Below are 54,597 nucleotides of genomic sequence, written 5' to 3'. Positions count from 1 at the left end.
TGCGCGAACTGGACGCGGCCGGGGTGTTCGCCGTCCGCCGCGCCGTCCCCGTCGTGGCCGTGGCGCTGCGGATCTCCCGCTCCACCGCCTACGCCCTGCTCGCCGAGCTCAAGCACCCCGCCGCGCCCAGGAAGAACTGAGGACCACCCGATGACCCAGCTGCCCGACTTCCGGCTCGAAACCTACTTCACCCGCTGGGAGTTCACCGCCCGCCACCACCTCACCGCCTCCGACGCCCAGACCATGACGATGGCCGAACTCCTGGCCCTGGCCGGCCCGGAGGACCGCGAGGCCTGGGACACCCTGGCGCTCGGCTACACCGAGACCTTCGGCGACCCGGGCCTGCGGCGGGCGATCGCCGGGATGTACGAGCAGGTCGACGCGGACGACGTGATCTGCTTCGGCGGCGCCCAGGAGGGGATCAACCTCGCCATGCAGGTGCTGCTGGAGCCGGGCGACCACGCGGTGGTGGTGACCCCCAACTACCAGTCGGCGGAGACCATCCCGCTCTCGCTGTGCGAGGTCACCGGCGTCGCCCTGGACGAGCGGCAGGACTGGGCGCTCGACCTGGACGCGGTCGAGGCGGCGCTGCGCCCGAACACCAAGGTGCTCTCGGTCAACTTCCCCAACAACCCGACCGGCACCCTGATCGCCGCCGCCGACCTCGCCCGGCTCGCCGAACTCTGCGAGGAGCGCGGCATCCGGCTGTTCTCGGACGAGGTCTACCGCGGCCTGGAACGCGACCCGGCCCGGATCCTGCCGCAGGCCGCCGACCTCTCGGCCACCGCGCTCTCGCTCAACGTGACCTCCAAGTCGCTCGGCCTCCCCGGCCTGCGGATCGGCTGGATCGCCTGCCGGGACCGCGAGCTGCGCACCCGGCTGGAGCGGGCCAAGCACTACACCACCATCTGCAACTCCGCGCCCAGCGAGGTGCTGGCCCGGATCGCGATCACCGCCCGGGAGCGGATCCTCGACCGCAACCGGGGGATCATCGCGGCGAACCTGCCGCACTTCGACGCCTTCTTCGCCGAGTTCCCCGAGCTCTTCGACTGGCGCGCCCCGGACGGCGGCTGCGTCGCCTACCCGCGCTACCTCGGGCCGGACGGCGTGGAGGACTTCTGCACCGCGCTGGTGGAGCAGGCCGGCGTGCTGCTGATGCCCGCGAGCATGTTCCGCTCCGAGCTCACCCCCACCCCGGCCGACCGCTTCCGGATCGGCGTCGGCCGCCGCGACCCGGGCCCGGCCCTGGAGGCCTTCGCCGACTGGCTGCGCAAGCGCTGAGCCGCCCCACCCCGCCGGCGGCCGGCGCGGGGACGGCCGGGCGGCGCGGAGTGGGCGCGGACGGCCGGGCGGGGACAGTCGGGCGTGGACAGCGCGGGGCCCGGACACCGAATCGGTGCCCGGGCCCTCCGCCGTCGGCGGCCGCAGGGTCAGAGCTTCTGCCAGGCCGGCTTGGCCGCGTAGGTGTCGCGGAAGTAGTCGGCCAGCTTGAGGCGGGAGGCGGCGGCCTCGTCCACCACCACGGTGGCGTGCGGGTGCAGCTGCAGGGCCGAGGCGGGGACGGCGGCGGCCAGCGGGCCCTCGACGGCGAGCGCGACGGCCTCGGCCTTGGCCTCGCCGGTGGCCAGCAGCACCAGGTGGCGGGCCTCCAGGATGGTGCCGATGCCCTGGGTGATGACGTGGTGCGGGACCTCGTCGATGCTGTCGAAGAACCGGGCGTTGTCGACCCGGGTCTGCCGGGTCAGGGTCTTGATCCTGGTCCGGGAGGAGAGCGAGGAGCAGGGCTCGTTGAAGCCGATGTGGCCGTCCGTGCCGATGCCGAGGATCTGCAGGTCCACGCCGCCGGCCTCGGCCAGCGCGCGGTCGTAGGCGGTGGCGGCCGCGGCGATGTCGGCGGCGTTGCCGTCCGGGCCCAGGAAGGACTCCTCGGTCAGGCCCAGCGGCTCCACGACCTCCTTCAACACCACCGAGCGGTAGGACTCCGGGTGGCCGGCCGGCAGGCCGACGTACTCGTCCAGCTGGCAGACGCGCGCCCGGGAGGCGTCCAGGCGGCCGTCGCGGACCCGCTCGGCGAGGGCCTGGTAGATCGGCAGCGGGGTCGAGCCGGTCGCGACGCCGAGCAGGGCCTCCGGCTTGTCGGTCAGCAGATCGGTGATCGCCGCGGCGATGAGCTCGCCGGCCGCTCGGGCGTCAGGGACGATCACGATTTCCATACTGGGTCCACCGTTCTGAGGCGTGGCTGAGGTCTAGACCTTCGAGGTCTAGACCAGTTTGCCGTGAACGGGCCCCCAGGTCCACCCGGGGCCGGTGTCGCAGCCGGAGGTCCGGCCTGGTGGGGGCTTTCCGCGGGCCCCGGGCCGCCGCCGGGGAAGGCCGGGAGGGCGGGGGTCCGGGAAGCCCGAGGAGCCGGGGCCCGAAGGCCCCGGCTCCCGGTGCCCGGAGGTCCGGGCTGCCCTGTCTTACGGAGGTGTCCTTCCGGACGGTGTTCTTCCGGACGGTGTTCTTCCTGGCGTTGTCCTTGCGGACGGCTTCCTTCCGGTGGCCGATCGGGGTCCGGCCTGCCGGAGCGGAGCGCGCCGGATCAGAACGGGTTGGTACAGGTGGTCACCTGCTTGGCGGCGTCCAGCGCCGGGCCGGCGGTGGCGCAGATGATGCGGGGGGCGGTGGCGGTGACCTTGGGGGTGACGGCCTGGGCGGAGCCGAGTCGGACGGTCGCCGCGCTGGCGACCGTCTCCCACGGGCTGCCCCAGGCCTGCTGGGTGCGCACCTCTACCTGAACCATCGTCAACTGGGTGGGGTCCGCGTTGACCTGGGCGATGCCGACGATGCCCTCACCGTCGGCCTGGTGGGTGATGCAGGGGCGGTTGAGCACCGTGGCGCAGGCCGCGGTGCCGGCCTCGGACGTCGCCGTGGCGGCCACGGCGGGGGCGGCCGACAGCCCGGCGATCCCTGCCACCGTCATCATCACGGCTGCAATCCGAGTGCGCATGATACGAACCTCCTTGGAAACAAAGGGAATCTCACTTCTTGAGATGAGTCTTGCACACATCATGAGATCGGCAAGTGTGCGTTGCGTCACACCCATGGTGACGGTTCAACTACTGGCTGCAATCGTTCGCCGGATGTTCAGCACACGGACAAGTCGCGGCCTGACGGATGATCAGTCGGTCCGCACCTTCCCTGGCCATCGCCAACGTCCTGACCTGCAAGGGTTCATGGCCGAGCGCGCCCGGCGCCGGGGTCCCGCTCGGGGCGGCGGGGCGCCGGGCAGGGGCCGGTGCGTGCGCCGGGGGAGGGCTGGAGGGGTCCCGGGGCCGGGTTTCCCGTACTCCGACTCCGCTGCTTTGACCAGGCCTTGAACCACCCTTTTGTCGACAGCGATCGTCCGGGCCCCGCTTGGACCCCGGCCGGGCGCCGTCCGGGCCCCGTCACTCGTCCGGGTAAGTGCCTTGCCATCGGGGCGAATCGGACGGATACCATCGAACCGATCCCACGGAGGTGGCGGCGTGGACACGGTCATCGTGCAACTACCAGGCCAGGGGCCGGAGTCGGCGTCCGGCGCGGCGCCCGCACTGTTGCGGATGGGCCCCGGTGAGACCGCGGTGTTCGGCCGGGGCGAGCCCGCCCGGCCCGTCCCCATCCCGCTGCCCGACCAGGGCGTCTCCCGCCGGGCCGGCGAAGTGGTCGCCGCCGAGGACTACTGGCTGCTGTCCAACTTCTCCACCACCGCCACCTATGTGGTGGAGAACCTCGAGGGCGCGGGGGAGCACGTCAAGGTCGCCCCCGGCCGGCTCGGCGCACCCGTCCCCTTCGAGCTCTCCCGGGTCCTGCTGCCCGCCCTCGGCGAGCCCGCCGCCTTCAAGGTCTTCGCCCCGCAGCACTGCTACCTGGACGGCCACCCCGCCGACGCGGACGGCGAACACACCGTCAGCCCCTTCGCCCTGGACCCGACCGCCAAGTACTTCCTGGTGCTGCTCGCGCTCTGCGAACCCCGGCTGCGCTCGCCCTCCGCCGCCGCCGTGCCCGGGGTGACCGAGGTGCTGGCCCGGCTGCGCGCCCTGCCCGCCTGCCACGGGCTGACCCGCTCGGCGGTGAACTACCACATCGACTACCTGGTCGGCGCCAAACTGCGGCTGCGCGAGCCGTACGAGGAGGGCCCGGCCGGGGGCAAGCGCGAGGAACTGGTCGCCCTGGCCCTGCGCTTCGACCTCGTCCGGGAGGAGCACCTCTCGCTGCTGCCGCCCCGGCGCCCGGTCGCCCGGCCGTGACCCCGGCCGACCGACCGGACCCGGACCGGCCCGACCGCGACGAGCCCGGCCCTTGCGAGCCTTGTCCCGAGGGGCCCGACCGCGAGGGGCCGCCGCCACCGGAGGGGCGGTCGGTGCGGCGGCCGCCCTTCGAGGTCCCCCCGGGCTACCCCCTGGCCGGCTACCGCACCGGCGCCTTCCTCGGCGCGGGCGCCTGGGGCAGCGTCTACGCCGCCGAGGGCCCGGACGGCACCCCGGTCGCCGTCAAACTGCTCGGGCCGGCCCGCTCCAGCCCCGGCCAGCGCCGTACGGTGGCCCAGATGGCCGCCGGGGAACTGCGGTTCAGCCGCCGCGCCGACCACCCCCACCTGATCCGCACCCTCGCCGTGGTCACCGTCGACGACCCCGACCACCCCGAACTGGACGGCGCCGTCGCGCTGGTGATGGAACGCGCCGCCCGCAGCCTCCAGGACCTGCTCGCCGTCGCGCGCCCCGGCCGGGCCGTCCCCGGCGCCGAGCGGATCCTCGCCGGGGTCTGCGCCGGACTGACCCACATGCACCGGGCCGGCTGGGTGCACGGGGACCTCAAACCGGCCAACATCCTGCTGATGCCCGACGGCACCGCCAAGATCGCCGACTTCGGCCTGACCGCCGAGCTGGAGGGCACCCACGCCTACGCCCCGCCGCTCGGCTCACCCGACCACGTCCCGCCCGAGTGGTGGTCCGAGCGCACCGGCGCGCGCGGGGTCGCGGTGCGCCCCAGCGCCGACGTCTGGGCCTTCGGGGTGATCGCCCACCAACTGCTCACCGGCGGACTGCACCCCTTCCTCGGCGCCACCGCCCGGGCCCGCTCGCTGGCGGCCCAGGCGTACGCGCGCGGCGCGGCCCCGCTGCGGCTCGACCAGGCGCTGCCGTCCCGCTGGCGGCCCGTGGTGGCGGCCTGCCTGGCCCCGGACCGGGAGGAGCGCGCCCGCACCGACCTGGCCGCCCTGGTGGCCCGGGCCGGCACCCGCCCGGCCGCCCGCCGCCGGGTGCTGCGGGCCGGCCTCGGGGTGCTGGCCTGCGCGGCCGTCCTGCTCGCGCTCACCGGCGGGCCCGAGCCGGGCGGCCAGAGCAGCCAGAGCGGCCAGAGCGGCCAGAGCGGCCGGGGTGGGCCGGGCGACCACCATGCCGCGCCGCTGCCCGGGGCGATCCCGCCCGGCTCCGACGTCCCGGTCGCCTACCAGGGCATGGTCGAGGACGCCGCCCGGCGCTGCCCGGAGCCGGAGGTCACCCCCGTCCTGCTGGCCGCCATGCTCAAGGCGGAGAGCGGCTTCGACCCGAGCGCGGCCCGCCCGGAGACCGGCGAGTACGGCATCGCGATGTGGACGCCCGCGGTCTTCGAGGCCTGGGCCAAGGCCGCCAGCCACCCCGGGCCGAAGTCCTACCTGGACCCGGGCGACGCGATCGCCGCGATGGGCAACTACGTCTGCTGGCTCGACCAGCAGCTCAAGCGGCAGGGCTTCACCCGCGACCTGCCCGCGCTGGTCGCCGCCGCGTACCGGACCAGCGACAAGACGGTGACGGCCGCCGGGGGCGTCCCGGAGCGGGTCCGGCCGCACGTCGACAGGGTGCTCCGGTACCTCGCCGACTACGGCGGGTGAGCGCGCAGTTCGGGACAGGTCGGGCCACATCCACCCACATCCCGGCGCGGGCACCCGGGCGACCGGCCTCCGGTCTGGGATCCTCGGGCGCATGATCACGAAGCTCCGCGCGGCCTCCGCGCAATGGACCGTCGTCGTCCCGGTGGCGGCGTTCGTCGTCCTCGCCCTCACCTGGCACGAGGACCTGCCCGGCTGGGTGGTCGGCGTCGTCGCCGTGTTCCTGGTGGGGGCGGTGCTGGCCGCCGTGCACCACGCCGAGGTGATCGCGCACTGGACCGGGGAGCCGTTCGGATCGCTGGTGCTCGCGGTCGCCGTCACGGTGATCGAGGTCGCGCTGATCGTGACGCTGATGGCCGACGGCGGGGACAAGTCCTCGACCCTCGCCCGGGACACCGTGTTCGCCGCCGTGATGATCACCTGCAACGGGATCATGGGCCTGTCCATCATCGTGGCCGCGGTCAGGTACCGCACCGCCGTCTTCAACCCCGAGGGCACCGGCACGGCGCTCGCCTGCATCGCCACCCTGGCCACGCTCAGCATGGTGCTGCCGACCTTCACCACCAGCACCCCGGGCCCGCGGTTCTCCACCACCCAGCTGACCTACGCGGCCATCGCCTCGCTGGTGGTGTACGGGCTGTTCGTGACCACCCAGACGCTGCGGCACCGGGACTACTTCCTGCCGGTCACCGCGGAGGGCGAGGTCCGCCGGGAGGAGGACGAGGACGACCACGCGGCGCCGCCCACCGTCCGGGCCGCCGGGACGAGCCTGCTGCTGCTCGCCGTCGCGCTGGTCTCGGTGGTCGGCCTGGCCAAGGGCGTCTCGCCGACCATCGAGTCCGCGGTGGACAGCGCCGGACTGCCGCACGCCGTGGTCGGCGTGGTGATCGCCATGATGGTGCTGCTGCCGGAGACCATCGCTGCGCTGCGCTCGGCCGTGCGCAACCGCTTGCAGACCAGCCTCAACCTGGCCCTCGGCTCGGCGCTCGCCAGTATCGGCCTGACCATCCCGGCGGTCGCGATCGCCTCGGTCTGGCTCTCCGGCCCGCTGGTACTCGGCCTCGAACCCTCGCACCTGGTGCTGCTGACCCTGACGGTCGTGCTCGGCACCCTGACCGTCATCCCGCGCCGGGCGACCCTGCTCCAGGGGGCGCTGCACCTGGGGGTGCTGGCGGAGTTCGTGGTGCTGGCGGTGAATCCGTGACAGGAGTGAACCACTGAGGCCCCGGTGGCCGTGGAGATGAACGGAAGCCCCTGGCACGTCCCCCCGTGCGGTCAGGGGCTTCCGTCGTCCCCGCCCCTGATCTGACGGGATCAGGGACGAACCCCGGCCCGCCGACGGACGTCGACGGGCCGGGTGCTCCGGCGCCGCGGCTCAGACGCGGCACCGCGGCCCCCGGATGGCTCAGACCCCCGGGGACCGGCGTACCGGGATGCCTCAGCCGGAGGTACGGCGACGGCGGGTGTAGACCACCGCGCCCGCACCGGCGAGCAGCAGGGCGGTGCCGGCGCCCGCGTACAGCAGGGTGCCGTCGCTACCGGTGGTGGCCAGCTTCTTGCCGTCGGAGGCCGCGCCCGGGATCGGGGTCGGGACGCTGACCTTGGCCGGCACGACCAGCGGCTGGCTCGGGCTGACCTTGGTGCCGTTACCGGGGTGCACCGGGACGGTGGCGGTCGGCGGGGTGGACGGGCCGGCGCTCGGCACGGTGCTCGGGGCGCCGGTCGGGACCTCGGCGGCCGGGGTGGTGGGCGCGGCGGTGGACGGGGCGGTGGCCGGGGTGGTGGGCGCGGCGGTGGCCGGGGCGGTGGCCGGGGCGGTCGGCGCGGGGGTGGTCGGCAGCGGCGGCAGCGGGGTGGTGGACGGCGTGGCCGAGTGCGAGGGCGCGGGGGTGTGGGTGGGCGCGGGGGTGTGGGTGGGCGCCGGGGTCTGCGACGGCGTGGGGGTGTGCGACGGCGCCGGGGTGTGCGACGGGCTGGTGCTCGGCACGGCGGTCGGCTTGCCGGTCGGGGCCGGGGTCCGCCCGCCGCAGTCGACCTTGAAGACCTTCTGCTTGGGGTTGCTGACGTCCGGGTTCTCCGGCAGCTCGCCGTCGACCAGCGGAACGGTCGCCCAGAACAGCTTGTAGTGGCCGTCCGGGAGGTCGATGTCCTCGGTGCGGACGTGGCCCTGGCCGTCGACCGGGAGGTCGCCGTACACGAGCGGCTCGGTCATGTCGCCGTTCATGTCGAAGATCGCCCAGAGCACGTCCTGGTTCGGGTCGAAGCCGAAGGAGTCCAGGTAGAAGGTGCAGACCTTGGGCTCGTTGCGCACGTCCTCCTGGCCGGTGGTGGCGTCGTGGATCTTCACGGTGCCGTTGTTGCCGGGGGCGCCCTTGCCGTTGCCACCGGCGGCGGCGTGCGCGGCGGGGGAGAGCAGCAGCAGGGCGGCGGCGGTGGGGACGGCCACCAGGGAGCGGGCGGCGGTGGAGCGGAGGTGCATGGCGTTCCATCGGGTACGGCGGGCCGGGACGAGTCCGCGCGGTGGGTGGGAGCCTTCGGTCGCCCGCCGGAGGGGAGCCAGCCGGGTACGACGTGAGGGGCACAAAAGTTCCCGCAGTACGAAAGGTGGCGCAAGGGGGATTTGGCCGGAATGCAGCGCTGAGAGCGATTGGTCCGACTAGTTCCCCGCAACGATCCGATCACCCGATTGTGGTGAATTCATGTGCGCCACAGGCTTCTGACGTGGCGGTTCGTCGATCGGGACCCGGCTCGGCGGGCCGCGACGGCGACCGGCGGGGCGGCGGCGGGGTGATCGGCGGGTGGCCGGTAATGGCCGGTCCGCGACCCGGGTCCGCGTGTCATGGCGGCGGGGGGTGGGCCTGGTTCTCTATCGTCCGTCTGGAACCGCCCAGCCCGCCGATTCCGTTGTGCGTGCGGCCGATCGCGTCAGCCACCGGTCGAGCAAGCAGCCGATCCGACCCCAGGGGGAGTGCTCGATGCCCGGCCCAGAGCAGCAGCTGCGAGCGGAGCGGCAGCGGCCCGCCCCGACCGAGGACAGTGCCGACGTCATCGTGGTCGGCGCCGGACCGGCCGGCTCCACCGCCGCCTACCACCTCGCCCGCACCGGCCTGGACGTCCTGCTGCTGGAGAAGTTCGCCTTCCCGCGCGAGAAGGTCTGCGGCGACGGCCTCACTCCGCGCGCCGTCAAACAGCTGGTCGACATGGGCATCGACGTCTCCGAGGAGGCCGGCTGGCTGCACAACAAGGGCCTGCGGCTGATCTCCGGGCACCGCGCTCTGGAGTTCGACTGGCCCGAGCTCTCCGCCTTCCCCTCCCACGGACTCGTGCGCCGCCGCGCCGACTTCGACGAACTGCTCGCCCGCCGGGCCGCCGCGGCCGGCGCCCGGCTGGTCGAACGCGCCAATGTGGCGGGGCCGTTGACGGACGAGCGGTCCGGCCGGATCACCGGTGTCACCGCCAAGCTCGGCGAGGAGCGCAAGCCCGTCGAGTACCGCGCCCCGCTCGTGATCGCCGCCGACGGCAACTCCACCCGGCTGTCCGTCGCGATGAAGCGCTACCGGCGCACCGACCGCGCGATGGGCGTCGCCTACCGGACCTACTTCACCACCCCGCGCCACCAGGACCGTTACCTGGAGGCCTGGCTCGACCTGCGCCACCCCGACGACCCGGCCCGCCGGCTGCTGCCCGGCTACGCCTGGGTGTTCGGCATGGGCGACGGCACCGCCAATGTCGGCCTCGGCGTCCTCGACACCGCGAAGACCGACCTGGACTGGCGCGAGCTGCTACGGCGCTGGTGCGCCGACCTGCCGCCCGGCTACGGCTACCACCCCGAGGCCGTCACCGAGCCGATCCGCGGCTCCGCCCTGCCGATGGGCCTCAACCGCCAACCCCACTACGCCGACGGCCTGTTGCTGATCGGCGACGCCGGCGGCACGGTCAGCCCCGGCACCGGGGAGGGCATCGCCTACGCGATGGAGTCCGGCCGCTACGCCGCCGAGACCGTGGTCCAGGCGCACGCCCGCCGCACCGACCGCGGCCGCGAACTCGCCCTGCGCGCCTACCCGCAGAAGCTCCGCTCCGCCTACGCGGGCTACTTCGCAGTCGGCCGACTGGCCGCCGACCTGCTCGGGCGGCCCCGGCTGCTCGGCGCGGCCGGGGCCGCCGGGCTGGGCCACCCCGCGCTGTTGAAGGTGGCGTTCCGGCTGATGGTCAACCTGACCGAGCCGGACTCCAAGGACGCCCTGGACCGGCTGCTCCACCTGGTCGGGCGGGTCGCCCCGGGCCGGTGAGGCCGGCGACCGGGCCGCTCATCCTTCCGGGTGAGCGGCCCGGTGTCCCGGGCTTGGCCGAAACCGGGGAAACAGGTCGGCCTTCGGCCAAGTCGTGTTGACGAATGATCAGTGAATCCGCTTGCCTGGTGCCGAACCGGCCACGGAGGGTGAGCAGAACGCCCTCCGCGGCCCCTCTGCCACCGATCCTCGTTCGACGGAGACACCGTGCGCCTTCGCCTGTTCGTCGCGCCCCTCGCCGCGGCCGCCGCCCTGACCGCCGTGAGCATTCCCGCCGCCGCCGACAGCAGGGCGGCCACCCCGTCCGACCAGTGCTCGGCGGCGTTCTTCGACGGCGACCCGCGCCTCGGTCCCGAGGACCTCCCGACCACCGGTCCGGTCGGCCGCCAACTCCTCGGCTACCAGCGCACCGGCGGCGCCGCGGAGCAGGACTTCCTGGCCAAGTACTACGACCCGACCGCCAACGGCGGCAAGGGCGGCTGGATCTACCCGCCGTCCGACGGTTACGTCACCCTCCCCGACGGCAGCCCGGTCGAGTTCGACCTCACCCTCTACCCGAACCAGAACATCGACCGCTACGGCAGCGAGTACGGCTCCTTCCTCGCCCCCGAGGGCCTGCCCTACGCCAACCGCGCGATCCCCCCGCAGAGCCTCGACGGCACCCCGGCGGCCGGCTGCAACTACCACGACTACAAGGTGGTCAAGCCGTTCAAGGTACACGCCGGCCCGATCGCCCCGTGGTTCAACCAGCCCGGCTGGGGCCTCCAGTACCAGCTCGACGCGACCCTCGTCCCCAGCGGCCCGGCGAAGCTGAACGTGCTCTGGCTCGTGGAGAACGGCTACCTCGCCCGGATCTGACCCCACGACCGTGCACCCGACCCGGGCCAGGCCGGGTGCACGGTCGTCCGCTTGCCCGGGCCGGACCGGTCACCGCCGGATTAATCACTGGCGGGCGCGGCGCGGCCGGGGATAGGAAGGCGGGATGACCACCAGCGACGCGGCGACCGACCGGCGCCCCTTCCGACCCGAGGTCCTCGACGTGGGAACCTTCCTGCTGCGCCCCTGGGGCCGCGCCCTCGACCTGCCCGGCGGCACCGTCGCCGCCGTGACGGCGGCCGCCGTCGACGCGGAGATCGTCCGCTGGAACCCGCTGCACGACGCCATCCACCCGGCCGGCGCCGAGGCCTTCCTGGACCGCGCCGACCAGCGCTGGGCCGACGGCAGCACCGCCTGCTTCGCCGTCACCGACCGCGCCGACGGCCGGCTGTGCGGCAACGTCGCGCTGCGCTGGACGGACCGGGGCGAGGGCGTCGCCATGGTCGGCTACTGGCTGCTCGCCGCCGCCCGCGGCCGCGGCCTGGCCACCCTCGCCACTGTTGCCGTCACCGACTGGGGCGTGCGCACCGCCGGAGTGCGCCGCATCGAGCTCTACCACGCCGTCGGCAACGAGTCCTCCTGCCGGGTCGCCGCCCGCGCCGGCTTCCCGTACGAGGGCACCCTGCGGGGCTCCTACCGCTACGGCGACGGCCCGTACAACGACGAGCACCTGCACGCCCGGCTGGCGACGGACCCGGCGGTCGCCCTCGGCCGCTGACGGCCGCTGTGCGGTGGGTGTCCGGAAACGGTGGGTGTCCGGACAGGTGGGTGTCCGGAAAACCGGGTGACGGCCCCGGTCGGCCCGGCGATCCTGGGCCGATGAACGGCACCGACCGTCCCGGACGGGACTTCCACGAATCCGTCGCCCGCTGGGGCACGGGCCTGGAGGAGGCCTGGCAGCTCGGCGCCCACCCGGAGCTCGGCCCCCGGCGGCGCCGGGTGACCACGGCCGCCCAGCTGGGGGCGGACTACCTGGCCGAACTCACCGCGATCCTGGACGAGTTGACCCGGCACGACCCGCCCGCCGAGGACCTGGTCGAGTGGCCGGCCCTCGCCCGGCTGGTTCGTGCTGACCCGCAGGAAGCGTCCTAGCCGTGGAACTGGGCGAGCTGGATGAGGTTGCCGCAGGTGTCGTCCAGCACCGCGACGGTGACCGGGCCGATCGCCGTGGGCTCCTGGGTGAACCGCACCCCGAGCCGGTGCAGGCGGTCGTACTCGGCGTGCACGTTGTCCACCGCGAACTGGGCGGCCGGGATGCCGTCCTCGACCAGCGCGGTCTTGTACGGCCCGACGGCGCGGTGGTTGTCGGGCTCCAGCAGCAGCTGGGTGCCGTCCGGCTGCTCGGGGGAGACCACGGTGAGCCAGCGGTAGGCGCCGAGCGGGACCTCCGCCTTCTTCACGAAGCCCAGCACCTCGGTGTAGAAGCGCAGCGCCTTGTCCTGGTCGTCGACGAACACGGTGGTCAGGTTGATCCTCATGGGGTGTGGCCTCCTATGCGCCCGGGTGGTGGCGGCGGTCGCCGAGCCGATCGTAGATCGCCCGCAGCCAGGGACTCTGGACGGCGGGCAGCCGGGCGAGGCGGTGGCGCAGCAGGTAGCGGTCGGGTTCGAACAGGCGGATGGGGCGCAGCGGCAGCGGATCGTCCCGCTCCTCCCCGGCGGGCAGCCTGGTGGTTGGGGCGTGTCCGAGGCGGGGCGGTGGGAACGCCAGGTACGTCCACACCCCGGCGTCCAGCGGGACGGCCACGGTGCCGGGCGGCGCCGGCCAGGCGGCGCCGGTCCACGGGTGGCGGGGGACGAGGGCGATGTCCGGTGCCGGAACGGCGGCGAGGCCGGGCCCGGCCGGGCGCAGGGCGCGGGCCGGGGGAGCACCGGGGAGCAGCCGGTGCAGGGTACGGCCGAAGGTCTCGGTCAGCAGGCCGGGGGCCGTGGCCACCGGCTCCCCACCGGAGGCCGCCAGCACCTCGGCCAGGGCCGTCCCCACGGCGGCGCTCCAGCGGTCGCTCCACCAGCCGCCCGGCTCGACCGGGGGCGCCGGTGGGACCGTCCAGCCGTCCCCGGCCGGCCGGGCCGGGCCCTCGACCGGGAGGCGCCGGACGGCCCGGGGGTGGAGCCACACCGCCTGCCAGCGGTAGCAGTCGTCGATCCGGGCGCCCACCGTGCGCCCGCACCCCGCGCACGCCAGGTTCGGGTCGCCCGCAGCCGCACAGCAGCCGTCACACCACTCAGGCACCAGCACGGTGCAACGGCTGTCGCCCGGGGCCAGCAGCACCGCGCCGCCGGGGCCGCTCCACAGGCCGTCGACCGGCGCGTACAGGCCGCGTTCGGCGGCCTCCGCGGCCGTGATCGCGGACCACGGTCGCCAGGGCTGTTCGGTCGGCTCCGGGTCGACGGCGAAGGTGCCCGGATCCAGCAGCGGCGGCAGGTACCGGTCCCCGCCCTCCCGGTGGGCGTGCGGCGGCAGTGCCACTTCCGTCACCGGCACCGTCAGCTCGGTACCGCACCCGGCGCACGCGAACACCGCCACCCGCTCTCCTCCCCGTCGACGGACCTCCGGAGTATTCCGGCCCGCGCGGTGCCCGCCAAGCGGTTTTCCGGTGCCGGGGCGGCCGTTCCCGGCAGGCTGCGCGCCGGGCCGGGGAGCGTCCTAACCTGGAAGGGCGCGCGGTGCGTGACCTGCGCGGGGCACGCCCCGACGCAGGGCCCGGAGCACGGGAGAGGTGGCCATGACGGTGATCTCGGCGGCCCTGATCGGCACCGACTGGCGGCCCCGGCTGCCCGGCGGCGCCGAGCTGTTGCACGAGTGCGCCGCGCGGGGCTGGACGGTGGTGCTGACCGGCCCCGGTCCGGCCGGGGTGCGGGCGCTGACCGTGACCGCCCCCGGTGGCGATGCCGTGCGGGCCGCGCTGGCGCTGGTGGGCGGCGGGCCCTCGCACGCGGTGGCCGTCGCCGGGAGCGTGCGCGAGGTGTTGGCGGCGCGGCGGGCCGGGGTGCCCTGCGTCGCCCTGGAGACCGGCGGGGACGCCAGTCCGGAGCTGCGGGCGGCCGGCGCGGTCGAGGTCCACCGCGACGCCGCCGCCCTGCTGCGCGTCCTGGACGACAGCCTGCTCGCCCGTCCCCGGGCCTTCGGGCGTGTGGCCGCCGGAACCGGCGGCCCCCGGAACGGTTAACGCCGGCCCGTACCGGGCAACCGCCGGGTGCGAGCACGTCACCGGAAGTGTCGGAGGTGACCGAGATGGACGGACCCGCGTTGAGCGGATGGGAGCGGCGGCTCCTCGAGGAGATCGAGTCCGATCTGCGCCAGGACACGCGCCTCGACCGGAAGTTGAGCACGATGGGGGCCAAGCGCCCGAACCGGGTCCTGGACGCCCTGCGCGGCGTCGGGCGCCGGATCTCGGTCGGGGTGCTGCTGACCGTACTGGTGATGACGTCGATCTGCGTGGGCATCGGCGTGCGCACCCCGACCACCGCCGTGCTGACCGCCCTCGGCGTGGTCTGGGCCGCCTCGGTGGCGGCCTCGATGGCCGCCACGGCGCTGCTGCGACGGCGAAGGGCGCCGGACCGGGGCGACGGCGTCGTCGGCGGTACCGGCCCGGACCGGGAGGACGGGCAGGAGCGCCGGGACCGCGGGGAGGGCCGGGACGGACGTGAACGAAGGCCCTGGGACCGCCCGGAGGCGTGACGCGGCGGGGGGCCGAACCATCGGGAAGAGGTGCGCATGAGTACCGACCTGTGGGAGTACCGCCCGGGCTCCCACCCCGCCGCCGACCTCAGCCTGGTCGGGTACGAGGTGCAGGCTACCGACGGACCGGTCGGCCGGGTCGACCAGGACGCCGGCGACCACCTGGCCGTCGACGCCGGGCCCTGGGTGCCGGGTGCCAGGGTGCTCGTCCCGGTCGGCCTGGTCGCCCGGATCGACCACCTGGACCGCGCCGTCCACCTGGACTGCCCGCGCGCCCGGCTGGGCACCGTCCCGTCGCCCGACGAGTACCTCACCACCGCCCGCCGGCGCTGACCCATGGGCTGGCCCGCCACCACCCTGACCGGCCGGACGGTCGCCTTCCTGGTCGCCCCGTACGGCGCCGAGCAGGACGAACTGACCTCGCCCTGGCAGGCGGTGCTCGAGGCCGGCGGCCGTCCGCGCCTGCTCTCCACCGCGCCCGGCCGGGTCCAGGCCGTGCGGCGCCGCGCGCCCGGGGACACCTTCGCGGTGGACGCCCTGGTGGCGGAGGCGGACCCGGCCGACTACGCCGGGCTGGTGCTGCCCGGCGGCGTCGCCAACCCGGACGCGCTGCGGCTCGACCCGGCGGCGGTCGCCTTCGTCCGGGGCTGCTGCGCGGCCGGCCGCCCGGTCGCGGCGATCTGCCACGCCGCCTGGACCCTGATCGAGGCCGACGCCGTCCGTGGCCGCACCCTCACCTCCTGGCCCAGCCTGCGGACGGACCTGGTCAACGCGGGCGCCCACTGGGTCGACCAGGAGGTGCAGGTCTGCCGGGAGGGCCCGGGCCCGCTGGTGACCAGCCGGGCGCCGGGCGACCTGCCGGTGTTCGAGGACACCTTCGTCACCGAGTTCGCCCACGCGGCGGCCGGACAGCGGAAGTGACGCGGGTTCAGGGGCGTATCGGCGTTCAGACGCGGGGGTTCAGGGGCGGCCACGCCCCAGGGGTCAGTCCCCGCGCAGGCGGACGAAGGTGGCGGTGGGTGGGCGGCCGGTGAGGGTGACCTCGGCGCGCAGCGGGGCGGTGACCGGGTGCACCCGGCCGTGGTCGGGGTCGGCGGCGGGCGGGCCGAGCAGCGGCCCGGCCGCCCGGGCGACCTCCCGGGCCTGCACGGGGGTGAGCCGCGGGGTGGTCAACAGCACGCGGCCGTCGTCGAGTTCGAGCACCAGGGCGTGCGGCCGGTCGGCCGGGCCGGTCAGGGCACGGACGGTGGCGTCCTCGGTGTCGCTGCGCCGGTACTTGACCCAGGCCCGGCCCGCGCCGCGCGCCCGGTACGGGGAGGCGGCGGCCTTGCACACCAGGCCCTCCACGCCGGTGTCCGCCAGCTGGGTCATCCACGCCACGGCCTCCGTCCGGTCGGTGGTGGCCAGCACCGGCTGGATCGGCGGCGGGACGTCGGCCAGCGCGGCCAGCAGCAGCCGGCGCCGGTCGGTGAGCGGCAGGCGCCGGACGTCCCGGCCGGGCAGGGCGAGCAGGTCGAAGGCGATCAGCCCGAGCGCGACGTCCGGGGCGGCGGCCCGGGCCTGCCGGGTGTGCAGCAGCTCCTCGAAGGCGAACCGCCCGGCCCGCCAGGCGACCAGTTCGGCGTCCAGCACCAGCCCCTCGGGCAGCCGGGCGACGGCGGCGGCGATCGGCGGGAACTCGGGGGCCAGGTCGCGGCCGCTGCGGGACTGCAGGAAGGCCGGCCGCTCGCCACGCGCGAAGGCGACGCAGCGGAAGCCGTCCAGTTTCAGCTCGTACTGCACGCCGCCCCCGCCCAGCCCGTCGGCGGGCGGCACGGCGGCGACGGCGGCGGGGCGCATCACCTCGACGGGCGGGTGCAGCACCTGCCGGGGCTGGGAGGGCTGCGCGGCCCGCGCGGGGGCCGCGGGCGCGGCACGGGCGGTGGGCGCCTGGGGCGTGGCACGGGCGGTGGGTGCCTGGGGCAGCGGCCGGGCCTGCTCCGGGTCCAGCAGCGGCGCGAACAGGTCGCCGTGCGTCGCCAGCCGGTCCGGCAGCTCGGCGAGGGTGAACACCAGCTCCGCCTCCCCGCGGGCCCGCTCCAGCTCGGCCCAGGCCAGCGGCGCGGAGACGGTCGGCAGCGGCCGGGCGCGCAGGGTGTACGGGGCGGCGGTGGTCTTCTTGGCGTTGTTCTGCGACCAGTCGACCAGCACCCGGCCGCGCCGTCGGGCCTTGGCCATGGTGTGCACCACCAGCTCCGGGTGCTCCGCCTCCAGGGCGGCGGCCAGCGCCTTGGCGTACCCGGAGACCTCGGCGCTGGGCGTGGGCTCGATCGGCACCAGCAGGTGCAGGCCCTTGGAACCGGAGGTCTTCACCCAGGCCGACAGGCCGTCCGCGGCGAGCCGCTCGCGCAGCAGCAGCGCGACCGCCCGGCAGGTGAGCACGTCCGCGCCCTCGCCCGGGTCGAGGTCCAGCACCAGCCGGTCGGCCAGCCCGGGCGCGGCGGCGTGCCACTGCGGGACGTGCAGCTCCAGGCAGCCCAGGTTGGCGACCGCCAGCAGCGCCGCGCCGTTCTCCAGCACCACCTGGCGCAGCTCGCCGCCGGTGCTCGGCACGTCCACCGTGCGCACCCAGTCGGGGGTGCCCGGCGGCGGGTTCTTGGCGACGAACACCTCCGCCTCGACACCGTCCGGGCAGCGCAGGAAGGAGACCGGGCGGTCCCGCAGGTGGGGCAGCAGGGCGGTGTGCACCGCGGCGTAGTAGCGCAGCACCTCGCCCTTGGGGGTCCCGATGCTCGGGTAGTACACCTTGTCGAGGTGGGACAGGGCGAGGGTGTGCCCGTCGACCGTCATCTGCGGCATCGGTGCTCTCCGGGGAGTGCTGCGGTGGCCCCCCAGCCAGTCTGCCCCGCGCCCGCTGCCCCCGCCCCCGCTGCCCCCGCCCGGGACGGCGGCCGCCGCCGTTCCTAGCCGCCCGGGCCGACCAGGGCGTGGGCGTCCGCGACCAGGTCCTCGATCCGCGGCCAGTCCGGGGCCGGAACGTCCAGGTGGACGCCCAGCCACCCCCGGTGCCCCACGTACGGCGGCCGGAAGTAGCGGGCCGGGTCCTGCCCGACCAGCCGCTCCTGGGCGCCGCCGGGGGCCGCGCACCAGAAGGCGAGCCGGTCGTCGTGGTGGTGGTCGGCGAGCATCACGAACATCCGGGCCCGGCGGCCGGAACCCGCGAACCAGGTCGGCTCCCCGTGGCTGACCCGCTCCTCCGTGTCCGGCAGCGCCAGGCACAGCGCCCGCAGCCGCTCCACCGGGGCGGAGCCCGCGGAGGCCGCTTCACGCGCCGTACGTGCGGAGCTCACGGCGCTCACGGTGCTCACGCCGCCGGGACGGGCCGGGGTGCGCCCGGGTAGGTGCCGAAGTACCAGTGGTTGCCCTCCGGGTCGGCGGCGGCGAAGTCGCGCGAGCCGTAGTCGGTCTCGGTCAGGCCGGTGGTGATCCGGGCCCCGGCGGCCACGGCCCGGGCGTGCACGCCGTCCGGGTCGGCCGTGACCACGTACGCGCTGAACGTGCCCGGCTCGCCCCGCCACTGGCCCGGCGCGGTCTCCCGCACCGAGCCGAGCATCACGCCGCCACCCTCCGGCCAGGCCAGTTCGGCGTGCGCCACGAAGTCGCCCTCGCCGTAGCTGACCACCTCCTGGAAGCCGAAGGCCTCCGTCAGGAAGCGGATCAGGGCGCGGGCGTCGGTCGCGCGCAGGGTGGGCCAGACCTGCGGGGCAGGGGTCTCGGTGTCCATGACTCTCACTCCTCGGGTGGGGTGGTTACGCCTCCCACTCTGCGGCGGCCCTCGCCGCCCCGCCTTGGACGTTTCGGAACTTGCCCTCCTCCGGCCCCTCGGCCGCCAGCCAGGCGCTCGGCGCCGCCCCCGCCAGGGCGCGGAACTCCCGGGCCAGGTGCGCCTGGTCGAAGTAGCCGCAGCTCACCGCCAGTTCCGCCAACCGGGGCGGCGGCGCACCGGTCGCGAGCAGGTGCCGGGCCCGGTCGAAGCGGATCACCCGGGCTGCGGCCTTCGGGGTGAGCCCGGTCTCCCGGCGGAACCGCTCCTGGAGGTGCCGGGCGCTCCACCCGGTCTCGCGGGCCAGCTCGGCCACCGGCAGCGCCCCGCCGCTGCGCCGCAGCGCCCGCCAGGCCCAGCCCACCTCCGGCGGCACCCGCCCGGATGGCCGAGCGGCCCGCAGCAGCGCCCCGTCCAGGGCGGCGAACCGTTCCGCCCAGCCCTCGGCGGCCCTGATCCGCTCCTGCAACTGCGGGCCGAGCCGCCCGAGCACCTCCTCCGCCGGGACGTCGATCCCGGCCAACTCCCCGGCGGGCAGCCCGAACAGGGCACGTGCGGCGAGCGGGTGCACGGCGATCTGCACCCCGGACTGGGCGCCCTCGTGGGTGATCAGCGCGGGGGAGGTGTGCAGCCCGCCGAGCAGCGTCGGGTAGCTGCCGGGCGGTTGGGCCGGATCGGGGTGGCCGGCGATCACCAGCGGCTCGTCCAGGGTGAGGATGAAGGTCAGGTACGGGGAGGGCAGGCCGCGGTGCACGGCCGGGGCCAGGCCGCGCTGGCGGTAGCCCGAGTACCAGGCCACGTACGGGCGCAGCGCCGTCGAGGGACGGGCGCGGACGGCCTCGTCGACCGTCCCGGTGGCTTGCGTGGTCACGGCTTCCAGTATCGGCGCCCGCGGTCGCGGGCGGGAGCGCGGTCGCCTACGGTGATGGCACGGTCACCCTGTGAGGGCGCGGTGCGCCGCCGGGGGATGGCCGCCGGGGGGTAAACACCGACGAAGGAGTCCCCGTGACCACTGCCCGAGACATCATGCACACCGGCGCCCAGTGCATCGGCGCCCACCAGACGCTGGACGAGGCCGCGAAGATGATGCGCGACAAGAACGTCGGCGCGCTGCCGATCTGCGGCGACGACCAGAAGCTCCACGGCATCATCACCGACCGCGACATCGTGGTGCGCTGTCTCGCCGAGGGCAAGGACCCGGCGAGCATGACGGCCATCGAACTGGCCGGGCACCTGCACTGCGTGCGGGCCGACGACAGCATGGACGTGGTGCTCAAGAAGATGGAGCAGCACCAGATCCGGCGCATCCCGGTGATCGACGGCGAACGGCTGGTCGGCATGATCAGCGAGGCCGACCTGGCGATGGGTCACCGCGACGGCCAGCGGCTGACGGACCAGCAGATCATCGAGTTCATGGACAGCGTCTACATGAAGCACTGACGCGCCCGCCCGCCCTGGGCGACGGCCCCGGCCGGGCCCCGCGGACCGAGTACCGTCGCGGGCCCGGCCGGGCCGCCTGCCGTCTCATGGGGTGGATTTTCCTTTCTCGGAGAGCGAGATGCGGGCACAATCGCGCACATGGGAAAGCAGTACGAAAGCATCGACGGCCGACTGCGGCAGTTCATCGAACGCCAGCCCGTCTACTTCGTCGCGACGGCGCCACTGGCCGGCGACGGGCACGTCAACCTGTCACCCAAGGGCCGCTCCGGCACCCTCGCGATCATCGACGAACTCACCCTCGCCTACCTGGACTTCGGCGGCTCGCAGGCCGAGACCATCGCCCACCTTCGGGAGAACGGCCGGATCACCCTGATGTGGTGCGCTTTCGACGGCCCGCCCACCGTGGTGCGGGTGCACGGCCGCGGCGAGCCGGTCTTCCGGGACGACCCGCGCTTCGCCGAGCTGCTCGCCCGCTTCGAGCCCGGGGCGGACGGCTCGGGCCTGCGGGCGATCGTGCTGGTCCGGGCCGAACGGGTCAGCGACTCCTGCGGGTACGCCGTGCCGTTCATGGACTACCGCGCCGACCGCGAGCTGCACGCGCAGTACTTCGACCGCAAGGACGAGGAGGAGTTCGGCGCCTACTGCGAGCGCAAACCGCTGGTCGGCACCAGCCTCGACGGCCTGCCCGCCCTCCCGCTGCCGCTGCCCGACCGCCCGGCCCGATCCACCCAATCGGCCTGAGCCCCCGGTGGAGTCGGGGGGCGGGGGCTGAGCCGGAGCGGGGCGGCGCGTGACGCGACGAAGCCGCCGTACCCCTGGGGGTGCGGCGGCTCGTGTGCGTGCGTGTGTGCGGCGGGCTTACTTGCCCAGGCCGGCCTTGACGGAGCAGATCGGCCAGGCGCCGGGGCCCTGGGCGGCGAGGACCTTCTCGCCGATCGCGATCTGCTGGTCCTTGGTGGCCAGGTGGGCCTGGGGGGCGTACGCGGTGCCGCCGAAGGCCGCCCAGGTGCTGGAGGTGAACTGCAGGCCGCCGTAGAAGCCGTTGCCGCTGTTGATGGCCCAGTTGCCGGTGGCCTCACAGGAGGCGACCTTGTCCCAGACCGACGCCGGCGCGGCGGAGGCGCTGGTGGCCGTGACGAGGCCGGCCACCGGCAGCGCGGTGAGCGCCCCGGCCATCAGAGCCATCCGGACGCGGTTGCGGCGCTTCGGGGTGGCAGTGGTGGTGGCAGCGGCAGTCTCGTTACGGAAGGTCATGCGTTTCCTTTCGGAGGGGGTGTGCGGGCGTGCGGAACCAGGCCCTCGGAAGGCCGTCGGTTGCGGGGACACATCGCTCGCGCGGTCCGGCACCGTTCCTGCTCGGGGGCGGTGAGGCCCGGCCGGAGCGGAATCGCTCGGTGCAACGGGTTCGAAGGTACGGGGGCGGTCGTGGCGGTTTCAAGGAATCGCAGGTTTGAGCACGTCAGAGGCCTGTTACCGCAGGTAGCGATCACGAAAATAAGGTGATTTCGACCGATTTGCAGCTATTTCCAAGATCAAACCACCCCGGGAAGTGGCCCCCGTCACCCCGGAGCCGGTGTGAGGCCGCGCACACCGTCGACAGCGCGTGACGGCCCGCCCGCCCCCGGTACCGGCCCGGCGCCGTCGCGGGCCCGCCCGGGTGGCCCGCGCCACAGCCCTCACCCGGAGTGCCCCCGTCGGCCACCCACGGTGGCGGGCATAGCCTTCCGCCCATGAGCAATGACAGCGATGCGGCCGACACCGGGGCCGTCGAGGGCGCGGGCCGACCGGCCGGCGCCGAGCACGGGGAGCACCAGCCGGCCGTCGCACCGAGCGGCTTCGAGCTGGGGACCGACGGACCCAAGGTGATCCTGGCGGGCCTGGACGGCTCCGACTCCTCCTGGCGCGCCACCGCCTACGCCGCCGGACTGGCCCGCCGGCAGGGCGCCCAGCTGGCCGTCGCCTACATCCAGCCGATACTCGGCGCCGCCACCGCCCTCGCCGGGGCCGCCGTGGAGGAGACCACCCAGGAGGTCGCCGACGAACTGCTCGCCGCGCTGCGCGAGGCCGAACAGCGGGTGAGCGAGGTCTGGCGGGTGGAGTGGCGCTTCCTCACCATGCGCGGCGACCCCTACACCGGCCTCGCCAAGCTCGCCGACGAGCTGCGCGCCGACGCCGTGGTGGTCGGCGTCTCCGAGCAGGCCGGGCACAAGGTGATCGGCTCGGTCGCGGTCCGGCTGGTCAAGGCCGGACGCTGGCCGGTCACCGTGGTGCCGTAGCCGTCAGGGGTGTGGCTGTCGGGGGCGTGGCCATAAAGGGGCGCGGCCGTAAAGGGGAGTGGCCGTAAAGGGGAGTGGCCGCCCGCCGGGCGGCGCCGGGGCGGCGGGTAGGGTGCGTGACCATGACGGAGACGTCGGGCGCGCACCCCACCGAGCCGGCCCACACGACCGGTAACGACCTGCACCTGGAGCTGCCCGCCACCGGCGGCCGCCGCGCCGCGCTGATGGCCGCGCTGCGCGAAGCGATCCGCAGCGGCAGACTGGCCCCCGGCACCCGGCTGCCGCCCTACCGGGCCCTCGCCACCGACCTCGGCCTGGCCCGCAACACCGCCGCCGAGGCCTACGCCGAACTCGTCGCCGAGGGCTGGCTCACCGCCCGCCAGGGCTCCGGCACCACCGTCGCCGACCGCGCCGCACCCGTCCCGCCCACCCGGGCCCGCCGCCCCGCGCGCCGCCCCGGACCGGTGCACGACCTGCGCCAGGGCCGGCCCGACGCCGCCTCCTTCCCCCGCACCGCCTGGCTGGCCGCCGCCCGCCGGGCCCTCACCGCCGCCCCGAACGAGGCCTTCGGACCCGGCGACCCCCAGGGGCGGCCCGAACTGCGTGCCGTCCTCGCCGACTACCTCGCCCGCGCCCGCGGCGTGCGCACCGACCCCGACCGGATCGTGGTCTGCTCCGGCTTCGCCCACGCGCTGCGCCTGCTCTTCGACGGTGCCGCGCCCGCCCTGCCGCCCGCCGACCAGGGTCCGCTGGCCGTCGAGGCGTACGGGCTGGGCTTCCACCGCGGGCTGCTGGCCGCCGCCGGCGTCACCGCCGTTCCGCTGCCGATCGACGAACAGGGCGCCCGGGTCGAGGAGTTGGCCCGGCACCCGGAGCTCCGTACGGTCCTGCTCACCCCCGCCCACCAGTTCCCGACCGGCGGCCCGCTGCACGCCGGGCGCCGCGCCGCCGTGATCGACTGGGCGCGCGGACACGGCGGGCTCGTCCTGGAGGACGACTACGACGGGGAGTTCCGCTACGACCGCCAGCCGGTCGGCGCCGTCCAGGGGCTCGACCCCGACCGGGTCGTCTACCTCGGCAGCACCAGCAAGAGCCTCACCCCGGCGCTGCGCCTCGGCTGGATGGTCCTGCCGGACCACCTGGTCGACCAGGTGCTCGCCGCGAAGGGCGAACGCGAGGCCTGGGTCAGTGCGTTGGACCAGCTGACCCTCGCCGAGTTCATCGACTCCGGCGGCTACGACCGCCACCTGCGGCGAATGCGCCGCCGCTACCGGGACCGCCGCGACCAGCTGGTGGCCGCGTTGGCCGCCCACGCCCCGCACATCGAGGTGTCCGGCATCGCGGCCGGCCTGCACGCCGTGCTGCGGCTCGCCCCCGGCACCGAACGGTCCATCCTCAAGGCCGCCGCGTACCGGGGCCTGGCGGTCGAGGGGCTCGCCGACTACCGGCACCCGGCGGCCGATCCGGCGGCGACACCCGCCGTCGACGGCCTGGTGGTCGGCTACGCCACGCCACCGGACCACGCCTGGCCGGCCGCGCTCCGGGCGCTGTGCGACATCCTGCCGGCGCCGGCCTGAGCGCAACGGCCTGAGCCCACTGGCCTGAGCGCACCGACCCCGGTCGGACCCGCCCGTTCGGGCGCGCGACCCGGGCCTGCGGGGTGGGCGGCGAAGGATAGGGCACCGGCGGTTCCGCCGGGCCGGAACGCGGACGGTCGGCCCCCGGCGTCCGCCCGCCGCTCGTACGCGAGTACGGGTTCGGGCCGAGGGGGGCGGTCCCGACGGCGCCGCCCCCTACGCTCCTTGGACATGCGCAGAACACATCTGAGCCGTGCCGCGCTCGCCGTGGGCCCGGCCCTCGCCGCCGGACTGCTGCTGACTGCGGCACCCGCCCGGGCCGCCGACAACCCGCTGCCCCTGACGGCCGTCTCCGACCACCAGACGACCACCCGGGGAGGTGAGTTCACGCTGACCCTGACGCTCACCAACCCGTACGACACCCCGATCCAGTTCGTCTACCAGAGCGTCCAGGAGACGTACGCCACCAGTCTGGTGCCGGGGCTCAAGTTCACCGCCACGGCCTGCGGCACCCAGACCAACGGCTGCAGCGACAACGTGCACGGCGGCATCGCCCGTTACGACGTCCCGCTCGCCCCCGGCGCCAGCAGCACCTTCACGGTCACCTACACCGTGGCCCCGGACTCGGCCTGCGGCCAGGACGTCCGGATCGACTTCTACTCGTACCTGTACTACGAGTACCAGGGCGGTCTGGCCAACAACTCCGGCATCCTGGGCATCCCGGGCACCCAGGTCGCCTGCTGATCCACCCCTTCCCCCCGGCGCGGCCCTCGCGGCCGCACCCCCCGAACACCCGTCAGGTGCCGGCCACCCCCGTACCGGCACCTGACGGGCCTTCCGCGTGTGTCGGAGCCGGGTGACAGGATCGGACCGTGCCCGACACCCACGCACGAGCGCCCCGCCACCCCGCCGCCCACGACGACCTGCCGATGCCGGACGGGCTCCACGCCGCCCTGCGGGAGCGCGTGGGCGCGGACCTGGTCGCGGGCCGCTTCGACCGGGTGCGGCAGGGCCTGGAGGTCGCCTGAGCGGTGTGCCGGATTGACGGCGGGAGGCGCGTGCGGCAGGAGGGCGGAGCGGGGCGGGGTGGAGCGGGTGAGGCGCACGGGGTACGGGGTGCGCGGGGTGCGCGGGGTGCGAACCGGCGAACGGGTGTTCCGGTGACGATCGCGGCCCGTGGGGGCGGATCACCGGAGATTCACCCTATCGGGGGGTAGTGGGCCGCCGTACGGGCTCCGTCGGGTTCTGGTGATCTAGGGTTCCGGATGGGCCGCCGGGCGATGGCGGTCGTCCTCACGAAACTCGCCAACTTCCCCACCAGCTCGCGGATCTGATGATCCGTTGCGGAGCATGCACCGGGACGGAGCGGTACCGGCCCCGGCTGCCTGATCCGACCACACGAATGGAGACCCCTGCCGATGTCCGTGGACACGACGAGCCCGGAGACACAGCAGGACCGGCAGCAGAGCCTCGCGACGGCCGCTGCCCGCAACCTTGCCACCACGACCAAGTCCGCCCCGCAGATGCAGGAGATCACCTCCCGCTGGCTGCTCAAGGTGCTCCCGTGGGTCGAGGCCCACGGTGGCGCGTACCGGGTCAACCGACGGCTCACCTACACCGTCGGCAACGGCGTGGTGGAGTTCATCAAGACCGGCTCCCAGGTCCGCGTCATCCCGGCCGAGCTGGGTGAACTCGCCCTGCTGCGTGGCTACGAGGACGAGGAGGTGCTGACCGCCCTCGCCGACCGCTGCCAGCAGCGCGACTTCGGCCCCGGCGAGGTGCTCACCACTCAGGGCGAGGCGGCCGACCGGATCTTCCTGATCGCGCACGGCAAGATCAACAAGATCGGCACCGGCAAGTACGGCGACGAGACCGTGGTCGGCGTGGCCGCCGACGGCGACCGCTTCGGTGACGACTCGCTGCTCAACCCGGACGCCGTCTGGGAGTACACGGCGAAGACCACCACCTCCGGGGTCGCCCTCACCCTGAGCCGGGACGACTTCGCCCGCATCCGGGACAACGCGCCGAGCCTCCAGGAGCACCTGCAGACCTTCCTGTCCCTGCCGCTGCAGGCCCAGAACGAGCGCGGCGAGGCCGAGATCGCCATGTCGGCGGGCCACCGCGGCGAGTACGAACTCCCCGGCGCCTTCGTGGACTACGAGCTCAAGCCGCGCGAGTACGAGCTCAGCGTCGCCCAGACCATCCTCAAGATCCACACCCGCGTCGCGGACCTGTACAACCAGCCGATGAACCAGACCGAGCACCAGCTCCGGCTGACCATCGAGGCCCTGCGCGAGCGGCAGGAGCACGAGATGATCAACAACCCGGAGTTCGGCCTGCTCCACAACGCCGACTTCGACCAGCGGATCCAGACCCACTCCGGCCCGCCCACCCCGGACGACCTGGACGAGCTGCTCAACCGCCGCCGTGACCCGGACTACCTGCTGGCCCACCCCAAGACCATCGCCGCGATCGGCCGTGAGTTCAACGCCCGGGGCATCTACCCGCACCACGTCGACCTCGGCGGGCAGCAGGTGCCGGCCTGGCGCGGGGTCCCGATCCTGCCGTGCAGCAAGATCCCGATCACCAAGGAGAACACCAGCTCGATCCTGGTGATCCGTACCGGTGAGGACAACCAGGGCGTCATCGGCCTGCACCAGACAGGTCTGCCGGACGAGTACCAGCCCGCGCTCTCGGTCCGCTTCATGGGGATCGACGAGAAGGCGATCATCTCCTACCTGGTCAGCGCCTACTACTCCTGCGCGATCCTGGTGCCGGACGCGGTCGGCGTGCTGGAGAACGTCGAGATCGCGCACCGCCGCCACTGAGCGCGCGGAACGGCGGGCGCGGGCCGTAACCGGTCGGCGCGAAGATCGTTCCACCTGATGGCGGACGGCCCGCCCCGGAGGCGGGCCGTCCGCCTGATCACGTCTGAATGCGCATGGTCGCACCCGATCGGCTCTGATCCGGATCCGACCACTGCTGTCCGTTCCCGCCGGCTGATCAGCCAGATCCCTTCCGTCCTCCCCGGACGACCCGAGAGGTGTGTGGAGCCCATGCCGCAGCGCCGGCAGTACCGACGGATACCGCGGCACGGCGGCGGGGGCGCGGCCCCCGGTCGACGGGCGCGGCTGATCGGTGCGGCGGTCGGCGTGGTGGCGATGTGCGCGCTGGTCGGCGGGGCCAGCGCCTCGGGGGCCGAACGCCCCGGCGGGCACCCGGGCGGCGGGGCCGTCGACACCTGCGTGTGCACCGGGACGGACGTGTCCACCACGGTGGGCCCGGGCGGCAGCGTGGACGTCGGGGTGGACGTGGACGTCCAGGTCGGCGTCACCGTCGCGCCCGACGTCGGCCGGCACCACGGACCCCGGCCGCCGCACGACCACCACCACTGCCACCGGCCGCTCACGGCCGGGACGCTGCCCGCGGTGCCCTCGCCCTCCGCTACGGCCGGGCTCCGGCCCGAGCCGGGGCGACCGGCCGACGGCCACGGGGGCGGCGACGACGGGCAGGGGGAGCACGGGGGCGGCTGGTGGCACGGGGGGCACGGGGGGCACCATCACCACCACCACCATCCGCACCCCTGCCCGAGCCCCACGCCGACGCCTACCCCGACGCCCACGCGTACGCCGACGCCTACGCGCACGCCGACCCCCACCCCCACGCGCACGCCCACTCCGACGCCGACGCTCACCCCGAGCCCCACCCCCACGCCGTCCCCGACCGCGGTGCCGTCACCTTCGGGTCCCACCCCGCCGCCGTCGCCCCCGGCACCGGCGTCTCCGCCCGCACCGGCGTCACCGCCCCCGGTGGTTCCCGCCGTGCCTGCGGCCCCGGACCCCGCCCCGCAGCCGCCACCGCCCGCGGTGGTGCCGGTTCCGGCGGTGCCCGACGCCCCGACGGCCCCTGCCGTGGTGGCGCCCAGCCCCGCGCTGCCGAGCCCGGCAAGCCCGAGTCCGGCCGGCCCGAGCCCGGCCTGGCCCACACCGTCGGCGCATCCGTCCTTCAAGGTGGTGCGGGCCGCCAAGCCGGCGCCCGTCGCACCGTCGCACCACGGCGCCTCGACCACCACCACGATGCTGCTGATCACCGTCCCCGCGGTGCTGGCGGCGGCCTCGCTGCGCCCCGGCCGCGGCCGCGGCCGCGGTGGTTCCGGGTCCTGAGGGTCCTGACGGCGACCTTCCCGACCTTCCCCCGGTCCCTCCTGCCGAGTGCGCCCGGGGTTCACCTTTCACGTCACGAGCCAAGCCAGAGAAGGGAGTTCCCATGTCCGAGTGGGTGGCGCTGATCATCGCCATGGCGGCGGCCGGTGCCGTCGTGTTGGCCGTGGTGGTGCTGCGGCGCCGCAGTGCGGGCGCCGTCGAGAAGACCGACGAGACGCCGGACGTCATCGAGTACATCACGATGATGATCGGGGTGGTCTACGCGATCGTCGTCGGTCTCGCGATCGCGGGGGTCTGGGAGGCGCGCGGCGCAGCCCAGGACGACCTGTTCCGTGAGGCGCAGTCGCTGCGGGAGGTCAGCGACCGGGCGGTGGTCTACCCGGTCGAGTTCCGCGACCAGGTCCGGGCCGATGTCGACGCCTATGTCACCTACGTGGTGAACGTCGAGTGGGACTACATGGGCAAGAACGGCGAGATCACCGACAAGGGCACCCAGCTGCTGGACAAGATCCAGAACGAGCTGGTCTCCCGGACGCCGGCCTCGGACCTGGAGTCCCAGGCCTACCAGCCGATCACCGACCGGATCAGCCAGGCCTCCGACGCCCGCAACCAGCGCGGCCAGAACGCCGGGCCGACCATGCCGGGCGTGGTGTGGTTCGGGCTGATCGGCGGGGCGGTGGTGACCATCGGCATGATGTTCGCGCTGCAGATCCGGCACACCCCGAGGGAGTTGATGCTGGCGGCCTGTTTCAGTGTGCTGATCGCCTTCCTGCTGTTCATGATCTGGGACTTCGACGATCCGTTCGCCCGGAGCGTCTCGGTCACCACCCAGCCCTTCGAGGACCTCTTCCCCTCGCTCAACCTCAAGAGCTGAACCGGGGCGGACGCCGGTGGTCCCGAACGGGGCCACCGGCGTCGGCGTTTCACTGATCGGACGTCAGCGCAGGCTGTTGTCCAGCGAGTTGAGCATGGTCCCGGAGGCGTCGTCGTTCTCCAGGGAGAAGGCGAACAGCCCGCCCAGGCCCTTGCCCTTGGCGTAGGCGCCGCGGGCCTGGACGGCCTGCGGGGTGTCGCCGGTCCAGAAGTTGGTGCCGTCGTAGACCCAGCTGCTCTCCGTCACCGCGTCCCAATGGGTCTGCGCGGCGGTCGGGTTGAGCTCCTTCCAGGCGGCCAGACCGGCCTCCTGGCTGAGCGGCTTGGCGGCCGTCGGGCCGGTCGCGCTCTGGTACAGGCCGTAGTTCGAGCCGGCCGGGACGCCGGTCCAGCCGCGCCAGTAGAACGGGATGCCGAGCACGATCTTGCTCGCCGGGAAGCCGCCGGGGATGCCGTACTCGGGCAGGCCGGTGGTGTACGCGGTGAGCGCGGTGTCGACGTTGTACTTGCGGGTGCCGGGGGTGATCGGCGTGGTCGGGTCCGCCGGGCTGTCGTGCAGCGGGTCCTGGTGGTTGGTCGGCCCCTTGGCGTCCCAGGAGCCGTGCATGTCGTAGGACATCACGTCGGCGTAGTCCAGGTAGGCGCCGATCTTGTCCGTCTCCAGCTGAGCGATCTTGTCCTGGCCGCTGGGCAGCGCGGCGCTCAGCAGGTAGCGCTTGCCCTGGGCGGCGCCGAGGGCGTCCAGCTGGGTGCGGAACTCCTTGAGCAGCAGGGTGTAGTTCTGCTTGTCGGCGGGGGAGTAGTGGTTGCCGGTGTGGCCGCCCGCCGAGCCCGGGTACTCCCAGTCGATGTCGATGCCGTCGAAGATGCCGGCCGCCGAGGCCGCGCCGCCGGAGGCGTCACCGGCGACCCCGGTCGGCAGGTTCCCCTTGAGGAACATGTCGACGCAGGAGGAGACGAAGGCCTTCCGGGAGGCGTCGGTGGCGGCCGCGTCCGAGAAGTACTTGGAGTACGTCCAGCCGCCGATCGAGATGGTGAAGCGCAGGTTGGGGTACTTGGCCTTGAGCTGGCGCAGCTGGTTGAAGTTGCCCTTGAGCGGTTGGTCCCAGCCGTCCGTGCTGCCGTCCACGCTGTTGGCGGAGGTGTAGCCGTCCTGGTAGTCGGCGTAGGCGTCGCCCGCGCCGTCACCGGCGTTGGGGTCGGATTCGTTCGCCGAGTCGGAGGCCTTCACCGCCTGGAAGCAGGTGAACTTCGAGGGGTCGATGTTGGCGAAGGCGTAGTGGATGACGTCCAGCTTGCCGGCGGCGCCGCTGGTGTCGACGTTCTTCGGGTAGTACGCGTTCTCGTAGATGCCCCACTGGTCGAAGTAGGCCGCGCGGACCGGCTGTTGGGTGGGGGCGGTGGCGGTCGTGGTGCTCACCGGGGCGGACTGGGCGGAGGCGTGGCCGCCCGAGTAGCCCTGGACGCTGAACGTGTAGCCCTGCCCGGGCCGCAGCGAGCTGACGGCGACGGAGGTGCCCATCGAGGTGGCGACCAACTGGCCGTTGGACCACACCTTGTAGGCGACCGGGCCGTCGCCGCCGCTCAGGGTGGACGGCTGCCAGCTGAGCACCACGGCGCCCGAGGTGACCTTGCTGACCGTGACGCCGGTCGGGGTGGTGACCTTGCCGTCCCCGGCCGGGCCGCTCGCGGTGGCGGTTGCGGTGGGGCTGCCGGTGGGGCTGCCGCTCGGGCTGCCGCTGGGCGATCCGCTGGGGCTCCCGGTCGGCGAGCCGGTCGCGGTCGGACTGCCGCTGGGCGAACCGGTGGCCGTGGGGCTGCCCGAGGCCGTCGGGCTGGTGGACGCCGTGGGACTGCCCGAGGCCGTCGGGCTGGTGGAGGAGGTCGGCCCGCCCGGCCCGGTCAGGGTGAGGTCGTCCGCGTAGTACGTGCCGGTGCCGTACCAGCCGTGGGTGAAGACCGTGACGGAGGTCGTGGTGGCGCCGGTGGTGAAGGTGCTGCTGAGCTGGCTCCAGCCCGACCCGCCGGGCGTCCAGTTGGAGGCGTTGACGCCGGTGCCGGTGGCGCCCAGGTACACGTAGCTGCCCTGGACCCAGCCGGCCAGGGTGTAGCTGGTGTTCGGCTGGACGGTGACGGTCTGCTGGCACTGCGCGGTGTCGGAGCCGGAGGCGGCGCCGCTGAGCGCGTAACTCCCGCCGTGCACCGGGGTGGTGACCACCGAGCCGTTGGAGCAGCTCCAGCCGGACAGGGTGCCGGTCTCGAAGCCGCCGTTGGCCAGCAGGTTGACCGGCGAGGCGGCGGCGGAGCCGAGGGTGAGGGCGAGGGCGGCGCCGCTGGTGGTCAGCGTGGCGGCCAGGGCCAGTGCGGTGGCCCGTCTGTGCCGGGCGGCCCGGCGAGCGGCTCGCCCCTGGGCGGGCAGGTCGGGCCGTGCGGGCAGGACGCGGTCGTGCATGCGGGGTGTCCTCCGGATGTGTGGGGGTTCCGGCGGTGCGTGGCCCGGACGGGCCGTGGGGAGCCGGCCCGGACGCGGTGGGGGCGGCCGGGCGGGGTGACAGGTGCTTGACGGGTGCTCGACTGAACAGATTGGACTGGACCAATCTTCGCCGTCAAGGGTGTCCACCCGCTGGACCGACCCGGGCCGCGACCAGCGGCCGACCGGTAGGTTGACCGGGACGGAACAGGCCCGCCGAACGGAGGAGCGCATGGACAGTCAGGGCTGGGACGACCGCTACGCCGCGAGTGAACTGGTCTGGGGCACCGCGCCCAACCGGTGGGTGGTGCGCGAACTGACCGGCCGCACCCCCGGCCACGCCCTCGACCTGGCCACCGGCGAGGGCCGCAACGCCATCTGGCTCGCCACCCAGGGCTGGGAGGTCACCGGCGTCGACTTCTCCGCCGTCGCCCTCGAACGCGCCGAACGCCTCACCGCCGAACTGCCCGACGAGGTCGCCGACCGCCTCACCTGGCGCCACGGCGACGCCCGCACCCACGAGGCCCCCACCGTCGGCTACGACCTCGTCCTGGTCGCCTACCTCCAACTGCCCGCCGCCGACCGCCGCGCCGCACTGCACCGCGCCGCCGAGGCACTCGCCCCCGGCGGCACCCTGCTGGTGATCGGACACGACCTGAGCAACCTCACCGAGGGCGTCGGCGGCCCGCAGGACCCGGCCGTGCTCCTCACCCCGGAGGACGTCCTCGCCGACCTCGCCCCGTACGGCCTGCACGTCGTGCGGGCCGAACGCGTCCGGCGCGAGGTCGACACCGAACCCGGCCATCGGGGCGGTGCGAAGGGCGTCGCGATCGACACCCTCGTACGACTGGAACGGGGTGCCGCATGACCACCCGTCCCCCTCGCCGACTGCTCCTTGCCGGCCTGGCCGCCGCCCCCCTGGTGCTCGTCGGCTGCTCCTCCGGCACGAAGGACAAGGCCGACAAGGCCGACAGGACCGGCCCGGTGGCCAGGGCCAGTGACCCGGGCGGCGCCGCCTTCGTGATGATCATCCGGCACGGCGAGAAGCCCGACGGCAACCAGCCCGGCCTGGACGAGAACGGCAAGCACGACGGCAAGTCCCTCACCCAGCGCGGCTGGGACCGGGCCAAGGCGCTGCCCACCCTGTTCGCCCCGCCCGCGACCGGCCTGCGCACCCCCGTCCGGATCTACGCCGCCACCGACCAGGGTCCGCTGGCCGGAGCCCACCGGATGCGGCAGACCGTCACCCCGCTGGCCGGCAAACTCGGACTGACCGTGGACACCGGTTACGCCGAGTCCCAGGAGTCCCAGCTGGCCGCTGCCGCGCTCGCCGGAACGCAGCCGGTGCTGATCTGCTGGGAGCACTCCCGGATCCCGCGGATCGTCGAGGCGCTCGGTGCGGCCGGCAGCGGGGCGCCGGGTACCTGGCCGGACCGGTTCGACCTGGTCTGGGTGTTCTCCCGGCCGGCCGGCGGGGCCTGGACCTTCCAGGAGGTGCGCCAGCATCTGCTGGACGGCGACGCCTGATCCGCCCGGTCCCCCGGCCCCGGCCCGCCGCGCGGGCGGAACCGGTGGAGCTGCTGGGTGGGAGCGTCGCCGCCTGGGTAGGGGACCTGGACGGACGCCGTCCGATGATCATAGTTTCTCTGTGCACGATAGGTTCACGGCACGGACGGCGGCAGGAACGAGGAGGGCACGATGGCCGTTTCGCTGGCCAAGGGGCAGAAGATCAGCCTGGAGAAGCCGGGCGGTGGGCAGTTGAGCGTGGTCCGGATGGGCCTGGGCTGGCGGGCGGTGCAGCGCAAGGGCTTCCTGGCCAAACTGCTGTCCGTCGGGCAGGAGATCGACCTGGACGCCTCCGCGGTGCTCTTCGCCCACGGCAAGCCGCTGGACGTGGTCTTCTTCCAGCACCTCACCAGCAACGACGGCTCGGTCCGGCACAGCGGGGACAACCTGGTCGGCGGCGCCGGGGACGCGACCGACGACGAGTCGATCACCGTCGACCTGACCAGGGTGTCCGCCGAGGTCGACCAGATCCTCTTCACGGTGAACTCCTTCACCGGGCAGACCTTCCAGGAGGTCGAGGCCGCCTTCTGCCGCCTGGTGGACGAGACCACCGGCGTCGAGCTGGCCCGCTACACCCTCACCGGCGGCGGCCCCTACACCGCCCAGATCATGGCCAAGGTGCAGCGCACACCGGGCGGTTGGCAGCTGGCCGCGATCGGCCAGCCCGCCAGCGGGCGTACCTTCCAGGACCTCATGCCGGAGCTGGTCAAGCACCTGTGACCCGACCCGGGCTCCGGCGCCTCGGCCGCGGTCGGCGCCTCGGTCGAGGTCGAGGCCGCGGTCGCGGCGCCGGAACCCGGCCAGGGCCGGCAGTCCCCGGCCGGGGCCGACAGTCGGCGACGGCGGCAGTCCGGCCGGTCGGGCCGTCCTGCCGCCGTCGGCGGTTCGGTGGGTGCGTGGGTGCTACTTCTTGGCGCTCGCCGAGGGGGAGGGCGAGAGCGAGGCGCTCGGCGAACCGCTCGGCGTGGCGGAGGAGGTGGCGCCGGGGGTCGCGGTGGCGCTCGGGCTGCCGCTGGGCGTGGGCGTCGGGCAGTTCGGGGCGGTGGTCGGGGTGGCCGTCGGGGTGCCGGTGGGGGTGGCCGTCGGGCTGGCGGTGGGCGAGGGCGAACCGGTGGGCGTGGCCGTTCCGGTGGGCGTCGCGGTCGCGGTCGCGGTCGGGCTCGGGCAGGACGTCGGCGTGCCGGTCGGAGTGCCAGTGGGGGTGCTGGTGGGGGTCGCCGTCGGGGACGCGCTGCCGGACGGCGTGGTGGTCGGAGTCGTCGTCGGCGTGCCGGTGGGGGTGGCCGTCGCACTGGCGGAGGGCGAGGGCGAACCGCTCGGCGTCGGCGTGCCGGTGGGCTGCGCGGACGGCGTCGGAGTCGGCGTCACCGCAGGCTCCGTCGGCCGGCCGCCCGGCGTCGGGCCGGTGCCGCTGCCGCCGGTCGGGGTGGTGCCCGGGGTGCCGGTGGTGCCGGACGGCCGGAGGAAGGGCGAGGGCGTCGAGCCGGGCACGGTCGGGATGCCCGGGCGGTCCGCGACCGTGGTCACCTGGCCGCTGCCGAAGTGCGCCATCCAGTTGCGGACGGTGCGCAGGTACTCGGTGGAGTTGTTGTAGCTGAGGATCGCCCGGTCCAGCTGGGCGGAGTCGGAGAGGTCCCGGCCGCCCGCGCACAGGTAGCGCCCGGCGGTCTCGGCCGCGTCGAAGATGTTGTTCGGGTCGGCCGTGCCCTTGCCGGTGGCGTCCACGCCCCAGGAGGCCCAGGTGGAGGGGATGAACTGCATCGGGCCGACCGCGCGGTCCCAACGGGAGTCGCCGTCGTAGCGACCGCCGTCGGTGTCGGGTATCGCGGCGAAGCCGTTGCCGTCCAGCACCGGGCCGAGGATCGGGGTGAGCGTGGTGCCGGCGGTGTCCACCTTGCCACCGTTCGCCTGGCCGGACTCGACCTCGCCGATCGCCGCCAGCAGCTGCCAGGGCAGGTGGCAGCCCGGCGAACGCTGCGCCAGGGAGGCCTCGGCCTTCTGGTAGGCGGCGAAGACGGTGGCGGGCAGCGAGGGTCCGTTGGCGGTGAACGGGCCGGCCGCGGGCAGACCGGGCTGGGTGCCGGGCGGCTGCGGCAACTGGACGGCGCTGCCGCCGTCGGCCGCGGTGCCGGGGATCCCGGCGGCAGGGCCGCCGAAGGGGGTGGCGGAGCCGCCCGGGGCCTGCGCGGCGGCGTCCTGTGCCTGCCCGGCGTCGGCGGCGGCGGCCGGGGCGAGCCCGAGGCCCGACACCTGAGAGCCGGTCAGCGCGGCCAGCGCGGCGAACGCCGCAGCCGTGCCGGTGACCCGCTTGCCGATCCGTACCTTTCGCCCGCCCTTGGCACTGCCGATCCTCGCCGCCATCTGCTGCCCCTCCCCATCGCCGTCCGGACCCTCCCGGAACGGTTGAGCCTTCGTCATCGTGCCCGTCCGCCGATCGGCGGCGCCCGCCGCCGCAACGATTAGTATCACGACGATCTGACAGGGACAGGATGGACGGGAGGCGGCCGCGAACCCGACGACGGGTGAACGCGGCGCCCCGGCCGCGGGTCGCCCGTCCGACCGCCGGGGCGCGGTGTCCGTGCCCCGCTCCATCTCCGTCGCCGCTAACGGGAGTTGACCGTAGGGCCAACGCCGGTCGGCCGGGTCCCCCCGGCGGTCGGACGGGCGGTTCGAAGCGCGGGGGTGGTGCGTGGGCGTCGTTTCGGGCTCCCCGGCGGCGCCCGTCGCCGACCCCCTGACCTGGCCCGATGTCCGTCGCCGTGCGCGGCCTCCACTAGCAGGACGGACGGTCCGGCGCCAGAGGGCCTCCCCAACTCGGCCCTGGACGGATGACGTTCAGGTGAAAGTGGGCATGCCAGGAATCCCGGTCCGGCATGCTGTGCCGCGTGACCCTGTGGATGGAGGCCGAAACCGTGAGCGCGAACCTGCCGGAGACCGTCGCCGAGGGGGCGGTGGTCCTGCCGGCACCTCCTCGGGTGGTGAGCGACCTGGCCCGTGACCTGACCCAGGCCGCCGCCGCCGTCCGGGCGGTGTCGCGGAGCGGCCGTGCCGCCGGCGGGGACGTCGCGGTCGCCGCCTACACCGCCGTGGTGTGCACCGGGCGTTCGGCCGCGCACGCGCTGGAGGAGGCCGCCGCCTGGTGCCGCCAGGCCCCGGAGGCCGAGGTGCACTCGCTCGCCTGGGCGCGGGTGCCGGGGCACCGGCACGACGTCTTCGAGTACCGCGTCACCATGGCCGTGAGCTTCCCCGACGACGAGACCGGGGAGCACCTCGGGGACACCCACCACTCCCGCCGGTGAGGCCGTATCATCACCTGCATGGGTGATCGGGGTACGAACGAGACGGCCGGCGCGGCCGGGGGCGACGCCGCCAACAGGGCTGCGGCAGAGGCGACTTCGGATGCCGGCGAGCACGTCGACGAGCACCGCGGCGAGCACGGCGACGAGCACCGCGCCGAGCACGGTGACGACGGCCCGCGTGAACTGTCGCGGGCCGCCGCCGTCGGTGCCACCGTGCTGGCGATCGTCTGCGGCTGCGCGGCGATGCTGGCCGCGCTCCACTGGTTGGGCTGGACCGTCCCGGGCATCGGCTGGATCGTCGCCAAGGTCGGGATCAAGCTGTCCGTGGGCGGCTTCCTCGCCCTGGCCGTGGCCGCCGAGCACCTGCGCGGCAAGCTCCGGCCGAAGTCCCGCTCCTGACCGGTCGGACCCAGTGTCCCGGGGCTCAACCGGCCTGCGGCGCCGGGCAGGTGAGGTCGTGCTCAGGCGCCCGGCCGTCCAGCAGGTAGTGCTCGACGGTGTCCGTGACGCAGGGCTCGGAGCCCGGGTACTGGCCGTGGTTGCCGTTGCTGGTGACCGTCACCAGCCTGGAGCCGCGCAGCGCCCGGTGCGCGCCGAGCGCCGCCTTGTAGTACGTCGCCGGGTCGTGCAGCGAGTTGAGCATCAGCACCGGAGGCAGGTGGGCGCCGGTGACCTTGACCTCGGGCGCCGGGGCGGTCGGCCAGAGCGCGCAGACCGAGCTGAACGCGAGCGTGCGGGCACCGATCAGCGGGTAGCGCGCGGTGTTCTCCGCCCCGCGCTCGATCCAGGTGTCCAGGTCCTTCGTCCACGGGGTGTCGCCGCAGGTCACCGAGAAGTACTCGGCGAGGAACTCCGGGCTGAGGTACTGGCCGAACAGCCGGCGGGCGGTCTCCTTGGCGGCCGGATCGGCCTGCTGCCAGTCGTCCAGCGCGGTCAGCCCGCTCGCCAGGAGCGGAAAGGCCTTCTCGCTGTAGATCGCGTTGATCGTGCCGTTGTCCAGCTGGTTGGGGCCGAGCGTCAACGACCCGTCGGTGATCGGTCGGTCGTGCAGGGCGGCGCGCCGCTGCTCCCAGTGCGCCCCGACCTCCGCCGGGGTCGAGCCCCAGTGGTAGGTGGCGTCCCGGGCGGCCATCCAGGGCAGGAAGTCCTCCTCGAAGCGGCGCTGGAAGCTCATCGGCTGGCCCAGTTCGAACTGCTCCCAGGTGCCGTCGAAGCCGATGTTGCTGTCCAGCACCATCCGCTCGACCCGGTGCGGGAAGAGCGTTCCGTAGTAGGCGCCGATCATGGTGGCGTAGGAGGCACCGTAGTAGCTGATCTTCTTCTCGCCGAGCAGCGAGCGGTAGAGGTCCATGTCGTGGGCGGTCTGCTCGGTGGTCAGGTAGGGCAGCAGGTCGCCGCTGTTCTTCTCGCAACCCTCGACCAGTTTGCGGGAGTTGGCGACGACGCGGTCGATCGCCTCCGGGGACCGGTCGCGGTAGTCCCCGGCCAGGAACTCCTGGAACTCCTCCGGGGTCTGGCACGCGACGCGGGTGCTGCGGCCGACGCCGCGCTGGTCGAAGCTGACGATGTCGTACGCGGCGGCCACCGCGGGGGCGCCCTGGGCGAGGTCCATCGGCCGCAGCAGGCCCTGTCCGCCCGGGCCGCCGGCCGTCTCCATCAGTGCGCCCTTGCGGTGGGCCGGGTCGGTGGCGCGGTGCCGGGAGACGGCGATGCTCAGGTCGGCGCCGACACCGGGGTGGTGCCAGTCGCGCGGGACGGTCATGGTGGCGCATTCCAGGGCCGGTTGCCCCGCGCAGGGCTGCCAGTCGAGTGCCTGCCGGGCGTAGCGGGCGGGGGCGCGGTCGGCGTCCCCCGGGTTGCGGCCGGAGTCGGCGTTCGCGGTGGCGGGCAGGGCGAGGCCGGCGAGGAGCGCGGCGGCGAGGGCGGCGGCCGCGCGGCGGCCGTGGGATGCGGTGGTGTTCACGGGAACGATCATGTCCCGCCGGGCGGCTGACGCACGATGAAGCAGGACACCGTCCTCGGGGTGGTGCTGGATACACCCCTGGGCGGGCGTATCCAGCACCACGGGCCCCGACGAGGCTGTCTTTGGTGGGCGGTTTCAGTAGGCGGCGGTGAACCGGGCGCGCCGGTGCACCGGCTGCTCGGCCTCGTCCAGCAGCGCGACGGCGAGGTCCTCCATGGAGATCGCCGAGTTGCCGTCGGCGTCGACCAGCAGCTCGTCCCGGCCGAGCCGGAACCGGCCGGTGCGCACCCCGGGTTCGAGCAGGGCGGCCGGGCTCAGGTACGTCCAGTCGACCTCCCCGTCCGCACGGTAGAGCTCCAACTGCTCGCCGCAGGCCAGGGCGATCGGCCGGATCTCCGCCGGGAAGCCGGGCGACTCCACCAGGATCGTGCCGTCGGTGCCAGGCACGGTGAGGCTCCCGGCCCCGCCGACGGCGAGCAGGCGCACGCCGGTTCCGGCCAGGCCGGCCAGCAGGCCCCGGGTGGTGGCGGCCAGTTCGTGCTCGCGGCCGGGCGCCGGGCGGGTGGCGGTGACCACCAGGTCCTGGCCGGCGGCGATCCGGGCGACGTCGGCGGGTTCGTCGGCGTCGCCGACGGCGAGCGTGACGGTGGGCGGCAGGCCGTGCGGCTTGGCGGGGTTGCGGACGACGGCCGTCACCTCGTGGCCGCGGGCGAGCGCCTCGGCCACGACCCGTCGGCCGACGTTGCCGGTGGCGCCGAACACGGTGATGCGCATGAAGGTTTCTCCTCGGTTCCTCTGAACGGGACTGCGATGGGGCACGGGTGGTGCGGGGTGTGCGCTGTGGGGTGCGGGTGGTGCGGGGTACGGGTTGCGGCGGGTGTGCTGTGGGGTCAGGCCTTCTCGGGCACCGGGTCCGGCCGGAGGTCCGTCCCGGGGCCGGCGGCCGTCGGGGTGGCCCGGCGGGGCCGCTGGGTCTGGGCGACGATCAGCGAGCCGAGGACGACCAGCGCCCCGAGCGCCTGCAGCGGGCTCAGGTCCTGTCCGAGCGCCAGCCAGCCGGCCAGGGTGGCGACCACCGGGCTGAGCAGGGAGAGGAAGGACAGCGAGGTCGGCGGCAGCGAGCGCAGCCCGCGGAACCAGACGGCGTAGGTGAGGGCCGCGCCGATCAGGCAGAGGTAGGCGTAGCCGAGCAGGTTGTCCGCGGTGTAGTGGGTGGGCGGGGCGCCCTCGCTCAGCAGGGTGACCGGCACCAACAGCAGGCCGCCGGCGGTGAGTTGCCAGCCGGTGGTGGCGAGCAGCGGCGCGGGGGAGACCCAGCGCTTGGAGAGCACGACGCCGAAGGCCATCACCACCGCACCGCCGAGCGCGGCGGCCACCCCGGCCGCGTCCAGCCGGGCGCCGGCGCGCAGCACCAGCAGGCTGACGCCCGCCACGCCGGCGATGCCGGAGAGCACCGTGCGCAGGGTGAGCCGGTCGCCGAGCAGGGCCGCCGAGAGCCCGGCGGTGACCAGCGGCTGGACGGCGCCGACGGTGGCCGCGATCCCGCCCGGGAGGCGGTAGGCGGCGATGAACAGCAGGGCCTGGAAGGCGCCGATGTTGAGGGCGCCGAGGACGAGTGCGCGCCACCACCAGCCGCCCTTCGGCAGGGTGCGGGTGAGGGCGACCAACAGCAGTCCGGCGGGCAGGCAGCGGATGACGGCGGCGAGGAGCGGGCGGTGCGGCGGGAGCAGTTCGGTGGTGACGAGGTAGGTCGTCCCCCAGACCGCGGGGGCGAGGGCCGTCGTCAGCAGGACGGCGAGGCGATTGCTTAGCACTAAGCCAATGTATCTCAGCGCTAAGGCATTCTTTGGCGGATTCCGCCGGTGATGTGGCTCACAGTTACCTCATCGCTAAGGGATCTGGTGGGCATCTACCCTGAACCCGTGGCAGATCATCTCGACCGCGTCGTCGCGCAGTGGGGCGCCGAGCGCCCCGACCTGGACGTCTCCCCGATGGAGGTGTTCGGCCGGCTCAAGCGGCTCTACCGCCTGGTCGACGCCGAACTCAACCGCACCTTCGCCGAACACGGCCTGGACGCGCCCTCCTTCGACGTCCTCGCCACCCTCAAACGCAGCGGCCCGCCCTACCGCCTCACCCCCACTGGCCTGATGCAGTCCGCCATGGTCACCTCCGGCGCCATCACCCAGCGCCTCGACCGCCTGGAAGCCCGCGGCCTGGTCACCCGCACCCGCAGCGACCACGACCGCCGCAGCCGCGACGTCGAACTCACCCCCGAGGGCCACGCCCTGATCGACCGCGCCCTCCCCGACCACATCGCCAACGAGCACCGCATGCTGGCCGGGCTCGACGAGGCCCGCAGGGCCGCGCTCGTCGACGCCATGCGCGCGCTGCTCGCCGACCTCGGGGACGACCCGGCCGGCTGACCGACGGTTGGCCGGCAGTGCGACCGGTCGTTAATCGATTGCCGGGGCCGGCCGTCCCCGCCTTGGATGGCGGCCATGGACCGCCCCCTCTGGACCGCACTCCCCGCCGACGTCCGTCGCACGGTCGACGAACACCTCGCCGTGCGGCGCCACGTCCACGCGATGAAGGCGATCCGCGACGCGTCGCCGGAGCCCGTGCCCGGCATCCGCGCGTGCAACGACCTGATCGCCGACCGGATGACGGAACTCGGTCTGCCGCTGTACGGGCCGACCTCCTCGGCGAGCCCGGTGGCGGGCCCTCCGGCGGCCACACCGGCAGCGGACCTTCGGGCGGCGGACCTTCCGCCGGACCCTTCGGCGACGGGTGCTACGAGTCGAACCACACCGTGAGCCGCACGTTGTCCGGCCCGTGCAGGCCCTCGGGCAGGCCCCGGTCCGGGGCGAGCGGTCGGAAGCCCGCCAGGTTGCGGACCCCGAAGAGGCGGCCGAACTCGTCGTAGTTCCGGCCGCAGTACAGCGCGTAGAGGTCCATCGCCGCGCTCCACGCGGTGTCCTCGCCGCCCTCGTCCACAGGTGCGCCGTGCGTGCGGCGGTACTCGATGAAGCCGTGGATGTCCATTCCCATTCCCCGGATCCTCGCAGTGCGCCGGGCCCGGGGGGCGAGGCGTTTTCCCGGCGTGGGGCGGTGGTCGGGGGCTACTCCGGCCTGACCGCGACAGCCTTGAAGAAGGTGTAGTGGAAGGTCCCGCCCGGTTCGGCCGCCCGGCGCAGGTCGGCGATGCCGCGGTCGAAGGCCTCCGGGGTGGTCAGCCCGGCGGCCAGGGCCTCCGCTCGGACGGCCTCGACCATCGGGACGAAGGTCCGCCGGGTGAAGCCCTCCACCAGGGCCGGGCGGCCGTCGTCCGCGTAGACCGTCCGCGGGCGGACCGTCACGTCCGCGAACCCGGCCGCCGTGAGCAACGGGTGCAGCCGACGCCCCACCAGGGCGTCGCCGCCCGCCCCGGCCTGGAGCCGGACCAGGTGGTCGACGGTGCGGCGGGCCGCCGGGGTCTCCGGGTGGAAGAAGGCCGAGCCGTGGTCGCCCTCGATCACCGTGATCGTCCCGCCCGGCCGCAGCACCCGCCGCAGCGCGGCCAGTCCGGCCGTCGGGTCGGGAAGGTGCTCCAGCACGAAGCACAGGAAGACGTGGTCGAACGCGCCGTCCGGGAAGGGCAGTCGGTGCAGGTCGCCGTGGTGCCAGGTGACCTGGGCCGCCGGCGCCGCGGTGGCGATCCGGGCCCGGGCCCGGGCCAGCGACCGGGCCGAGATGTCCGCCGCCGTGAGCAGCACTCCCGGGCTGGCGGTGAGCAGGTGCGCCGTCTGCGCACCCACCCCGCAGCCCGCCTCCAGCACCCGGCTGCCCGCCGGGTAGGCGGTGCCCGAGTGCAGCAACTCGGCGAGGGTGTCGGCCTGGTCGCCGAGGCGCTGTGCCTCGGTGTCGGAGTAGCCGTGGACGTACGGGGCGGCGGGGAACAGGGTCGTTTCGGTGGTCATGGCTCAACCCTCGCGTCAGTATGGACCGGTGAACAGGTCCAAAGCCGCCGGGAACGACAGGTCCAAAGAGGCCGGACCGGCCGGGGAGACCGGGGAGACCGGGGTCGACTTCCTCCAGCTCGATGCCGCCGAGGCCCCGCCCGGCGGCCTCACCGACTGGCTGGCCCGCCGGTTGCGCGAGGCCGTCGCCGACGGGCGGCTGCCCGCCGGCACCCGACTGCCCGCCAGCCGGGTGCTCGCGGCGGAACTCGGGGTCTCCCGGGGCGTGGTGACGGACGCCTACCGGCGGCTCGCCGAGGCGGGGCAGGTCGCCGGGCGGGGCCGGGGCGGTACGGTCGTGGTCGCCCTCGCACCCGCCGCCGTCCCCGCCGCTCCGCCGGCCCGCCCGGCACCCGCGCTGTTCCGCGACGATCCCGACCCCGAGGTCTTCGACCAGCTGCGCGCCACCCCCGCCCGGATCGACCTCACCCCCGGCGTGCCCGACCTCGCCGCCTTCCCCCGCGCCGCCTGGCTGCGGGCCGAACGGGCCGTCCTCGACGGCCTCGCCGCAGCCGACCTCGGCTACGGGGACGTCCGCGGCACCCCCGCCCTGCGGCAGGCCGTCGCCCACTGGCTCGCCCGCAACCGGGGCATCCGCGCCGACCCGGAGGAGGTGCTCGTGGTCGCCGGGACGGCCCAGGCGCTCGCGCTGCTCGGCCGGGCCCTCGGTCGGGCGGGCATCACCGAGGTCGCCGTGGAGGATCCGGGCTCGCTCGGGGCCCGCCAGCACCTCGCCCACTGGCTCACCGCCACCCCGCCCGTCCCGGTCGACGCCGAGGGCATCCGGGTCGACGCGCTGCGCGCCACCGGCGCCCCCGCCGTACTGCTCACCCCGGCCCACCAGTACCCGACCGGCGTCGTCCTCGGTGGCGACCGGCGCCGCGAACTCCTGCGCTGGGCGGACGAGGGCGGCCTGGTCATCGAGGACGACTACGACGCCGAGCACCGCTACGACCGCCCGCCCGTCCCCGCGCTGCGGGCCGAACTGCCCGGCCGGGTCTGCTACGCGGGCAGCACCTCCAAACTGCTCGCCCCGGCGCTGCGCACCGGCTGGCTGCTGGTGCCGCCGCCGCTGCGCGCGGCCGTGCTCGACGCCAAGCGCTTCGCCGACCTCGGCAACCCGGTGCTGCCCCAACTGGTGCTCGCCCGGCTGATGGAGTCCGGTGAACTGGAGCGCCACCTCCGGCTGTTGCGCCGCCGGCACCGCCGACGCCGGGACGCGATGATCGCCGCCATCCGCACCCACCTCCCCACCGCGACCGTGCACGGCGCGGCCGCCGGTCTGCACCTGATGCTCACCCTGCCGGAGCATCTCGGGTGCAGTGACGTGGAGTTGGCCACCGCCGCGCTCGCCCGCGGCGTCAAGGTGCAGCCCCTGTCCTGGCACGCCCGCCTGCCGTACCCGCCCGGCCTGGTCCTCGGCTACGCGGCCGTCCCACCGGGCGACCTCGCCGAAGGCATCGCCGTCCTGGGGGAGTTGGTCCGCCGGGCCGGAACCGGCGGCGGCACTCCAGGTGCCCGCCCGGCTCCCGCATGAGCGAAGCAACCACCATGGGCGCGACAGAACCCACTGCTCCGGACCAAGCCGACGTCCTGGCCAGGACGGCACGGAACCCGGCCGCGCCCGCCTGTCACCTGCACCGCCACACCGCGCGTGGGACCGCCACCGACGCGGCGGGCCCGACGGTCGCCGACAGCGGCCTCGCCGACGACGCCTTCGACATCGTCGTCCCGGCCCGCTTCCATGACTGCGGCCAGTTCGTCGAGCACGCCGTCCGAGGCCCCCCCGCTCGCGGCCGGGGGCCATCGGGGGCTTCGCGTCCCCGGGAGGTTCAGCCGCTCACCCGCCACCAGGGGTCGGCCTCGGCGCGGTCCACCTCGGCCTCGTACCGAGCGGCCTCGAAGGTGAACTCCGGCGGGCGGCCCGCGTCGGTCGGCAGTTCCCAGGCCGACCAGACCACGACGTCGCCGATCCGCTGCACGACGGCGGACAGGTACCCGCAGCAGCCGCCGGTGCAGTCCGGCTCGCCCAGCCTCACCCGGCGGGGCCAGGCGCTCGCCCGCAGCGGGCTCGGCCGGCTCCCGGGGAAGAGGACCGGGAGCGGCAGGCCGCGGCCCCAGGAGCCGATCGACCCGGCGACGAGGTCCTCCGCGTTGACCAGGAACCGCGCCTGGTCGCCGAGGCCGTGCTGCCGCGCCGACAGGATCTCCAGGTGATCGAACATGCGAGCACACTAAGGGTTGTCCCACAGTGATCGACACGTCCTGGACGGTCGCGCTGGGTGCGGGGTTGTACGGGCTGCCGGCGGGCGGGTTCCTGGATACGCTGGCGGACCGGATGCCGTTGCTGACTCTGGAGGGACGGATGGCCCCGTTACGGCGGATCGCCCGGTGGACGTCGGTGCTGCTGGTGGTGGCGGCCGCGCTCGGCCCGGTTCCGGCCGGGTCGGTGACGCGCGGTGGTGGGCTTCCCGGTGAGAGGAACCTGGCGATGACCGAACCGCAGCAGGACTCGCGGCAGCTCGCGGGCCGGCGCATCGTGCTCTCCTACCCCGGGCCGACCCCGCCGCCCGGGGTGCTGCGGGCGATCCGGGAGGGCCGGGCGGCCGGGGTGATCCTGTTCGGTGAGAACGTCACCGGTCCGGCGCAACTGGCCGAGGCGGTGGCCGCGTTGAAGCAGGCCGCGGCCGAGGCCCCGGGGGCGCGCCCGCTGCTGCTGATGACCGACCAGGAGGGCGGCAAGGTGCGCCGGCTGCCCGGGGCGCCGGAGCTCTCCGCCCGCCGCACCGGGACGGCCCCGGATCCGCTCGCCGCCGCCGTGGACTCCGGCGTCGGCGCCGCCGGAACGCTCGGCGATGCCGGGTTGAACGTCAACCTCGCCCCGGTGCTCGACGTCTACGACACCCCGGGCAACTTCATCGACCGCCACGAGCGCTCCTACGGCCAGGACCCGGCCGCGGTGGGCGAGTTGGGCAGTGCCTTCCTCGCCGCCCAGCAGAGCCGGGGCGTGGCGGCCACCGCCAAGCACTTCCCCGGCCTGGGTGCGGCGGCCAGCGACGAGAACACCGACGCCCGCCCCGTCACCCTCCCCGTCCCGCTGGACCGGCTGCGCTCCCGCGACGAGGCCCCGTACCGGGCCGCCATCGCCGCGGGGGTGCGCCTGGTGATGGCCTCCTGGGCGGTCTACCCGGCGCTGGACCCGGACCGTCCGGCGGGGTTGTCGCCCACTGTGGTCCAGGGCGAACTCCGCGAGCGCCTGGGCTTCGACGGCGTCACCGTCACCGACGCTCTGGAGGCCGGCGCCCTCACCCCGTACGGTCCGACCGGCCCGCGGGCCGTCGCCGCCGCGGCGGCCGGGATGGACCTGATCCTCTGCTCCGCCCGCGACCCCCAGCAGGGCGAGGACGCCACCACCGCCCTGGCGGCGGCCCTGGACTCCGGTGGCCTCGACCGTGCCGCCTTCACGGAGGCCGTCGCCCGGGTGGACGCGCTGCGGGAGGACCTCGACTGACGGCGGCCCGGGCGGCGGGGCCGAGCAGGAGGGCCAACGGTTCATCCCGGGTTCAACGGGCCGATGCCCGGCGAGGTGTTGGGGTTCGCCCTGCCGCATGGGAACACGCCATCGTAGGCGTGCTTTCGGCCGGAGGCATCGGTTCGAAGGGGAAGTGGCGCTTGGGGGTTTGAATCGCATGGCAGAGTTGCCGTCAAGGCACACATGAAATGTCACATGTGCCATGACGCATTGCTCGATCCCCGTCCCACGAGTTCATTCCTCACACCCTCCGAAGGAGGAGCCATGAACCGCATCACCCGCGTCACCCGGATCGCGGCGGGCGCGGCCGGTGTCGTCGCGCTGCTGGGCGCGCCGCTGCCGGCGGTCGCCGCCGGGCAGGAGTCCGCGACCGTCACCACCTGCGGGCGCTCCGGCCTGCAGGCCGGACTGTCCACCAGGGTCTGCGCGGACGTCACCGGTGACGCCGTCGTGCTGTACGGCCTGATCGGGCTGGCGGGGCCGCCCTCGCCGGGAACGCCGTGGCCGCCGGCGCCGCAGGAGCTGGTCACCAAGCTGTCGGCCGACCTGGCCGGCGTCGGCCCGCTCGGCGCGGTGGCCGGGCGCACCGAGTTCAGGGTCAGCACGGTCAGGGTGGACGGAGTCGGCGCCACCGTGTCCTGCGGGTCGCTCGTGCACGCCTCCTTCTCGGTGGAGGGGAGCTTGCGCGGACCGGCCCCGGTCACCCTGGAACTGCCTGTAGTCTGCTGACGGCTCGTCATTCGGACTGCCGGGCCCGGGAGTTGGCAGCCTCCCGGGCCCGGCTCTGCGCCGTCCCGGCCCGGCCGTCGATGTGGGAGCGGTCACCTTCCACTGTGACGACTTGAAGAAATCTTCATCCGTAGCGATGATGCCTACCGGCCGCGGTACGGACCCCGCCCGGCCGTGGCGACCGGCCGACCGGACGACCACCGAGCCGGATCCGAGGAAGGGAACGGGCCATGCCGGTCCCGCTGTACCAGGCCAAGGCGGAGTTCTTCCGCACCCTCGGCCACCCCGTCCGGATCCGGGTCCTGGAACTGCTCCAGGACGGCCCCCGCCCGGTGCGCGAGCTGCTGGCGGAGATCGAGATCGAACCGTCCAACCTCTCCCAGCAGCTCGCGGTGCTGCGCCGCACCCAGCTGGTCACGGCCACCCGCGAGGGCAACACGGTGGTGTACGCGCTCAGCACCCCGGACGTCGCCGAGCTGCTGAGCGCGGCGCGGCGGATCCTGACCGAGCTGATCACCGACCAGGGCGCGTTGCTCACCGAGCTGCGCGCCGCCGGAAGCCGGTCGCCCCGCTGAGCCGGTAGCAGTGCGCAGCCCGTAGCCCTGTAACCCGCCCCGCAGCCGAGAGCCGCGTGCCCACCGGCCGGGCGACCGTGACCGTGACCGACCCGAGGAGAGCAGCCCCATGGGCGACAGTGCCGACAGCACCAGCGAGGAGAAGCGCCGCCGCAAGGCGATGCTGATCCGCGCCGGCATCTACATCTTCGCCACCCACCTGTTCGCGGGCTTCGTCCTGCTGCTGTTCGCGCTCGGCGACCGCAAGTAGCGGCCGGGCCGCCCGCGACGCCCGTCAGCGAGCCCGGTCGCCCGGCACCAGGTAGCGGTCGCTGGTGCTGGTCCAGGCCTGGACACCGGCGACCAGTTCCCGGGTGCCGTCCAGGTACCAGCGCCCCGCCGGGTGGCGGCGGGCCAGGTCGCGGCGCAGCCGCTCGTTCTCCCGGTGCAGGGCGCTGACCCGGGTGCGCACCGCCCGGACGGCCCGGCTGCGGGTGCAGCCGCGGACCCGCTGGAGGGTGAGGACGGTGTTGAACGCGGCGGCGCTCTGCCGTTCCTCCCGCTCCAGCGAGTAGAGGTCGTTGATCAGCGTCGCGGCGTCGGCGGTGTTGGCGCGCAGGCGGTGCAGTGCGGGCTCCGCGTGCAGGGCGGCGGGGGCGTCGGCGCCGTGGACCCGTTCCAGTATGTTCATGAACGGGTAGACGCAGCTGCCGTGGCGGCGCAGCCGCATGGTGTCGGCCAGGCCGAGGGCGGGGACGGTACCGCGGGCGCGGTGCTCGGCCTCGGCGGGGAAGGTGGCCAGGCAGGCGCGCCACTCGCGGGCCGCCCGGGCGCGCCAGGCGGGGGAGGTGGACCGGCGCTGGCGTTCCCACAGTTCCTGCCAGGCGGTGAGGAGCAGGTCGCCCGGTGCCGCCGGGCGGGCGTCGCCGTCGAGGGCGGAGATCAGCGGATCGACCAGCGCGTGGGCCTCGGCGGGCCGGCGCCCCGGCGGGCCGTCGAAGCGGTCGTCCAGGACGGTGAACCAGCCCAGCATGTCCACCAGCAGGTCCAGTTCGGTGCCCCGGGCGCGGGGGAAGGCGTGGCCGATCAGCTCGTGCAGGGCGTAGGCCCGGTAGTCGGGGAGTTCGGTGGGGGCGAGCAGGCCGTGGCGGACCGCCCAGTCGGCGTGCCGGTCGGCGGCGGCGCGCAGTTCGGCGGGCGGCCGGGGGAGGGGTACGGCGGCGGGCGCGCCGGGGCGGGGTCTGGTGCCGGTGAGCGGACAGCCGCCGGAGTGCGGCCGGTCGGGGCCCACGGGGACGGCGGCGCCCGCAGGAACCACAGCCCGCCCCGCCGGAGCGGAGGCGGAGGCGGTCGCACTCGGCGCGGCGGAGCCGCGCGGCGCCAGCCGGACCCGCAGGCCGTGGGCCTGGACGGTGGTCCACACCACCTCCCGGGCCCGCGCCCCCGGCACCGCCACCGGCCGCCAGCGGCGCAGGATCGCGGCGGCCGCGACGGTCAGCTCGGCCCAGGCGAAGGCCTCGCCGATGCACTTGTGCTTGCCCGCCCCGAAGGGCAGGAAGGACGGCCGTCCGAGCCCGCCGCCGTCCTGCCAGCGCTCGGGCCGGAAGCTCGACGGATCGTCGTAGCGCAGCGGGTCGCGGTGCAGCGCGGTGAGGCTGTACAGCAGCTCCGTCCCGGCCGGGATCCGGTACGGGCCGAGGTCGACGGGCACCCGGGCGGTGCGCATCAGGAAGGCGTTGGGGGCGTGCAGCCGCACCACCTCCTGGGTGACGCTGCGGGTGTACGTGAGCCGGGCGAGCGCCTCGGGGGTGGGGGTGGTCCCGGCGGGCAGGTGCTCGTCCAGTTCGGCCAGCACCCGGGCCTCGACCTCGGGGTGGCGCAGGAGTTCGTCGAGCAGCCAGGTGAGCGTGGTGGAGACGGTCTCGGTGCCGGCGCCGAACATGGTGATGGCCTCGGAGCGGACGTCGGCCTCGGTGAGCGGACGGCCGGTGGCCGGGTCGGTGGCGGCGCGCAGCAGGGCCGGCAGGGTGCCGCGCTGGTCCGGAAGGGCCGTTCCGGGGCGGCCGTTGACGGCCTGGTCGACCACCCGGTTGAGCACCCGGACGGCGGCGTCGAAGCGCCGGTTGACGGGCAGCGGGAGCCGGGCGAGGGCCGGGTGGGGGTAGAGGGACTGGACGATCTGCCCCTTCACCAGGTCGGGCAGCGCCCGGTGGAAGGCGAGGGTGGCGTCCTCGCTGAGCCGGGCGTCGAACAGCGAGCGGGTCACGATCTCCAGCGCGAGATGGTTCATCTCCTTGGCCACGTCGAGGACTTGGCCGGGGCGCCAGCGGCCGGCCCGCTCCTCGGTGACCTGGTGCATCACGGCCAGGTAGCCGGCCATCCGGTCGGGGCCGAAGGCGGGCTGGATGATCCGGCGGCGGTCGCGGTGCGCCTGCCCCTCGGACATCAGCAGGCCGTCGCCGAAGGCGGTCTTGAGGGTGTCCTGGACGGCGCCGCGCGGGCAGTCGTGGGCGAGGGCGACGAGCAGGGTGTGGACCAGCCGGGCGTCGGTCACCACGCAGACGGTGCGGGGCCCGAGCCGGATGCGGACCACACCGCCGTGGCGGGCCAGCGAGCCGAGGAAGCCGAGCGGGTCGCGCAGCAGGGCGGCCGCGTGGCCGAGTCCGGGCAGGGCGCCGGGGGCGAGCGGGGGGACGGCGGCTCGGGGTGCGGGTGCGGGGGGCGGCGTGGTTCTCGGGGGGACGATCCGTTTCCGTGTCTCTGCCAGCAGGGCGTTGGTCGGCAGGGTCATGACACTTCCTCTCACCAGAGAGGCCGGTGCGGGCGGTACCGGGGGAAGGCACCGGCCGGCCGGCCGGGTGGCGGGGGCCGTCGAGCGCGGACCCCGCGTGCGCCCGGGGCAGAGGGCGCACGCCATGGGAAACGCGCCGGTCCGACGGGCGTTGCGCCGAACGCGCCCGGATCACTCCAACGGACGAGCATCGTGCCGGCCCCGCGCCCGTGCCTCCGTCAGGCCCGCCGCCCGGCCCGCCCGCCGGCCCCGGGCCGGCTCACTCCCACTGCCCTGACCTGCGCCGATGTCCTCTTCCCGGCGGCCGTACGGGTCCTGAGGGAGGGTCTTTGGACCCTCGCCGCAAGGCCGCGCGAGGGCCAGCATGGTGGGCGGAGAAGGAGGAATCCGATGACCCGTCTGCGCCACCGGCCCGCCGGCTGCCCGGGCGCCCGTTCGTCTGCCACACCGACCCCGAGGGCGGCCGAGCTCTCCCGGCCCGCCGCCCCCGGGTGCTCCACCGCCGCTACGGCGGGCACTACGGCCTGATAACGCCGGTAGCGGACGGCGGTCGCGGGGCAGGAATGCCCCGTACCGCACTGCCCGCCCGTACCGCACTGCCCGCCTGTACCGCACCGCCCCGTCGGACCGCACCGCCCGCCGGGCTCCACGACCCTCCAGACTCCACCAATTCCACGACAGGGGAACGGGACCATGGACTGCGACGACGAGGTCATGCTGACCGTCCGGATCACGGCCGCCGAGCGGGCGCTGCTGCGGGACCTCGCGCGCGGCCACGGCGGCGACGTCTCCGGCGTCGCGGTCGACGGGCTGCTGGAGGTCATCCCCTCGCTGCACGACGACGGTTCGGTGCTGCCGCTGCTGCGGGTCCTGGCTCGGCCCGCGCCCTGTGCGGTCACCCTCTGGCTGCCCGCGCCGGTCGCGGACCTGCTGCCGCTGCTCGGCGAGCGGTTGGTGCGCACCGGCGGGCCGTCGGCGGGCCCGGCCAGTGCCGCGCTCTCCGCCGCGCTGCGGGTGTGGCTCGCCGGGGACCGGGCGGTGCTCGCCGCCGGGCTGGCCCGGTTGTACGGCGGCCGCGGTGCGGCGGGGGCGGTGAGTGGTCCGGTGGTCGCTGGTCCGGTGCTCGGCGGCCCGGCAGCTGGTGGCCCGGAAGCCGGTGGCCCGGCCCGGGTGGAGGTCGCGGCCTGACGGTCGGCGCGGGGGCCGGGGCGAGGGCTGGAGTGAGCCAAGTGACGGATCGTCATGTCCCGGATGGCGATGGCATGTCCGAGGCGGAAACTTCGCTGTCCGGGGCGCTGGTCGACTCCCGGCGGGAGGTCTAGCATTCGACACGGCCGCCGGGGCGCAGGCTCCGGGGGTTCCGGCCGGGTGGCCGCCACCACCCCTGTGCCGGGGAGCGCGTACCCCCCGAGTGCGCTCCCCGGCACGTTGCCGCCCGGGCGGCTGGGCCCCGCCCCGCCCGGCCGCGCGTCGCCTCGTCTCGTCTCGCCACGTCTCGCCCTGCCGGGTCTCGCCTCGCCACGTCTCGCCCCGTCTCGAACGGGCCCGGGAATTTCGCAAGAGGTTTCTGTTATTCCCCACCGCCCCACCCGCTCTCCCTCGTGTCGGAAGGTTCGGACCCCTCACCACGGGGCCCGGACCGTCGCACGAGGAAAGGAACGCGATGGGACACCGGAGCAGCGAACTCCGTCGGCGCAGGCGCCGCAGGCTCACCCGCAGGAGCGCCCTGGTCGCCGCGGCGGTCGCGGCCGCACTGGTCGTGGGCACCCTGGGCCTGCGCACCGCGCTGGAGCCCGGGGCGATGCGCAGCACCGCCACGGCGGCGGACGCGCCGCTCGACGCGGTCGCGGACGACGGTGGCCCGGGGGAGACCGGCATCGCCGAGGGCGCCACCAGGGCGCCCGCCCCGAAGCGGGACGAGAAGGCCGCTCCGCCCAAGGCGATACCCAAGGACCAGCCCGACCGCGGGCTGGTCTACGCGGGGTTGAACCTGCCGACCGGTGACCGCTGCGGCAACATGCTGGAGGTCACCGGCAGCGCCCAGTGCAGCCACGGCCCGGACGCGCCGCCCAAGGACGTGGACATCCACAAGGACGTTCCGCCGGTCGCCGCCCCGGCCGCCCGGGCGCCCGAGCTCACCCCGCCCACCGGATCCCAACCACCCTCCGCCGCCGACCTGTTGAAGGGCGGCGCCCCCGTCCTTGACGCCGCCCGGAAGGCGCTGCTCAGCGAGGCCGGCCAGGGCTCCGCCGGGCAGGACGCCGCCGCCCCGCCCGCCGCCGCCCCGGCCGCCGGATCGGGCCTGGTCTGCGAGGGTGACGGCAGCAGCGGCAACCGCGTCCAGGTGGTGTACGTGCACACCCCCGGCAATGACCGGTTCGCCCAGTACCTGTCCTCCTTCAAGAAGTGGGCGGCGGACGTCGACGTCATCTACAACGCCAGCGCCGCCGAGACCGGCGGTGTGCGGCACGTCCGCTTCGTCACCGAACCCGACTGCACGGCCTCGGTGTTGAACGTGCAGATCGCCGACTCCGAGATCCAGGACTTCAACGCGAGCAACCGCGCCCTGGCCGCGCAGGGGTTCAACCGCAAGGACCGCAAGTACATGATGTTCACCGACGCCAAGGTGTACTGCGGGATCGGTACCTTCGCCGGTGACGAGCGCCCGGGCCAGGACAACCTCAGCAACTTCGGCCCCTCGTACGGCCGGACCGACTCGGGCTGCTGGAGCGGGAGCACCGCCGCGCACGAGCTCGGCCACAACCTGGGCGCGGTGAACAACAGTGCACCCAACTCCAGCAAGGCCGGTCACTGCACGGACGAGTGGGACATCATGTGCTACTCGGATGCCCCGTACTACCCGCAGATGCGGATCGCCTGCGCGGACCGCGCGCATGACGACCGGCTCGACTGCAACCACGACGACTACTACAACACCTCCCCGGCGCCCGGCAGTTACCTGGCCACGCACTGGAACGTCGCGAACAACCGCTTCCTCATCGCGGGCAACGGCGGCGGGACCGGTCCGAACCCCACCCCGACTCCGACACCGACTCCGACCCAGACTGCTGGCCCGACCCCCACGGGAACGCCCACCCGCACGCCCTCGCCGTCCCCGACGCCCACCGGCGGCCCCACCGCCACGCCCACCGGCTCCCCGTCGCCGACCAGGACCCCGGCCCCGGGCGGCACCGGCCCCGATGTGACGACAAGTCAGATCACCCAGAACTCGGTCGTGCTGAGCTGGAACGCGGTTCCCGCCGCCGCCGGCTACGACGTCCAGCTGAACGGCGAGACCATCGGCACCGTCCGCTCGACCGTGGTCGGCGTGGTCCGACTGGCGCCCGGCAGCGGCTACACCGTGGCCGTCGCCGTCCGCGACGCCGCCGGAACGGTCGGCAAGCCCGGCCGCGCGGCGAGCTTCCGCACCCTCGCCGACGCCGGCCGCCCGCAGCCCGGCACCCGTTACAGCATGGTCAACGGCCTCACCGGCCAGGCCGCCGACCTGTGGGGCAGCTCGATGAACGACGGCACCGTGGCGATCGGCTACCAGCGCACCGGCTACGCCAACCAGAAGTGGCAGTTCGAGGACGCCGGCAACGGCGCACTGCGGATCAAGTCCGCGCGCTCGGGCAAGTGCCTGCAGCTCGGCGGCACCCCGGTGGCCGGACAGTACGTGGCGCAGCAGCCGTGCTCCGACGCCGCCGCGCAGAAGTGGCAACTCGCCGCCACCGACGGCGGGTTCACCCTCACCGCCGACGGGACCGGCCTGGTGCTCGGGCTCAGCGACCGTTGGTACTACGGTGGTTGGCTGCTGGAGTTGCAGCAGCCGAACGGCCGGCCGTACCAGGACTGGTCGCTGCTGAAGACCTCATAGCTCGGTACGACCGCGCGATCCCGCACCGCCCCGCACCACCACCCCGCACCACGGGTGCGGCCGCCGTCACCGGATGGCGGTCGCACCCGGCGCCGCCGCTCCACGAACCCTCACCCCACCCGCCGAGGACCGCCCGCCATGCGAACCCGCACCCGCCCGCTGCTCGCCTCCCTAGCCCTCGCCGCCGTCACCGTCCTGCCCACCGCCGCACCCGCCGCCGCCCACGGTGACACCGTCCACCTGGACGTGACCGGTCAGCAGGACGGCCGGATCAGCACCGTCGCCACCTGGGAGAACGACCACGACCCGGTCACCGAGGAGTTCGCCGGCACGCTCTCCGCGACCGCCGCCGACGGCCGGACCGTCGGCCCCTGGCGACTGGTCGCCGTGCCGGGCCGCCCGGGCACCTACACCACCCGGGAGCTGCTGCCCGCCGGGCACTGGAAGATCTCCGTCGACTGCGCCTTCCCCTCGCTGGGCCACGGCGAGCGCGAACTCGACGTCGAGCCGGCGGCGATCAGCGACCCGGCACTGCTGGACGCGGCCGCCTCCGCCCCCGCCTCCGCCCCCGCCTCCGCCTCGGCCGCCACGTCTGCCAACGCCTCGGCTTCCGCCTCCGCCAGCTCCTCGGCCTCCGCCGCGTCCGGCGCGACGCCCACCGCGGGCCCGACCGTGCTGGCCGCCGCGGCCACCACCGCCGCGCCCGCCCACGAGAGCACCGACGACGCCACCACCTGGGCCGCCATCGGCACCGCCGCCGCGGCCGTGCTGCTGGTCGGCACCGGCTTCTGGCTGCGCGGACGCGCCCGCCGCTGACGGACCGGAGCGCGGCGCCGCCCCGGCCGGCCGTCGGCGACCCGTGATCCATGCCGCACGGCAAACCGGGAACCTTGTGGCGCACGAGGCACGTCTCAGCGATCACCGGGCGTCACCGGACGCCCGGCCGATCGCAAGGGA

At 74.6% G+C, this 54,597-nt stretch carries 56 protein-coding genes and 1 pseudogene (1 of these 57 running past the window's edge); 37 read left to right on the top strand and 20 right to left on the bottom strand.

The features are described 5' to 3' along the window. Both ACIQWA_RS09720 and ACIQWA_RS09715 read left to right on the top strand, forming a co-directional pair. A protein-coding gene (locus ACIQWA_RS09720) for a PAS domain-containing protein (protein WP_360240562.1) crosses the window boundary here: on the top strand, window positions 1–140 show its 3' portion. Its footprint begins 505 nt before the window's first position; only the last 140 of its 645 coding nucleotides appear in the window; its start codon lies off the left edge, out of view; it ends in the stop codon at window positions 138–140. 10 nt (window positions 141–150) lie between these two features. Further along, window positions 151–1,281 carry an aminotransferase class I/II-fold pyridoxal phosphate-dependent enzyme gene (locus ACIQWA_RS09715; protein WP_402480395.1) on the top strand — a complete coding sequence of 377 codons (1,131 nt, stop codon included), beginning with the start codon at window positions 151–153 and terminating at the stop codon, window positions 1,279–1,281. Between the two features lie 149 nt (window positions 1,282–1,430). Here ACIQWA_RS09715 and nagB read toward each other — a convergent pair whose 3' ends face one another. Together nagB and ACIQWA_RS09705 are read right to left on the bottom strand one after the other, a co-directional pair. Then, complete coding sequence (gene nagB, locus ACIQWA_RS09710) at window positions 1,431–2,213, bottom strand: glucosamine-6-phosphate deaminase (RefSeq protein ID WP_402480392.1); 783 nt, start codon at window positions 2,211–2,213, stop codon at window positions 1,431–1,433. Between the two features lie 368 nt (window positions 2,214–2,581). Beyond that, window positions 2,582–2,989 (bottom strand): hypothetical protein, encoded by a 408-nt coding sequence (locus ACIQWA_RS09705; RefSeq protein ID WP_402480389.1) that lies wholly within the window; start codon window positions 2,987–2,989, stop codon window positions 2,582–2,584. Between the two features lie 517 nt (window positions 2,990–3,506). Here ACIQWA_RS09705 and ACIQWA_RS09700 point away from each other — a divergent pair. The 3 genes from ACIQWA_RS09700 to ACIQWA_RS09690 all read left to right on the top strand — a co-directional run bounded on the left by ACIQWA_RS09700 (window position 3,507) and on the right by ACIQWA_RS09690 (window position 7,091). Further along, window positions 3,507–4,268, top strand: coding sequence for a serine/threonine protein kinase (locus ACIQWA_RS09700; RefSeq protein WP_402480387.1), 762 nt, complete (start codon window positions 3,507–3,509; stop codon window positions 4,266–4,268). A gap of 113 nt (window positions 4,269–4,381) precedes the next feature. After that, window positions 4,382–5,890: a serine/threonine-protein kinase gene (locus tag ACIQWA_RS09695; protein WP_402480384.1), complete on the top strand. Its 1,509-nt coding sequence runs from the start codon at window positions 4,382–4,384 to the stop codon at window positions 5,888–5,890. Window positions 5,891–5,981: 91 nt separating this feature from the next. Then, window positions 5,982–7,091: an ionic transporter y4hA gene (locus ACIQWA_RS09690; RefSeq protein WP_360240544.1), complete on the top strand. Its 1,110-nt coding sequence runs from the start codon at window positions 5,982–5,984 to the stop codon at window positions 7,089–7,091. A 234-nt stretch (window positions 7,092–7,325) separates the two neighbouring features. On the opposite strand, the gene ACIQWA_RS09685 is transcribed toward ACIQWA_RS09690, so the two are convergent. Beyond that, window positions 7,326–8,366, bottom strand: coding sequence for an LPXTG cell wall anchor domain-containing protein (locus ACIQWA_RS09685; RefSeq protein ID WP_402480383.1), 1,041 nt, complete (start codon window positions 8,364–8,366; stop codon window positions 7,326–7,328). A gap of 496 nt (window positions 8,367–8,862) precedes the next feature. Between ACIQWA_RS09685 and ACIQWA_RS09680 the strand changes: the two genes are divergently transcribed. The 4 genes from ACIQWA_RS09680 to ACIQWA_RS09665 all read left to right on the top strand — a co-directional run bounded on the left by ACIQWA_RS09680 (window position 8,863) and on the right by ACIQWA_RS09665 (window position 12,144). After that, window positions 8,863–10,176: a geranylgeranyl reductase family protein gene (locus ACIQWA_RS09680; protein WP_402480380.1), complete on the top strand. Its 1,314-nt coding sequence runs from the start codon at window positions 8,863–8,865 to the stop codon at window positions 10,174–10,176. 207 nt (window positions 10,177–10,383) lie between these two features. After that, window positions 10,384–11,034, top strand: coding sequence for a TNT domain-containing protein (locus tag ACIQWA_RS09675; protein ID WP_360240535.1), 651 nt, complete (start codon window positions 10,384–10,386; stop codon window positions 11,032–11,034). 124 nt (window positions 11,035–11,158) lie between these two features. Next, on the top strand, window positions 11,159–11,770 hold the full coding sequence (locus ACIQWA_RS09670; RefSeq protein ID WP_402480377.1) for a GNAT family N-acetyltransferase: 612 nt from the start codon (window positions 11,159–11,161) through the stop codon (window positions 11,768–11,770). Window positions 11,771–11,871: 101 nt separating this feature from the next. After that, entirely contained in the window at window positions 11,872–12,144 is a 273-nt protein-coding gene (locus ACIQWA_RS09665) for a hypothetical protein (RefSeq protein ID WP_402480376.1), read from the top strand. Here ACIQWA_RS09665 and ACIQWA_RS09660 read toward each other — a convergent pair. Beyond that, a complete protein-coding gene (locus tag ACIQWA_RS09660; protein WP_402480373.1) occupies window positions 12,141–12,530 on the bottom strand; it encodes a VOC family protein in 390 nt (129 codons plus the stop codon). The two genes, ACIQWA_RS09665 and ACIQWA_RS09660, sit on opposite strands and share 4 nt — an antisense overlap. A gap of 13 nt (window positions 12,531–12,543) precedes the next feature. After that, window positions 12,544–13,578 (bottom strand): hypothetical protein, encoded by a 1,035-nt coding sequence (locus ACIQWA_RS09655; protein ID WP_402480370.1) that lies wholly within the window; start codon window positions 13,576–13,578, stop codon window positions 12,544–12,546. 199 nt (window positions 13,579–13,777) lie between these two features. Here ACIQWA_RS09655 and ACIQWA_RS09650 point away from each other — a divergent pair, with 199 nt between their 5' ends. From ACIQWA_RS09650 to ACIQWA_RS09635, 4 genes are all read left to right on the top strand, one after another. Then, window positions 13,778–14,221 carry an HAD family hydrolase gene (locus ACIQWA_RS09650; RefSeq protein ID WP_402480368.1) on the top strand — a complete coding sequence of 148 codons (444 nt, stop codon included), beginning with the start codon at window positions 13,778–13,780 and terminating at the stop codon, window positions 14,219–14,221. A gap of 65 nt (window positions 14,222–14,286) precedes the next feature. Continuing rightward, a complete protein-coding gene (locus ACIQWA_RS09645; protein WP_402480366.1) occupies window positions 14,287–14,733 on the top strand; it encodes a hypothetical protein in 447 nt (148 codons plus the stop codon). A gap of 36 nt (window positions 14,734–14,769) precedes the next feature. Next, the gene (locus tag ACIQWA_RS09640) at window positions 14,770–15,066 is read left to right on the top strand and encodes a PRC-barrel domain containing protein (RefSeq protein WP_402480364.1); all 297 of its coding nucleotides are present in this window, start codon (window positions 14,770–14,772) and stop codon (window positions 15,064–15,066) included. A 3-nt stretch (window positions 15,067–15,069) separates the two neighbouring features. After that, window positions 15,070–15,654 carry a type 1 glutamine amidotransferase domain-containing protein gene (locus tag ACIQWA_RS09635; RefSeq protein WP_402480361.1) on the top strand — a complete coding sequence of 195 codons (585 nt, stop codon included), beginning with the start codon at window positions 15,070–15,072 and terminating at the stop codon, window positions 15,652–15,654. A 63-nt stretch (window positions 15,655–15,717) separates the two neighbouring features. Here ACIQWA_RS09635 and ACIQWA_RS09630 read toward each other — a convergent pair whose 3' ends face one another. The 5 genes and pseudogenes from ACIQWA_RS09630 to ACIQWA_RS09610 form a co-directional block, all read right to left on the bottom strand. Continuing rightward, a complete protein-coding gene (locus tag ACIQWA_RS09630) occupies window positions 15,718–16,572 on the bottom strand; it encodes a DNA ligase (RefSeq protein WP_402480875.1) in 855 nt (284 codons plus the stop codon). Window positions 16,573–16,692: 120 nt separating this feature from the next. After that, window positions 16,693–17,571, bottom strand: a pseudogene (gene ligD / locus ACIQWA_RS09625) (non-homologous end-joining DNA ligase); the annotation flags it as partial. 104 nt (window positions 17,572–17,675) lie between these two features. Then, window positions 17,676–18,062: an MmcQ/YjbR family DNA-binding protein gene (locus ACIQWA_RS09620; RefSeq protein WP_402480360.1), complete on the bottom strand. Its 387-nt coding sequence runs from the start codon at window positions 18,060–18,062 to the stop codon at window positions 17,676–17,678. A gap of 14 nt (window positions 18,063–18,076) precedes the next feature. Further along, the gene (locus ACIQWA_RS09615) at window positions 18,077–18,496 is read right to left on the bottom strand and encodes a VOC family protein (RefSeq protein ID WP_402480358.1); all 420 of its coding nucleotides are present in this window, start codon (window positions 18,494–18,496) and stop codon (window positions 18,077–18,079) included. A 25-nt stretch (window positions 18,497–18,521) separates the two neighbouring features. Beyond that, window positions 18,522–19,406, bottom strand: a complete 885-nt coding sequence (locus ACIQWA_RS09610; protein WP_402480356.1) for a helix-turn-helix domain-containing protein — start codon at window positions 19,404–19,406, stop codon at window positions 18,522–18,524. Between the two features lie 134 nt (window positions 19,407–19,540). On the opposite strand from ACIQWA_RS09610, the gene ACIQWA_RS09605 reads away from it, so the two are divergent. Next, window positions 19,541–19,975, top strand: coding sequence for a CBS domain-containing protein (locus ACIQWA_RS09605; protein ID WP_360240500.1), 435 nt, complete (start codon window positions 19,541–19,543; stop codon window positions 19,973–19,975). A gap of 138 nt (window positions 19,976–20,113) precedes the next feature. Beyond that, entirely contained in the window at window positions 20,114–20,716 is a 603-nt protein-coding gene (locus ACIQWA_RS09600; RefSeq protein WP_402480354.1) for a pyridoxamine 5'-phosphate oxidase family protein, read from the top strand. A gap of 117 nt (window positions 20,717–20,833) precedes the next feature. Here the strand turns inward: ACIQWA_RS09600 and ACIQWA_RS09595 are convergent, their stop codons facing one another. Next, window positions 20,834–21,229 (bottom strand): transglycosylase family protein, encoded by a 396-nt coding sequence (locus tag ACIQWA_RS09595; RefSeq protein ID WP_402480353.1) that lies wholly within the window; start codon window positions 21,227–21,229, stop codon window positions 20,834–20,836. A gap of 476 nt (window positions 21,230–21,705) precedes the next feature. Between ACIQWA_RS09595 and ACIQWA_RS09590 the strand changes: the two genes are divergently transcribed. From ACIQWA_RS09590 to ACIQWA_RS09560, 7 genes are all read left to right on the top strand, one after another. Continuing rightward, entirely contained in the window at window positions 21,706–22,251 is a 546-nt protein-coding gene (locus tag ACIQWA_RS09590; RefSeq protein WP_402480351.1) for a universal stress protein, read from the top strand. 122 nt (window positions 22,252–22,373) lie between these two features. Then, the gene (locus tag ACIQWA_RS09585; RefSeq protein WP_402480349.1) at window positions 22,374–23,828 is read left to right on the top strand and encodes a PLP-dependent aminotransferase family protein; all 1,455 of its coding nucleotides are present in this window, start codon (window positions 22,374–22,376) and stop codon (window positions 23,826–23,828) included. A 231-nt stretch (window positions 23,829–24,059) separates the two neighbouring features. Beyond that, a complete protein-coding gene (locus tag ACIQWA_RS09580; RefSeq protein WP_360240482.1) occupies window positions 24,060–24,572 on the top strand; it encodes a hypothetical protein in 513 nt (170 codons plus the stop codon). Window positions 24,573–24,700: 128 nt separating this feature from the next. Beyond that, window positions 24,701–24,856, top strand: coding sequence for a hypothetical protein (locus tag ACIQWA_RS09575; protein WP_402480347.1), 156 nt, complete (start codon window positions 24,701–24,703; stop codon window positions 24,854–24,856). Window positions 24,857–25,246: 390 nt separating this feature from the next. Then, the gene (locus ACIQWA_RS09570) at window positions 25,247–26,656 is read left to right on the top strand and encodes a family 2B encapsulin nanocompartment shell protein (RefSeq protein WP_402480345.1); all 1,410 of its coding nucleotides are present in this window, start codon (window positions 25,247–25,249) and stop codon (window positions 26,654–26,656) included. A 993-nt stretch (window positions 26,657–27,649) separates the two neighbouring features. Next, entirely contained in the window at window positions 27,650–27,991 is a 342-nt protein-coding gene (locus tag ACIQWA_RS09565) for a hypothetical protein (protein WP_402480342.1), read from the top strand. 103 nt (window positions 27,992–28,094) lie between these two features. Then, the gene (locus ACIQWA_RS09560; RefSeq protein WP_360240470.1) at window positions 28,095–28,865 is read left to right on the top strand and encodes a hypothetical protein; all 771 of its coding nucleotides are present in this window, start codon (window positions 28,095–28,097) and stop codon (window positions 28,863–28,865) included. A 63-nt stretch (window positions 28,866–28,928) separates the two neighbouring features. Here the strand turns inward: ACIQWA_RS09560 and ACIQWA_RS09555 are convergent, their stop codons facing one another. Further along, window positions 28,929–31,316 carry a glycosyl hydrolase family 18 protein gene (locus tag ACIQWA_RS09555; protein WP_402480339.1) on the bottom strand — a complete coding sequence of 796 codons (2,388 nt, stop codon included), beginning with the start codon at window positions 31,314–31,316 and terminating at the stop codon, window positions 28,929–28,931. 250 nt (window positions 31,317–31,566) lie between these two features. On the opposite strand from ACIQWA_RS09555, the gene ACIQWA_RS09550 reads away from it, so the two are divergent. The 3 genes from ACIQWA_RS09550 to ACIQWA_RS09540 all read left to right on the top strand — a co-directional run bounded on the left by ACIQWA_RS09550 (window position 31,567) and on the right by ACIQWA_RS09540 (window position 33,620). Then, complete coding sequence (locus tag ACIQWA_RS09550; RefSeq protein WP_402480337.1) at window positions 31,567–32,202, top strand: class I SAM-dependent methyltransferase; 636 nt, start codon at window positions 31,567–31,569, stop codon at window positions 32,200–32,202. After that, entirely contained in the window at window positions 32,199–32,861 is a 663-nt protein-coding gene (locus ACIQWA_RS09545; protein ID WP_402480335.1) for a hypothetical protein, read from the top strand. Before ACIQWA_RS09550 ends, ACIQWA_RS09545 begins: the two co-directional genes overlap by 4 nt. Window positions 32,862–33,032: 171 nt before the next feature. After that, on the top strand, window positions 33,033–33,620 hold the full coding sequence (locus tag ACIQWA_RS09540; protein WP_360240458.1) for a TerD family protein: 588 nt from the start codon (window positions 33,033–33,035) through the stop codon (window positions 33,618–33,620). 183 nt (window positions 33,621–33,803) lie between these two features. Here ACIQWA_RS09540 and ACIQWA_RS09535 read toward each other — a convergent pair whose 3' ends face one another. Beyond that, window positions 33,804–35,261, bottom strand: coding sequence for a lytic transglycosylase domain-containing protein (locus ACIQWA_RS09535; RefSeq protein WP_402480333.1), 1,458 nt, complete (start codon window positions 35,259–35,261; stop codon window positions 33,804–33,806). Between the two features lie 551 nt (window positions 35,262–35,812). On the opposite strand from ACIQWA_RS09535, the gene ACIQWA_RS09530 reads away from it, so the two are divergent. Continuing rightward, window positions 35,813–36,199: a hypothetical protein gene (locus ACIQWA_RS09530; RefSeq protein WP_360240452.1), complete on the top strand. Its 387-nt coding sequence runs from the start codon at window positions 35,813–35,815 to the stop codon at window positions 36,197–36,199. Window positions 36,200–36,217: 18 nt separating this feature from the next. Further along, on the top strand, window positions 36,218–36,598 hold the full coding sequence (locus tag ACIQWA_RS09525; protein WP_402480330.1) for a hypothetical protein: 381 nt from the start codon (window positions 36,218–36,220) through the stop codon (window positions 36,596–36,598). A gap of 25 nt (window positions 36,599–36,623) precedes the next feature. Here the strand turns inward: ACIQWA_RS09525 and ACIQWA_RS09520 are convergent, their stop codons facing one another. From ACIQWA_RS09520 to ACIQWA_RS09510, 3 genes are all read right to left on the bottom strand, one after another. Further along, window positions 36,624–38,162 carry an alpha/beta hydrolase gene (locus ACIQWA_RS09520; protein WP_402480327.1) on the bottom strand — a complete coding sequence of 513 codons (1,539 nt, stop codon included), beginning with the start codon at window positions 38,160–38,162 and terminating at the stop codon, window positions 36,624–36,626. A gap of 135 nt (window positions 38,163–38,297) precedes the next feature. Beyond that, complete coding sequence (locus tag ACIQWA_RS09515) at window positions 38,298–38,936, bottom strand: NAD(P)-dependent oxidoreductase (protein ID WP_402480326.1); 639 nt, start codon at window positions 38,934–38,936, stop codon at window positions 38,298–38,300. Window positions 38,937–39,052: 116 nt separating this feature from the next. Then, window positions 39,053–39,976 carry an EamA family transporter gene (locus ACIQWA_RS09510; protein ID WP_402480323.1) on the bottom strand — a complete coding sequence of 308 codons (924 nt, stop codon included), beginning with the start codon at window positions 39,974–39,976 and terminating at the stop codon, window positions 39,053–39,055. Between the two features lie 108 nt (window positions 39,977–40,084). On the opposite strand from ACIQWA_RS09510, the gene ACIQWA_RS09505 reads away from it, so the two are divergent. Both ACIQWA_RS09505 and ACIQWA_RS09500 read left to right on the top strand, forming a co-directional pair. After that, window positions 40,085–40,585, top strand: a complete 501-nt coding sequence (locus ACIQWA_RS09505) for a MarR family transcriptional regulator (RefSeq protein WP_360240437.1) — start codon at window positions 40,085–40,087, stop codon at window positions 40,583–40,585. A 75-nt stretch (window positions 40,586–40,660) separates the two neighbouring features. Beyond that, window positions 40,661–40,975 (top strand): hypothetical protein, encoded by a 315-nt coding sequence (locus ACIQWA_RS09500; RefSeq protein ID WP_402480320.1) that lies wholly within the window; start codon window positions 40,661–40,663, stop codon window positions 40,973–40,975. Here ACIQWA_RS09500 and ACIQWA_RS09495 read toward each other — a convergent pair. After that, the gene (locus ACIQWA_RS09495) at window positions 40,953–41,210 is read right to left on the bottom strand and encodes a hypothetical protein (protein ID WP_402480317.1); all 258 of its coding nucleotides are present in this window, start codon (window positions 41,208–41,210) and stop codon (window positions 40,953–40,955) included. The two genes, ACIQWA_RS09500 and ACIQWA_RS09495, sit on opposite strands and share 23 nt — an antisense overlap. A 71-nt stretch (window positions 41,211–41,281) precedes the next feature. Further along, window positions 41,282–42,118: a methyltransferase domain-containing protein gene (locus tag ACIQWA_RS09490; RefSeq protein ID WP_402480315.1), complete on the bottom strand. Its 837-nt coding sequence runs from the start codon at window positions 42,116–42,118 to the stop codon at window positions 41,282–41,284. A gap of 28 nt (window positions 42,119–42,146) precedes the next feature. Here ACIQWA_RS09490 and ACIQWA_RS09485 point away from each other — a divergent pair, with 28 nt between their 5' ends. Further along, entirely contained in the window at window positions 42,147–43,694 is a 1,548-nt protein-coding gene (locus tag ACIQWA_RS09485) for a PLP-dependent aminotransferase family protein (protein WP_402480313.1), read from the top strand. A 295-nt stretch (window positions 43,695–43,989) separates the two neighbouring features. Here ACIQWA_RS09485 and ACIQWA_RS09480 read toward each other — a convergent pair whose 3' ends face one another. Next, window positions 43,990–44,382 (bottom strand): hypothetical protein, encoded by a 393-nt coding sequence (locus ACIQWA_RS09480; protein WP_402480311.1) that lies wholly within the window; start codon window positions 44,380–44,382, stop codon window positions 43,990–43,992. Between the two features lie 26 nt (window positions 44,383–44,408). Here ACIQWA_RS09480 and ACIQWA_RS09475 point away from each other — a divergent pair, with 26 nt between their 5' ends. The 4 genes from ACIQWA_RS09475 to ACIQWA_RS09460 all read left to right on the top strand — a co-directional run bounded on the left by ACIQWA_RS09475 (window position 44,409) and on the right by ACIQWA_RS09460 (window position 47,243). Beyond that, entirely contained in the window at window positions 44,409–45,668 is a 1,260-nt protein-coding gene (locus ACIQWA_RS09475) for a glycoside hydrolase family 3 N-terminal domain-containing protein (protein ID WP_402480308.1), read from the top strand. A 285-nt stretch (window positions 45,669–45,953) separates the two neighbouring features. After that, window positions 45,954–46,418: a hypothetical protein gene (locus ACIQWA_RS09470; RefSeq protein WP_402480306.1), complete on the top strand. Its 465-nt coding sequence runs from the start codon at window positions 45,954–45,956 to the stop codon at window positions 46,416–46,418. Between the two features lie 230 nt (window positions 46,419–46,648). Continuing rightward, window positions 46,649–46,993: a metalloregulator ArsR/SmtB family transcription factor gene (locus tag ACIQWA_RS09465; RefSeq protein WP_360240416.1), complete on the top strand. Its 345-nt coding sequence runs from the start codon at window positions 46,649–46,651 to the stop codon at window positions 46,991–46,993. A gap of 109 nt (window positions 46,994–47,102) precedes the next feature. Further along, entirely contained in the window at window positions 47,103–47,243 is a 141-nt protein-coding gene (locus ACIQWA_RS09460; RefSeq protein ID WP_360240413.1) for a DUF6126 family protein, read from the top strand. 24 nt (window positions 47,244–47,267) lie between these two features. On the opposite strand, the gene ACIQWA_RS09455 is transcribed toward ACIQWA_RS09460, so the two are convergent. Then, window positions 47,268–49,763 carry a cytochrome P450 gene (locus ACIQWA_RS09455; protein WP_402480303.1) on the bottom strand — a complete coding sequence of 832 codons (2,496 nt, stop codon included), beginning with the start codon at window positions 49,761–49,763 and terminating at the stop codon, window positions 47,268–47,270. 693 nt (window positions 49,764–50,456) lie between these two features. Between ACIQWA_RS09455 and ACIQWA_RS09450 the strand changes: the two genes are divergently transcribed. The 3 genes from ACIQWA_RS09450 to ACIQWA_RS09440 all read left to right on the top strand — a co-directional run bounded on the left by ACIQWA_RS09450 (window position 50,457) and on the right by ACIQWA_RS09440 (window position 54,456). Then, on the top strand, window positions 50,457–50,951 hold the full coding sequence (locus ACIQWA_RS09450; RefSeq protein ID WP_402480301.1) for a hypothetical protein: 495 nt from the start codon (window positions 50,457–50,459) through the stop codon (window positions 50,949–50,951). A gap of 475 nt (window positions 50,952–51,426) precedes the next feature. Then, window positions 51,427–53,640 (top strand): RICIN domain-containing protein, encoded by a 2,214-nt coding sequence (locus tag ACIQWA_RS09445; RefSeq protein WP_402480298.1) that lies wholly within the window; start codon window positions 51,427–51,429, stop codon window positions 53,638–53,640. Window positions 53,641–53,778: 138 nt separating this feature from the next. Further along, complete coding sequence (locus ACIQWA_RS09440) at window positions 53,779–54,456, top strand: hypothetical protein (protein WP_402480296.1); 678 nt, start codon at window positions 53,779–53,781, stop codon at window positions 54,454–54,456. Window positions 54,457–54,597: the final 141 nt, after the last annotated feature.

This window comes from Kitasatospora sp. NPDC098652, from assembly GCF_044760155.1.
Classification (GTDB): domain Bacteria; phylum Actinomycetota; class Actinomycetes; order Streptomycetales; family Streptomycetaceae; genus Kitasatospora.
This window is presented reverse-complemented; position numbering and strand designations above follow the sequence as displayed.

Coding starts and splice junctions, on each gene's coding strand:
- ACIQWA_RS09715 (WP_402480395.1), top strand. CDS start 151: ATGACCCAGCTGCCCGACTTCCGGCTCGAAACCTACTTCACCCGCTGG.
- nagB (WP_402480392.1), bottom strand. CDS start 2,213: ATGGAAATCGTGATCGTCCCTGACGCCCGAGCGGCCGGCGAGCTCATC.
- ACIQWA_RS09705 (WP_402480389.1), bottom strand. CDS start 2,989: ATGCGCACTCGGATTGCAGCCGTGATGATGACGGTGGCAGGGATCGCC.
- ACIQWA_RS09690 (WP_360240544.1), top strand. CDS start 5,982: ATGATCACGAAGCTCCGCGCGGCCTCCGCGCAATGGACCGTCGTCGTC.
- ACIQWA_RS09685 (WP_402480383.1), bottom strand. CDS start 8,366: ATGCACCTCCGCTCCACCGCCGCCCGCTCCCTGGTGGCCGTCCCCACC.
- ACIQWA_RS09680 (WP_402480380.1), top strand. CDS start 8,863: ATGCCCGGCCCAGAGCAGCAGCTGCGAGCGGAGCGGCAGCGGCCCGCC.
- ACIQWA_RS09670 (WP_402480377.1), top strand. CDS start 11,159: ATGACCACCAGCGACGCGGCGACCGACCGGCGCCCCTTCCGACCCGAG.
- ACIQWA_RS09665 (WP_402480376.1), top strand. CDS start 11,872: ATGAACGGCACCGACCGTCCCGGACGGGACTTCCACGAATCCGTCGCC.
- ACIQWA_RS09660 (WP_402480373.1), bottom strand. CDS start 12,530: ATGAGGATCAACCTGACCACCGTGTTCGTCGACGACCAGGACAAGGCG.
- ACIQWA_RS09650 (WP_402480368.1), top strand. CDS start 13,778: ATGACGGTGATCTCGGCGGCCCTGATCGGCACCGACTGGCGGCCCCGG.
- ACIQWA_RS09645 (WP_402480366.1), top strand. CDS start 14,287: ATGGACGGACCCGCGTTGAGCGGATGGGAGCGGCGGCTCCTCGAGGAG.
- ACIQWA_RS09640 (WP_402480364.1), top strand. CDS start 14,770: ATGAGTACCGACCTGTGGGAGTACCGCCCGGGCTCCCACCCCGCCGCC.
- ACIQWA_RS09635 (WP_402480361.1), top strand. CDS start 15,070: ATGGGCTGGCCCGCCACCACCCTGACCGGCCGGACGGTCGCCTTCCTG.
- ACIQWA_RS09630 (WP_402480875.1), bottom strand. CDS start 16,572: ATGCGCCCCGCCGCCGTCGCCGCCGTGCCGCCCGCCGACGGGCTGGGC.
- ACIQWA_RS09615 (WP_402480358.1), bottom strand. CDS start 18,496: ATGGACACCGAGACCCCTGCCCCGCAGGTCTGGCCCACCCTGCGCGCG.
- ACIQWA_RS09600 (WP_402480354.1), top strand. CDS start 20,114: ATGGGAAAGCAGTACGAAAGCATCGACGGCCGACTGCGGCAGTTCATC.
- ACIQWA_RS09595 (WP_402480353.1), bottom strand. CDS start 21,229: ATGACCTTCCGTAACGAGACTGCCGCTGCCACCACCACTGCCACCCCG.
- ACIQWA_RS09590 (WP_402480351.1), top strand. CDS start 21,706: ATGAGCAATGACAGCGATGCGGCCGACACCGGGGCCGTCGAGGGCGCG.
- ACIQWA_RS09585 (WP_402480349.1), top strand. CDS start 22,374: ATGACGGAGACGTCGGGCGCGCACCCCACCGAGCCGGCCCACACGACC.
- ACIQWA_RS09580 (WP_360240482.1), top strand. CDS start 24,060: ATGCGCAGAACACATCTGAGCCGTGCCGCGCTCGCCGTGGGCCCGGCC.
- ACIQWA_RS09570 (WP_402480345.1), top strand. CDS start 25,247: ATGTCCGTGGACACGACGAGCCCGGAGACACAGCAGGACCGGCAGCAG.
- ACIQWA_RS09560 (WP_360240470.1), top strand. CDS start 28,095: ATGTCCGAGTGGGTGGCGCTGATCATCGCCATGGCGGCGGCCGGTGCC.
- ACIQWA_RS09555 (WP_402480339.1), bottom strand. CDS start 31,316: ATGCACGACCGCGTCCTGCCCGCACGGCCCGACCTGCCCGCCCAGGGG.
- ACIQWA_RS09550 (WP_402480337.1), top strand. CDS start 31,567: ATGGACAGTCAGGGCTGGGACGACCGCTACGCCGCGAGTGAACTGGTC.
- ACIQWA_RS09545 (WP_402480335.1), top strand. CDS start 32,199: ATGACCACCCGTCCCCCTCGCCGACTGCTCCTTGCCGGCCTGGCCGCC.
- ACIQWA_RS09540 (WP_360240458.1), top strand. CDS start 33,033: ATGGCCGTTTCGCTGGCCAAGGGGCAGAAGATCAGCCTGGAGAAGCCG.
- ACIQWA_RS09535 (WP_402480333.1), bottom strand. CDS start 35,261: ATGGCGGCGAGGATCGGCAGTGCCAAGGGCGGGCGAAAGGTACGGATC.
- ACIQWA_RS09525 (WP_402480330.1), top strand. CDS start 36,218: ATGGGTGATCGGGGTACGAACGAGACGGCCGGCGCGGCCGGGGGCGAC.
- ACIQWA_RS09515 (WP_402480326.1), bottom strand. CDS start 38,936: ATGCGCATCACCGTGTTCGGCGCCACCGGCAACGTCGGCCGACGGGTC.
- ACIQWA_RS09500 (WP_402480320.1), top strand. CDS start 40,661: ATGGACCGCCCCCTCTGGACCGCACTCCCCGCCGACGTCCGTCGCACG.
- ACIQWA_RS09495 (WP_402480317.1), bottom strand. CDS start 41,210: ATGGGAATGGACATCCACGGCTTCATCGAGTACCGCCGCACGCACGGC.
- ACIQWA_RS09490 (WP_402480315.1), bottom strand. CDS start 42,118: ATGACCACCGAAACGACCCTGTTCCCCGCCGCCCCGTACGTCCACGGC.
- ACIQWA_RS09480 (WP_402480311.1), bottom strand. CDS start 44,382: ATGTTCGATCACCTGGAGATCCTGTCGGCGCGGCAGCACGGCCTCGGC.
- ACIQWA_RS09470 (WP_402480306.1), top strand. CDS start 45,954: ATGAACCGCATCACCCGCGTCACCCGGATCGCGGCGGGCGCGGCCGGT.
- ACIQWA_RS09465 (WP_360240416.1), top strand. CDS start 46,649: ATGCCGGTCCCGCTGTACCAGGCCAAGGCGGAGTTCTTCCGCACCCTC.
- ACIQWA_RS09460 (WP_360240413.1), top strand. CDS start 47,103: ATGGGCGACAGTGCCGACAGCACCAGCGAGGAGAAGCGCCGCCGCAAG.
- ACIQWA_RS09455 (WP_402480303.1), bottom strand. CDS start 49,763: ATGACCCTGCCGACCAACGCCCTGCTGGCAGAGACACGGAAACGGATC.
- ACIQWA_RS09450 (WP_402480301.1), top strand. CDS start 50,457: ATGGACTGCGACGACGAGGTCATGCTGACCGTCCGGATCACGGCCGCC.
- ACIQWA_RS09445 (WP_402480298.1), top strand. CDS start 51,427: ATGGGACACCGGAGCAGCGAACTCCGTCGGCGCAGGCGCCGCAGGCTC.
- ACIQWA_RS09440 (WP_402480296.1), top strand. CDS start 53,779: ATGCGAACCCGCACCCGCCCGCTGCTCGCCTCCCTAGCCCTCGCCGCC.